Here is a 57,671-nt window from a genome sequence, read left to right on the forward strand (position 1 = left end):
CCTTGCTCATCCGCTCGCGCGCAGTCAGTGACATCGACCTCATTGCGCTGATCGGCCGGCACGGGCTGCCGCATGCGCGCGCGATCGCGCGCCGCAAGAACCTTAATCCGACTATCGCCGATCTGATCAGGGCACTGGAAAGGCCGACGCTGGTGCGGGTGCGCGATCCGGAAGCGGAAGTCTCTCCGGCACAAACCGCTCCCTCGAAGGCGCCGGCCGCCGACAGCGCGGCGAAGCAGCAGACGCCGGGCGTTGGTGCCGAAAATGCGCGGCGCAGACTGCGCTCCATGATGCGGACCGGCGAGGAGGCGCAGGCGGCGCAGGTCGATCCGTTCACCGGAGCCGACACCTATGCCAAATTGCGCGAGACGGCGCTGACCGGAAACGCCGCCTTCTTCCAGACCGCGCTCGCCGACGCGCTCGATATCGATTTCTCGACGGCCAGGTTGCTGACGGCGAACCAGAATTACATGCCGCTGCTGGCGGCGCTGCGCTCGCTCGACCTCAGCGAGGACCGGGCATTCCTGATCACGGTTGCCGTCTACTTCCGCGAGTTTCCGCATCCGCAGGCGATCCGAACCTTCCTCGATCGCTACCGGCTCCTGCACCGCGACGCGGCGCTGGACAAGGTGCGGGAATGGAAGGCCGTGACCCTGTCCGATGTGGTTCGCGACGCCGCCCCCACCAACAGCGCCAGCCGCGAGGCGTCGAACAGTGACGATGCAGCGGCCTTCCCTGGCCTCAGGACATCTTCACGGAAATAAGCTCCTCGACAGGAACAGCGCCGGCCTCGATCTCAACCACCCAGATGTCGGGATCGAATTTCTTCTCGCGTTCCAGCCTGGCGTCCAGCACCGAAGCATCGGCGGCGGTGGCGAGAAGGCTAAAGAAACGGTCGTCGGGCTTGGCCGAATCGTAGCTCGTCTGTGGCGCCGGCCCATAGAGAGCGATTTCACCAAGCCGGCTCCGCGTCAGGACGAACACGGCGCCGGCTTCGGTCGCGCCGCGCTTGACCACGGCGGCAAATCCGCCCGCGCCGAAAACCCGACGCAACAGGGCCGATACCCACAGATCCGTGGTCACGCGCATGAGAAAAGTCCGGACAGCATGCGGGCTATCTATCGGTATTTACACCGCTGGGCGAGCCGTTGTTTGCGCCGTCAGTTGGTCAGGCCGATCTCGCGCATCTTGACATAGACCAGTTCGTCGGGCTCGCCGGTCTGCGGCAGGCCGAACAGCGACTGGAATTCCTTGATGGCCGCCTTGGTACGGGCGCCGACGACGCCGTCGAGCTGCATGTCGTCATTGCCGAAGGCCTTGAGCCCGGCCTGTATCTTGACAATGCGAGGATCCGGCGCTTGGGAAGCCGTATCGGTCTGCAGCGACACTGGAACCGCCTGCGACACTTCGGGACGCGGTTGCGGTTTCGGCACGGCGGCGGTTTTCGGGGTCGCGCCCAGCTGATCGAGCAGCAGCGCGTCGATCTCGCCGGACGTGTTGAGCCCAACCTTCTGCTGATAGGCCTGGATCGCCTTGCGCGTGTTGGGTCCGGAAATGCCGTCGACCGTGCCGGCGTAGAAATCGAGATCCTTCAATATGCCCTGCACCTGCTCCACCACCGGATCGCCCTTGACCGGCGCCGGCGCGGTACTTGGCCGCACGATGTTGAAGGTGGTCTCCGGCTCATCAGCGGCCGCGTGCGGAACGCCCTGCATGCTGCGGGTCGCGAAGAAGGCGCCGGCATGCGGAAAAGGCTGGTACCACAGCGCATTCGCCGAAACGTAGAACAGCGTCACCAGGAATGCCGTCGACCCTCCCGCCAGGACGGGATTGCGCGAAATCATGCCGCCGATGGCGACGGCTCCGTCCTGGAAGGCGTTGCTGCGGCGCTTGGCCGCCTTAGGCTGTTTTGCGGAGCGCGCCATTTCCGTCCCCTTTCGCCCTGGCCAGCGGCATCGTCAGCACCCCGGCCTTGTCCGCCGGCCGCCCTTTCGGCCCGTTCACCGGCAGGCTGATGGTGACCGTGGTGCCCTCGCCCGGCATGCTTTCGATCGACATGGTGCCTTCGTGCAGCGCCACCAGTCCCTTGACCAGCGACAGGCCAAGGCCGGTCCCCTCGAAACGACGGGTATAGTCGTTCTGGATCTGCATGAACGGCTTGCCGAGATTGGCGAAATCTTCCTCGGCGATACCGATGCCGGTGTCCCGCACCCAGAAATGCAGGCGCGAACCGATCCGCTTGGCACCGACGACGACATCGCCGCCATCGGGCGTGAACTTGATCGCATTCGAGACGAGATTGATGAGGATCTGCTGCACGGCGCGCCGGTCGGCGTTGATTTCGCCGGCGTCCGGCGCGATCTGCGCCTTGAGATCGATGTTCTTGGCCTGCGCCTGGAGCCGCATCATCTGCTGACACATGTCGACGGCTTCCATGAAGCGGAATGGCTCCGGTTCGGTCGCATAGACGCCCGATTCGATCCGCGACACGTCGAGAATGGAGGTTACGACGGCAAGCAGATGCTGGCCGGAATCGCGCACCAGACCGACATATTCCTTCTGCCGTGGATCCTTGAAGGCGCCGAACATCTCGTGCAGCAGCATGTCGGAGAATCCGATGATGGCATTGAGCGGCGTGCGCAGTTCGTGGCTCACCACCGCCAGGAAGCGCCCTTTCGCCACTTCGGCGGCGGCGGCCGCGTCATTGGCGGCGCCGAGGTCTTCGCGCAACCGGGCGACCTCGTCGTTCTCGCGCAGCACAAGCGTGAAAACGTCGCCCTGCTCCTGAGCGCGCATCAGTTCGAGCGAAAACGGCCGATAGTTGTCTGCCGCGCCATTGCCATTCTGTCCATTGCCGTCCTGCGGCAGCCTGACGCGCAACTCCAGCCTGCGCGACAGCGCCCCGTCTCGCATGTCGGCCAAGGCACTGAGATAGGAGACGCGATCCGAGAGATGCACGCGATCGAAAAGCCCGGTTCCGCAAAGCAGTTGCGGGGGCAGCTTCAACAGCGTACGCGCCTTTGCCGAGGCATCGATAACCTCGCCATGGCGGGCGACGCGCAGGACCACCGCGTCGATCATGTCTTCCAGACGATCGCCGGTGTCCCCTACGTCGGCCGCAGCCGCCGTGTTGCGAACCGCCGATATACGCGGCACCAGCGTCAGCGCCCAGGCCAATGGCAGCAGCCAGTGCCACGCGGCGATCGGCACCGCGGCGTGCGGGAGGACGGTTGCCGTCACAGGCTGCAACAGAATGGCGACGACGGCGCAGACGGCTCCCCACAGCGCCGCGCGGCGCGAGGCGCCGATCCACCAGGCTTCGAACGGCAGCGCCACGAAAAGCATCGCGACCGGAGAGCTCAGCCCGCCGGCAGCGGCAACAAGACCGGCGAGCGCAAGTCCCGCGATCGCCAGCGCGGCCCGGCCGGCCAGATCCATCCTGCCGGTCGCGGCCACCAGCAAGGCGATGAACCAGCAAAGACCAAAGGCCGCGAAGATGGCGGCCACGGTGACGGCTGCGCCCATGCCTGACGTGACGAGCGTGACGGCGGCACCGGCGGCAAAGAACGGAGCGGCCAGCATGGCGCCGATAAAGCGACGCTGACGCTCGCGGTCGTCCAGCCCAAGAATGGAGGGATGGACCATACGTTCACAACCGGCGGCCATTGCCCCAGGCAATTCAACGTATCTGGCCTTGATCGGCATCAACTCAACGCACCCGCACTCGTCGTGAACAGCTCTGCTTTTGCAGATCGTTTTGATTGACTCTGAAACTCGCACCCAGCCTTTAAAGAATGGATAAGGCAGGGCCGACCCAAGGCCCGGCCCACGGCGAATATCGGGATGGGAGCGCCCGAAAAGGCGGGCAAATGCCACCATAGTAAACGGAGGGTTATCCGCAGGGGCCGCCCGCAGCGTGGCCAGCCGCAGCGCACCGACCGCCTGATTTTGTGGAAAACGCAATAGAAACAAAGGAATATATGGCTGATGGATGATAAGAAAAATGGTTCCAATCTGAGACAAATCGACAGCAAAACGCTTCGTTTCGAATTTGCCTCAAATTTGAAGAAAATTCTCGGCTAACCCGCAAGCCGTCCTTTGCGCCTGTGTGCCAATATCCCGCCCACAAAAGAGGTCATGCTCATGGCTGCATGATCCGGTCACGACAAGAGGCGAGCATGTTCTTCCTGATGAGAATGGCTTTCTGGTTTTCGCTGGTGCTGCTGGCACTGCCGCTGGGCGTCGGTCCCGGCGAGCCGGGCCAGGAAAGCGTAGGACCGATCCAGGCCCTGTTCGCAGCCCGCGACGCGGTCGGCGACATCGCCGGTATTTGCGAACGCAAGCCCGATGTCTGTGAGACCGGCAAGTCGGCAATGCACACCATCACCGCAAGGGCCAAGGAGACAGCCAAGATCGCGGCCGCCATGCTGGACGACAAGTCCGCAGGCCCCGACATCTCCACAATGACCGGCAGCGTTCCCGAAGAAGTCGTCTTGCCCGAGACAGTCAACCTGCCGGTAAAGAATTAAGCCGTTTCGACGGCGCACCGCGGGCAGTCTGCCTCTCGACGCCCGCGGTGTCCTTGTTTTTCCGTGACGCGGCGACGGTGGATGACTATATCCCTGTCATGACGACCACGATCCAGACGATCCGCGACGACTTCTCATTCCTTGACGAATGGGAGGACCGCTATCGTTATGTCATCGAACTCGGCGAGGCGCTGCCGCCATTCCCGGATGAGGAACGCACCGCCGCCAACAAGGTGCCGGGCTGCGTCAGCCAGGTCTGGCTGACCACCGAACGGGGACCGGGCGGCGATCCGGTCATCACCTTCAGGGGCGATTCGGACGCCCATATCGTACGCGGGCTGGTGGCGATCATGCTGGCGCTGTTCTCCGGCAAGACCGCCAGCGAGATCCAGAAAATCGATGCGGAAGCGACGCTGAAGGCGCTCGGCCTGGACGAGCACCTGTCGCCGCAGCGCGCCAACGGCCTTCGCTCGATGGTCAAGCGCATCAGGCGCGACGCAGAGGCCGCACTCGAGCAGACGGCCTGATATCGCCTCCGCGATCAGCCGATCGCATCATACCGCGCACTGGTACCAGCGCTGTCCGGCCCGGCCGGCAAAGTAAAACGGCGCCCGAAGGCGCCGATGTCGATCTGAACCTTCCGTCCGGCTCTATCTATCGTTTGAGCCGCATTCTGCGATACCAAGTGTACTCACCTGGCAGCAAATGCTTAGCGGGCCTTGCGCTTGCGGCCGAGCCCCATCTTCTTGGCGAGCTGGGAGCGGGCGGCCGCGTAGTTCGGGGCAACCATCGGGTAGCTCGGGTCGAGGTTCCACTTTTCGCGATACTGATCCGGCGTCAGATCATAATGAGTCATCAGGTGACGCTTGAGCGACTTGAACTTTTTGCCGTCTTCAAGGCAAACGATGTAGTCGTCATGAACCGAGCGCTTCGGGTTCACTGCCGGCTTCTGCTTGTCGGCGGGCGGCTGTTCGGCGGTTCCGCCCACACGCCCGAGAGCAGCATGGACATCGGAGATGAGGTTCGGCAGTTCGCCGACCGGCACGGGATTGTTGCTGACATAGGCGGCCACCACGTCGGCGGTCAGCTCGATCAGCGCGTCGCTGTTTCTGGAAGGTGTTTCGACAATATCCATGGTCTTCAGGCCCCAACGAGAGTTAGTTTAGTGCGCCCTTTTTTACAGGCAAGGCATTGCACGAATTTTGTGCAGACAGAGCTTCTGCGATTCGTGTCGCGGGGGCATCAATGAACCTACCTAGCAAGTAAGTCAATTCGATCCTTGCACTATATTGAACGATGTTGATCAAATATTTTCGGATCAGCTTCAATCTTTCGTGCACGATGTAATTTTTCGATATTTCGCAGGCGAAACCAGCGACCGGTGACGCAGCGTTAGCTAACCGTTACATTCGCGCTAACTCACAAAGCATCTCCGAGTGCTTCGCTTTGCTTGGCGATCGCGCCGGCAATCTTGGTTGCTCACCCCCTTTCACAAAACCATAGGTTGCCCCACCTCGGCCATTGCCGGCCCTCACGCGTCGTGCAGCCGACCAGCTCGGATCACTCAATACGGGGCGATGTATTTGCCATAGGCCCACCCGGTGACAAAACCGCCGTTCTTCGCCGGATCATGCCAGACTTCGCACCAGCGATAGCGAACCGCCTGCTGCTGCTTCCATGCCGGCTGATTGGCGATGTCGAGCAGGTTCGTCCCGCCAGTGCATCGTCCGGTCATCTGCAAAACGGTGCCGTTCGGATATGCGGCCTGTTTCTGGGACGTGCCCGAGGGATATTTGCGCACGTTGAGCGTGTCGCCGAACGGCACGTTGGCCACTTGCCAAGCGGCGAATACGGTCGCATGAGATTGGCCGGCGATGGCCATAGTTGCGGAAACGACGGCGAGAGCCGCGACGGTGCGAGCATAGATATACATTATTTCTCCTCCCGGCCCGCTTTCTGGAGCCCGGCGCAGCAATAAGACCCGGCTCTTGAACCCGCGCTGATCGGCGTGTTCATTGGCCATTCAGGACATTTCCAAAGCGAGACGCAATGACCAAAACTTCTGCATTCCCGGATGTCACCCCGCCAACGCCCGAGAAGCGGCCGGTTTTCGACACGCATCACGGTATCACGCGAACGGACGACTATGCCTGGCTGCGGGCCGACAATTGGCAGGAGATGTTCAGGGACCCCGCATTGCTCGATGCGGGCATCCGCGCCCATCTCGAGGCCGAGAACGCCTACCAGTCGAAGCTGATGGCCGACACGGCCGATTTGCGGAAGCGGCTGTTCAAGGAGATGAAGGGTCGCATCAAGGAGGACGATTCTTCCGTGCCGATGAAGGACGGACCCTACGCGTATGGCTCCTCCTTCAAACTCGGCGGCGAGCAGCCGCGCTATTTCCGCATGCCGCGGGACGGCGGCGCGCAGCATATCCTGCTCGACGGCGATGCCGAGGCCGAAGGCAAGGCCTATTTCCGGCTTGGCGGCGTCGATCATTCGGCCGACCATGGCAAGCTTTTATGGGCGTTCGACGACAAGGGCTCCGAATTCTATACGCTTCGGGTGCGCGACCTCTCCGACGGCAAGGAACTCGCGGACACGGTTCCAGACACCGGCGGTTCGGGGGTGTGGAACGCCGCCAATGACGGGTTTTTCTACACCCGGCTCGACCCCAACCACCGTCCCTCCAAGGTGCTGTTCCATGCGCTTGGGCAGGATCCGGCAAGCGACCGGCTGATCTATGAGGAAAATGATCCCGGCTTTTTCATGAATGTCGGCGGCACGCGCTCCAATGAATGGATCATGGTTGCCATCAACGACCACGAGACATCGGAATACCGGCTGCTGAGCGCGGGCGAGCCGTTTGGCGAGCCGAAGCTGGTGGCGGCGCGCGAGACCGGTCTTCAATACGAGATGGAGGAAGGCGGCGACTTTTTCTTCATCCTGACCAACGCCGATGGGGCCAAGGACTTCAAGATCATGACGGCGCCGGCGAGCGATCCGATCCGCGCCAACTGGCAGGAACTGGTTCCGCACGAGGCCGGCCGGCTGATCCTGTCGGTGATCGGCTTCAAGAACCATATGGTCAGGCTGGAGCGCAAGGAGGGCCTGCCGCGCATCGTCGTGCGCGACCGTGCAACCGGCGAGGAACACCTGATCTCCTTCGACGAGGAGGCGTTTTCGCTCGGCCTGTCGGGATCCCTGGAATACGACACCGAGATCATGCGCTTCACCTATTCATCGATGACGACGCCGGCGCAGGTCTTCGACTACAACATGCGCACCCGCGAGCGCGTGTTGCTCAAGACCCAGGAGGTGCCGTCCGGCCACGACCCGGAGCGCTATGTCACGCGTCGGCTGATGGCGCCCGCGGCTGATGGCGAATTGGTGCCGGTCTCGCTCTTGTACCGCCGCGATACCCCGCTGGACGGCTCCGCGCCTTGCCTGCTTTACGGCTACGGTTCCTATGGCATCACAGTGCCGGCGGCCTTCAACACCAACTGGTTCTCGCTGGTCGACCGCGGCTTTGTCTTTGCGATCGCCCACGTCCGCGGCGGCAAGGACAAGGGCTATGGCTGGTACGATGACGGCAAGCGGGCGCACAAGATGAACACTTTCACCGATTTCATCGCCTGTGCACGCCATCTGGTCGCCGAACGCTACACTGTGCATGACCGCATCGTCGCGCAAGGTGGATCCGCCGGCGGCATGCTGATGGGCGCGGTCGCCAACATGGCGCCGGACCGTTTCGGCGGCATCGTTGCCGAGGTGCCTTTCGTCGACGTGCTCACCACCATGCTCGACGCCAGCCTGCCGCTGACCCCGCCGGAGTGGCCTGAATGGGGCAATCCGATCGCGTCGGCGGACGACTACCGGACGATCGCCGCTTACTCGCCCTATGACAATGTCGCCGCGCTCGGCTATCCACCGATCCTGGCGCTAGCCGGTCTCACCGACCCGCGCGTCACCTATTGGGAACCGGCCAAATGGGTGGCGCGGCTGCGCGAGCGCAAGACGGGCGACAATCCGGTCCTGTTCAAGATCAACATGGAATCGGGCCATGCCGGCGCGTCCGGCCGGTTTTCCCGGCTTGAGGAGATCGCCTACACATATTCATTCGCCTTGAAAGTGACAGGCAAGGCAACAGGGCCGCAGGGCTGAAGCGGTCATTGCCCTTCGGCCCCTGGCGTGACTTGATCGGCGACGAACGCCGAGGAGGATGCGAGCAATGATCGACCTGGCCACATTGACCACCTATGTCGCCGTGGTGCTCGGTTTTGTGTTTATTCCCGGCCCCGCCACGCTGCTGACGGTCGCGCGGGCAACGAGTTCGGGAACCAAAGCCGGCATCGCAACCGGCGCAGGGATCGCGGCCGGCGACGTGTTTCACACCTTCACGGCCATGGTCGGCATCTCGGCGATCATCGCCGCATCGGCGGTGTTGTTCAGCGCCGTGAAGTATCTCGGTGCGGCATATCTCGTTTATCTCGGCATTCGCGCGATCATGGAAAAGACGCCGGCCGATCTCGCCGCCGGCAGGTTCCCAATCTCAGCGGGCAAGGCGTTTCGGCAAGCCATACTGACTGAGATGCTCAACCCCAAGACGGCGCTTTTCTTCCTCGCGTTCCTGCCACAGTTCGTCCGGCCCGAAAACGGATCGGTAATGCTCCAGCTGGCGGTATTGGGGATCATCTTTGTTCTGCTGGGCCTCTTCAGCACAGTGGTTTTCGCGGTGAGCGCAGGCGGGCTTGGCACTTTCCTGCGTCGAAATCCCACGGTGTTGAAATGGCAGGGCAAGATTGTCGGCGGCATCTATTGCGGCCTGGGCGTGCGGCTGGCGCTTCAGCAGCGCTGACGCGAAACGGTGACCGGCGCGGCCTTCTCGGCGAGCCGGGCAATCATTGGTTTTTGAACTCCGTGTTGCTGGTTTTCGCTCGCAATTGCGATGCCCGCGCGCTACCCAAGGCGCGTTTTGTCCCGGGCCATGACAGCCCACAATCGCACAAGGGCCTGCCATGCTGCTCGTCGACGTCTATCTCGACAAATCCCCCATCCAGGGCATTGGTGTCTTTGCCAAGAATCCCATTTCCCGCGGCACGATGATCTGGAAGCTGGATCCGAGATTCGACCGGCTCATCGAGGTCGAGACCTATGAGAGCCAGACAGGACCGGTGAAGAGCTATCTCGACCGCTATGCCTATCCGGACAGGCGAGATCCGAACTACATCGTCTTCGAGGCCGACGATGCACGCTACATGAACCACGCCGACGAGCCGAATTGCGACGTATCCTCGCCCGAGGAAAGCTTTGCGTTGCGCGACATCGCGGCCGGCGAGGAACTGACCTGCAACTACAATCATTTCTTCGAGGCGGGCTTCGACTTCCTGGGCGATCGCCACCCGTAGTCAGCTCGCCGGTTTTTTGCGCGCCGGATAGCCGTTCGGATGCGGCGGAACCGCCTTGAGATAGGCCGCGATCGCCGCGCGGTCCTCGGGCGCCAGTTCGGCCATGTTCCTCTGCACGTCGACCATGGCCCCGCCAACGGAATCGAAATCGGGCGTGAAGCCGGTTTCGAGATAGTTGGCGATATCGGCCTGCGACCAGTCGCCGATGCCGCCCTCCCCGGAGGTGATATTGGGGACGATGCCGCTGCCTTCGGCGGCTGTGGCTCCAGCCAGCCACTCGCTCTTCTTTGTCCCCCCCGCAAGGTCACGCGGTGTGTGACATTCGCCGCAATGACCCGGTCCCTCGACCAGGTAGCGACCGGCAATCACAGGACCAGGGACGCCTTCGGGCAGGGACACAACAGGCTGCTCGCTGAGATAGAGCCGTTTCCACAAGCCGATGCCGCGACGGATGTTGAACGGAAAACTCAACGAATTGGCCGGCGCTCGGCCGGCAACCGCCGGCAGCGTCTTCAGGAAGGCATAGAGATCGGCAATGTCGGCGGGCTTCATGCGCGCGTAGGACGTATAGGGAAATGCCGGATAGAAATGCTCGCCCGACGGCGAGACACCCTTCAGCATGGCATTGGCGAGATCCTCGGCCGACCACGCGCCGATGCCGTCCTTGGGGTCTTGCGAAATGTTGGGCGGCACAAACGTGCCAAACGGAGTCTTGAGTTCAAGGCCGCCGACAAGTTCGAGCCGCTCATCGCCTTTCGAACCGGGTTTTGCATGGCAGGAGGTGCAGCCGCCGGCATAAAAAATGCGCTTGCCCCTGGCCGCGTCACCAGGCGCGAGCTTGGCCATAGTTTCCGCGTCGAGCTTCACCGGCGCCGAAAGCGTCCACGCGGCAACCGCGCCGACGCCGCCGAGCACGAGTGCGGCGCCGACAAACTTCCTCAGCCATGCCATGGCCGGCGATCAGCCTTTCTTGACCCTGTAGCCCTTGTGGCAGGTGCCGCAGTCGGTGCCGATGACGCCGATTTGCGTCTTCAGGGACTCCACGTCGGCTGGGGCCGCGGCGACCGCGGCCTTGACGTCGGCAAGATACTTGTCTTCCGTCGCCTTGAAGCCGGCCATGTCTTGCCAGATCTTCGGCGCCGCCGTGGTGTCGCCCGTGTCGCTGCCCGCCGGGAACAGGACGTCGGCGTCGAATTTTTCCGCGTTCGCCTGGAGCGCCTGCAGCGCAGTCAGTACGGCGGCGGCATCAAAGGGCTCCTCACCCTTGACCACTTTCGACAGGCCGCCGACGATCTTCCCGCGCTCCTTCATCAGGGCCTGGCGGTCGAGGATCGGGTCGGCAAAGGCCGCCGAACCGGCGAACGCGAGCATAGAGATGGCGACGACAAGCTTTCTCATTCAATTGGCTCCATGATGAAGGCATTTCGGGACAGGACGTTAACGGACGTGAAGGGAGGAATATTCCCTTCCCCCAACGATTTTGCCAGACCTTTACTGCTGTGGGATCTCGGCACACAAAAAGAAAAGCCCCGGGAGTGCCGGGGCTTTCTGAATCTCGATCAGGCTTTCGCTTTTTCGTAGAGTTCGAGAACATGATCCCAGTTGATCAGGCTGTCGACGAAGGCCTCGAGATATTTCGGCCGGGCGTTGCGATAGTCGATGTAATAGGAGTGCTCCCAGACATCGACGCCGAGAATCGGCGCCGCGCCATGGACGAGGGGATTCTCGCCGTTCGGCGTCTTCGAGATCGCCAGCTTGCCATCCTTGACCGAAACCCAGGCCCAGCCGGAACCGAACTGGGTCGTGCCGGCGGCGATGAAGTCGGCCTTGAATTTGTCGTAGCCGCCCAGATCGCTGTCGAAAGCCGTCTGCAACGCGCCCGGCAGCTTGTTGCCGCCGCCGCCCTTTTTCATCCACTTCCAGAAATGGATGTGATTGTAGTGCTGGGCGGCATTGTTGAAGAGGCCGGCATTCTTGCCGAACGACTGCTTGACCACCTCTTCTACCGACAGATCGCCAAGGCCGGCTTCGGCGGCAAGCTTGTTGCCGTTGTCGACATAGGCCTTGTGGTGCTTGTCGTGGTGATATTCCAGCGTCTCTTTCGACATGTAGGGCTGCAAGGCCTCATAGTCGTAAGGCAGAGCGGGCAATTCAAAAGCCATGGAAGGTACTCCCTCAAGGAAAATCCGGTGTCGATACCGGACTAAGATAGGTCTGGATTGGGTTCGGACAACTCCGAAAAGTGAAGCGCCGGGTGCTCTTTCTAAGCGGGTTCCGGAGAACTGTCACACAGTTTCCGGAAACCGGGCGCATTGCGACGAAAAGTCTGGACGGATCAGCCCGCCGACGTCGAATGCGCCCAATCCCAATAGAGCTCCCGCGCCTTCTTGGCCACCGGCCCGGGCTGCAGGCTGCGGTCCTCGATGCGCGTGATCGGAATGACCTTGGAATGGTTGCCGGTCGAAAAAATCTCATCCGCCTCGAGGAATTCACGCACCGACAGCGCCTTCTCGGTGGTCTTGAACCCGTACTCGCCAAGCAACGTCATCGTGCGCGAGCGGGTGATGCCGGACAGGAAGGTGCCGTTCGGCGCCGGCGTCAGGACGTGGCCGTCCTTGACCAGGAAGATGTTCGAGGTTCCGGTCTCGGCGACGTTGCCCAGCATGTCGAGCACCAGGGCGTTGTCGAAGCCGCGCATCTTGGCTTCGAGGATGGCACGGCCATTGTTGGGATAGAGGCAGCCGGCCTTGGCGTTGGTCGGCATGGTTTCGATAGTCGGGCGCCGGAACGGCGAAACCGTCACGGAAAAGCCGGTCGGCGAGATCATCGGCGATTCGTAGAGGCACAGGCAGAAACGGGTCGAGGCAGGATCGGCCGGCACGCCCATATAGCCGCCGTGCTCGGCCCAATACATCGGCCTGATATAGACAGCCGTCTTGCCATCGAATTTCTTCAATCCGTCCCAGGTCAGTCCGACGATCTTCTCGGCCGTCATCGAAGGCTTGAGACCGAGCGCGATCGCCGAGGCATTCACGCGCGCGGCATGAAGCTCAAGATCGGGAGCGACGCCCTCGAACCAGCGGGCGCCGTCGAACACGCTGGTGCCGAGCCACATTGCGTGGCTGCGCGGGCCCAAAACGGCGACATTGCCCTCGTACCAGTCGCCGTCGACGAAAGTCCATGTCGCGGAAAGTGCGGCAGCCGCCAGTGTCATTGCTTTGTCCCGTTCCGATCAATCTCGTGTTGCAGCATTGGATGACGCTTTGGCCGGCGTCGTCAACCAGCATCGGGGAGTTTTGTTGAGGCCACGGACGGCGCGCTGCAATCAAGACTTGCACCTTGCCCCGCCTCGCCTCAAAACTGTTGCCATGCAATACGCCGCTTATGTTTTCGACGCCTACGGCACACTGTTCGATGTTCATGCCGCCGTGCGCCGCCACGCCGACGCCATCGGACCGGACGGCCAGTTGCTGTCCGAGATCTGGCGCGCCAAGCAACTCGAATATTCCTGGGTGCGTACGTTGATGGGCGCCTATGCCGATTTTTGGCAACTCACCGAGCAGGCACTTGATTTCGCGTTGCACAAGGTGCCCTCTGCCGATCCCGGCCTCAAGGCGGCATTGCTGGATGCCTATTGGCGGCTGGACTGCTATGCGGAAGTGCCCGCCGTGCTGAAGGCGCTGAAGGCGTCCGGCGCCAAGCTGGCAATCCTGTCCAACGGTTCACCGGAAATGCTGGAGGCAGCCGTTAAATCCGCGGCGCTCGATCAGGTGCTGGACGATATCTATTCCGTCGATGCGGTACGGCGCTTCAAGACCGATCCGTCGGTCTACGACATGGTCACGACAGGCTGGCGCCTCTATCCGGGTGCGGTCTCCTTCCAGTCGTCCAACCGCTGGGACATTGCCGGCGCGACCAAGTTCGGCTTCCGCACCGTGTGGATCAACCGCTCCAACCAGCCGGAGGAGTATCGGGATTTTCCACCGGCCCTGATCCTGCCGTCGCTCGATGCCCTTGTCACAGGTGGCTAACGCATGCGGCCCAAAAGTAATCCTGGTTTTCGCTCCTGTGACCGTAGCGCCACAGTGGCGACGCGGTCACAGCTTCGCCTTTGTTTGTCCACCTTGAGGCCAGATTCGGAACCGCCTATCGCGCCCAAGTGTTGATCAGGCACCCTCGCAACGGTCGGCATATTCATGCTTTGTTGCGATTTCAGACTTAAAGAAGGCAACCATGTTCCCAGCCGAAATCGAATCCTATCGCCTGAGCCGTCGCGGCTTTCTCAATGCCGCAGCCCTGGGCGCCGCCTCGATCGCGGTTTCCGCATGCGCCACCACCGGGTCCGGGCCAGTCGAGCCACCGCCACCGGCCTATGTCGAGCCGCCGCTCGCCGACTACGTGACGATGTACGCCGCCGTCAGCGATGGCGGTTTCGAAGTGCCGGCCATTCCCGTCGACAGGATCGATCCGCAATTCCTGCGCCAGATCGTGCCCGACCCGACCGGCCAGAAGCCGGGAACCATCGTCGTCGATACGACCGGCCACTTCCTCTATCTGGTTCGTCCGGGCGGCCAGGCGATCCGCTACGGCGTCGGCCTCGGCCGCGCCGGCTTCGAATGGTCGGGCGATGCCGTCGTCCAGTGGAAACAGAAGTGGCCGAAATGGACGCCGCCGGACGAGATGATCGCCCGGCAGCCGGAACTGAGGCAATACAGCGCTGACAATGGCGGTATGCCGGGCGGGCTGAAAAACCCGCTCGGTGCACGTGCGCTCTATCTCTTCCAGGGCAACGTCGACACGCTCTACCGGCTGCACGGCTCGCCGGAATGGCGTTCGATCGGCAAGTCGGTGTCGTCGGGCTGCGTGCGCCTGATGAACCAGGACATTATAGACCTATATGATCGCGTGCCTTCGAAGACCCCGGTCATCGTGACCAGCGACGCCAGCCAGCCCATGGTGGCGACCGCGAATCACAAAGCCATCCCGATCGATGCCGGCGTGCCGGACGGATCGGTGCTGCTTGGCCCGGTGAAAGCGGTGACCGACGCGATTTTCTGATGGGAGCGAGGGTGAATGCGGCGACTCGCCGCCTTCACCTCCACATCAGCCTATCCCTGCATGGCCGTTGCGCGATCGCGCTTCCCTATCTGCCCCTCGACAGACTCCCGAGTATCCCGCGCACGATGGCGCGGCCGACCGACGAGCCGACAGAGCGCACCACCGACTTGATCGCGGCTTCCGCCACCGTCTGGCGGTTGGACGGGCGCGGTTGAGGCGGGCGTCTGCCGCCGGGTTGCGGCGGCGGAGCATCATTGCCGAAGCCCGGAATGGTCCAGCGTGAACGGCCGGCGTCGGCCTGCTGTGCCTCGGCATCCGCCGCGTCCTTGGCCTTTTTCTGCAGCATCTCGAAAGCCGATTCGCGATCGACACCCTCATCGTACTCACCGATCACCGGGCTTTCCTGGATCAGCTTCCGCCGCTCGGCTGGGGTTATGGGCCCAAGTCGTGACGATGGCGGACGGATCAGCGTGCGCTGGACCATGGACGGGATGCCCTTGGCTTCCAGCACTGAAACCAGCGCTTCGCCGGTGCCCAGTTGCGTGATCACGGTCGCGCAATCGAAATCCGGATTTGGCCGGAACGTCTCGGCCGCGGTCCTTACCGCCTGCTGCTCGCGCGGCGTGTAGGCGCGCAACGCATGCTGGACCCGGTTGCCGAGCTGGGCCAGAACCTTCTCAGGAATATCCAGAGGGTTCTGCGTGACGAAATAGACGCCGACGCCCTTCGAGCGAATCAGACGCACCACCTGCTCGACGCGGTCGATCAGCACCTTCGGCGCGTCGTCGAAAAGCAGATGTGCCTCGTCGAAGAAGAAGACCAGCTTCGGCTTGTCGGGATCGCCCACTTCGGGCAGTTCCTCGAACAGTTCCGACATCAGCCAAAGCAGGAACGTCGCGTAGAGCCGCGGATTCATCATCAGCTTGTCGGCGGCCAGCACGCTGATAGCGCCGCGGCCATCGCGGGTGGTGCGCATGATGTCGGCGATGCGCAATGCCGGCTCGCCGAAGAAATTCGCCGCCCCCTGCTGTTCCAGCACCAGCAGCGTGCGCTGGATGGCGCCGACCGAGGGTTTCGTCACATTGCCGTAGCGGGCGCTGATCTCTTCGGCGCGCCCGGCGATATTGGCGAGCAGCGCCTGCAGGTCCTTGAGGTCGAGCAGCAGCAGGCCTTCCTCATCGGCGATGCGGAAGGCGATGTTCATGATGCCTTCCTGGGCTTCGGACAAATTCATCAACCGCGACAAGAGCAGCGGGCCCATCTCGGAGATGGTGGCGCGGATGGGGTGGCCCTGTTCGCCGAACAGATCCCAGAAGATGACGGGGAATTCCTGGAAGTCATAGGGGTCGAGCTTGACCTGCTCGGCGCGCTTGACCAGGAAATCCTGCGCCGTGCCGATCATGGCTATACCGGAGAGATCGCCCTTGATGTCGGCGCAGAACACCGGCACGCCGGCATTGGAGAATCCCTCGGCCAATATTTGCAAGGTGACCGTCTTGCCGGTGCCGGTGGCACCGGTCACCAAGCCGTGACGGTTGCCATAGTGCAAAAGCAGGTTTTCGGGACGCTGATAGCTGTCGTCGGGCTTGCGGCTGGCGCCTATGAAAATGGTGTCGTCAGCCATATGTCCGGTCTCCGCAAACTGCTGTGTATAAAACCAGCCCCTTGCCCGAAGGTATAGTGGGGCCCTTGCACAGCGACAATGGCGATCAGCGAAAATGGCCTTTTTTGGAGCTTGCGGATTTTGCCCATGTTTGGCAATCGTTCATGCTTCGTGCTCGAAGGCTGGTGTACGCTCGAGGGATCGAATTCGAGTCTTGGAAGCGCATTGCATTGCGGTATCGCACCGGGACCCGTAGACTGAAGTGCTCCAGGCTGATGCGGCCGCATAGTGACGAGGACAGTGGATGAGCGCCGGAGCCTTGACCAGGGATAACGAAGTTCCGAATGCCGACCGGCAGCGATGGCTGGCCCTGGCTGAAAAGGCGCTCGCCGGCGCATCTTTCGAGGAAAAACTGGTCTCGCACACCGATGACGGCATCCGCGTGGAACCGCTTTATGAGCGCGCGGCGGCGGCCGAGCCGATCGTGCGCGCCAACCCCGGATCGCCGTGGATCGTCAGCCAGCGCATCGACGATCCCGACATTGGTCGCGCCAAAGCCCAGGCGCTGGAGGACGTCGCGCAGGGCGCGACGGGATTGTCGCTCGTCTTCGAAGGTGCCCCGAACGCCTTCGGCTACGGCCTGCCGAGAACGGCGCAGGCGCTGGAGACGGTTCTGGACGGCATCCCGTTAAACCGCGTCCAGATCCGGATCGACGCCCACCCATGGAGCCGCCCCATGGCCGACTGGCTGGTGGCGTTCCTTGGCAAGCGCCGCTCCGATCCGGCAAAGCTCAACCTCTCCTTCGGGATCGATCCGGCGGCGATCCTGGCCGGAACCGGCCGGTTGCGCATGTCGATCGAGGCGCTGCAGGAATCCATGCCGCAATCGCTGGCACATTTCTTTTCGATGGGCGTGCCCGGCGTGCTGCTCGAGGCGGATGGGCGGGTGTTCCACAATGCCGGCGCCACGGAGGCGCAGGAGCTTGGCATCATGCTCGCTTCGGCCGTCTCCTATCTCAGGATGTTCGAGAAAGCGCGGCAACCGCTCGTCTACGCAGCGCCCCATATCGGGTTTGCGCTGAGCGCCGACCAGGATCAGTTCCTGTCGATGGCCAAGGTCCGGGCCTTGCGCAGGCTGTGGGCTCGCGTCCAGGAAGCCTGCTCGATCCCGACTTCGACGGCCAATATTCACGCCGAGACGTCGTTTCGGATGATGACGGCATTGGACCCGGAGACCAACATCCTGCGCACGACGATCGCCTGCTTCGCCGCGGCGGCGGGCGGAGCCGATTCGATCGCCATCCTGCCGCACACCGTCGCGCATGGCCTGCCGGCGCCTTTCGCACGCCGCGTGGCCCGTAATGCGCAGTTGATCATGGCCAATGAAAGCCACATCGATCAGGTCGCCGATCCCGCCTGCGGCTCCGGTGGCGTCGAAGCGCTCACCGCTGGCCTCTGCGAAGCGGCCTGGTCCGAGTTGCAGGCGATCGAGGCCGAGGGCGGCGTGCTGTCCAGCCTTCAGGACGGACGCATACAGGAACGTGTTCGCACCGCCGCCGCCCAGCGTGCTGCCGCCTTCCGATCCCGCGAGCGCGCCATCGTCGGCGCCACGCTCTATCCGCAGAAAACCGAGCGCGCGGTCGAGACGCTGGCCGCGGAGCGGCGATCTGCGTTCACGGAAGGCATCGTCATGTGCGAGCCGCTGTTTCCGGTCCGCATCGATCAAGCGATCGGAGCCGCTTCTTGATTCCGGATTTCAGCCAGGTCGGCTGGGCGCCGCCTCGGCGGGCGCCGGTCGAGATCAAGGGCCAGCGGATGACGCCGGAAGGCCTTGCCGTCAAACATCTGTACAATCAGGGCGATCTCAAGGGGCTGCCGCATCTCGACACCTATCCGGGCATGCCGCCCTTCGTGCGCGGACCCTATCCGACCATGTATGTCCAGCAGCCGTGGACGATCCGGCAATATGCCGGTTTCTCGACGGCGGAAGAGTCAAACGCCTTCTACAGGCGCAATCTTGCCGCCGGCCAGAAAGGTCTGTCGGTCGCCTTCGATCTCGCCACGCACCGCGGCTATGACAGCGATCATCCGCGGGTGGCCGGCGATGTCGGAATGGCGGGCGTGGCCATCGATTCCATTCTCGACATGCGCCAGCTCTTCGACGGCATTCCGCTCGGCGAGATGACGGTGTCGATGACCATGAACGGCGCGGTGCTGCCGATCATGGCGCTCTACATCGTGGCTGCCGAGGAACAAGGGGTTGCGCAGAAGGATCTCGCAGGGACCATTCAGAACGACATTCTGAAGGAGTTCATGGTCCGCAACACCTATATCTATCCGCCGAAGCCCTCGATGCGGATCGTGTCGGACATCTTCTCCTACACATCCAGGCACATGCCGAAATTCAACTCGATCTCGATCTCCGGCTACCATATGCAGGAGGCCGGCGCGACGGCGGACCTGGAGCTCGCCTATACGATTGCCGACGGAATCGAATATGCCCGCGCCGGCGTCGCGGCCGAGCTCGACATCGACCGCTTCGCCCCGCGCCTGTCCTTCTTCTGGGCTGTTGGCATGAACTTCTTCATGGAAGTCGCCAAGCTCAGGGCGGCGCGGCTTCTGTGGTCGAGCCTGATGATGAAGAATTTTGCGCCGAAGGACGAGCGTTCGCTGTCCTTGCGCACCCACTGCCAGACCTCCGGCTGGTCGCTGACGGCGCAGGATCCCTACAACAACATCATCCGTACGATGATCGAGGCGATGGCCGCCACACAGGGCCATACACAATCGCTGCACACCAATTCCTTCGACGAGGCCATGGCGCTGCCGACGGATCATTCGGCCCGTATCGCCCGCAACACGCAGCTGATCCTGCAAAAGGAATCCGGCACCACGCGCATCATCGATCCGTGGGGCGGTTCGGCTTATCTCGAGAGGCTGACGCATGATCTGGCAGCGCGTGCGCTTGCCCATATCGAGGAGGTCGAGGCGCTCGGCGGCATGGCCGCGGCCACCGAGAAGGGCATTCCCAAGCTGCGCATCGAAGAGGCGGCCGCCCGCACCCAGGCGCGCATCGATTCAGGCGAGCAGGTGCTGGTCGGCGTCAACGCGCACCGGCCCGGTGCGGATATCGAAGTCGACGTCTTGAAGATCGACAATGCCGAGGTAAGAGCCCGGCAGCTATCGAAGCTGCAGCGGCTGAAGGGCACGCGCGACGTCGCGGTGCTCGAGAATGCGCTCGCAGCGCTCTCCCGCGCGGCCGCGAGCGGCGAGAACCTGCTCGAATTCGCCATCCACGCCGCGCGCGCCAATGCGACGGTCGGGGAGATTTCGCTGGCGCTGGAAAAGGTCTTTGGCCGCCACATCGCGTCGGTGCAGACGATTTCCGGCGTCTACCGCCAGGCGCTCGGCGACAATCCGGCCGTCGACCGGCTGCAGGAGAAGATCGGCGCGTTCGAAAAGAAGACCGGCGGCAAGCCGCGCATCCTGGTCGCCAAAATGGGACAGGACGGACATGACCGCGGCCAGAAGGTGATCGCCACAGCCTTTGCCGACCTCGGCTTCGACGTCACCGTCGGCGCCATGTTCCAGACGCCGGAGGAGATCGCGAAGCTGGCGGTGGAGCACGACGTTCATGTCGTCGGTGCCTCATCGTTGGCAGCAGGACACCTCACGCTCATCCCCGAACTCAGGGATGCGCTGAAGAGGCTCGGCCACAGCGACATGCTGATCGTTGCCGGCGGCGTGATCCCTCCGCAGGACTATGATGCCGTGCTGCAAGCGGGTGCGGCGGAAATCTTCCCGCCCGGTACCGTGATCCCGCAAGCAGCGGAGCGGCTGATCGACCGGCTGCTGGCGTCCTGAGTTATCGGCAACGAGTGTGTCCGAGCCTTCCTCCCATTCGTAAGTTATAATTTCTGTTGCAACAACACAGCGATCGAGTTATAATCGGCGTTGCAACAGGGCTGATCCAGCATGAACACCACCATTCGCAAGATCGGCAATTCCGAAGGTGTGATCCTGCCCAAGGAGCTACTCGACCGCCTGAATCTCAAAGCCGGTGATCAGCTTCAGGTTCTCGAAACGGACAAGGACATCGTCCTCAAACCGGTCGACGATAGTTTCGAGCGGCAGATGGAAGCTGCTCGCAAGGTCATGGACAAGTACAAGGTCGCGCTCCAGAAGCTCGCCGAATGAACTGGGAGTTCCTGTCGCGCCGCGCGGTGGAGGCGATGCATGCCGAACAATTGCGCCGGCATGGCGGCGCACAAGGTTTGCGGGATGAAAATGCACTTGAATCGGCACTGGCCTGGGCCGAGAACAAGGCTAATTACGGCACTCCGTCGATTGCAGATCTTGCAGCAGCCTATGTCTTCGGCATTGCCAGAAATCATGCCTTTGTCGACGGCAACAAACGCACGGCTATTGTCGCCGCCGGCGCCTTCCTGATCGTCAACGGTCACGTCCTGACGGCGGACAACGGCACGCTTTATGAATTCGTGATGGCTGTCGCCGCCGGCGAGATCGATGAAGCGGGTGCCGCCGCATTTTTTCGCGACCACATCGTGAAGACCGAGGACTGATGTTGGGGTTCAGCCGCCCGCGCTCAGCTTGACGATTTCCCATTCCTTGCCATTGACGGTGGCGACATCGCCGACCTTCTTGCCAAACAAAGCAATCGCCATTGGCGATACATGGGAAATGCTGCCTTTCGATGGGTCAGCCTCGTCCTCGCCGACGATCTTCCAGTGCACCTTTTTGCCGTCGTCGGCTTCGAGCGTGGCGCCCATGCCGAAGCGGATGACGTCGCTCCCGGGCTCGGGCACCGAAAGCTCGGCACTTTCGCGCCGCGCGGTCCAATAGCGCAGGTCGCGAGATACCAGTGCGATGCGCTCGCGGTCTCCCCGCCGCTCGGCTTTGGCCAATATGTCGCGCAGATCGGCCAGATTCTCGTCGATCATTGCCAGGCCACGCTCCGTCACCAGGTTGCGGTGTTGACTGATCGGCCGTTCGCCGACGCCTGCGATGGCGTTTTCGCTGTCTTCCTCGCGGGTAAAGGCTCTGCTCATTCCTTGAACTTATGCCCGCCCTCACGACTTCACAAGTCATTGCCCTCGCCGGGGACGCAGGTGCCTGACTGGCACGAATCCTGCCACTAGATGGGCAAAAGCCAGGACCTGTGCCGATGTTGAACAGACGCAAGCTGCTTGTCCGGACAGCCGGTTTTGCCGTGTTCGGGCTTTCGCTGGGCAAGGCAGCCGCCGCGAGCTTGCCCGGCGTCGAGAAAGCCTCGATGCGCGGATCGATCAACGCCACCGAGCTTGGCGTGCAACCCGGCACCTTTGACGATCAGAGCAAGGCTTTCGCCAAGCTGCTGCGCGAGGCCAGCGATCGCGACATGCCGGTTTTCCTGCAGCCCGGCACCTATGTCGTGTCCAACCTGACGCTGCCCGGCCGGGTGCGCCTTACCGGCGTGCCTGGCGCAACGCGCATCGTCTATGGTGGCGACGGCCACCTGTTCATGGCCGAACAAGCCGATCACATCGAGCTCAGCGGCCTGGTCCTCGACGGCTCAAACCGCTCGATGGGCGACTACGCGCAAGGACTGCTCGATCTGCGCCGCGTGGCGCATCTCATCGTCGATAATTGCCAGATAACCGGCAGCGGCAAGAACGGGCTGGCGCTCGAGCACGCGGCGGGCCGGGTCGAGCGCACGGAAATATCCGGAGCGGCGGACGCCGGCATCTATTCGGTCGAGGCCGCAGGGCTGGCGATCACAGGCAACACCGTCTCCGACTGCGCCAATGGCGGCATCCTCGTGCACCGCTGGCAAGCGGCGGAGGACGGCACCATCGTCACCGGCAACCGGGTCGAACGCATCGCGGCGCGCGGCGGCGGCACTGGCCAGAACGGCAATGGCATCAATGCCTTCCGCGCCGCCAACGTGATCGTCTCCGGCAATATTGTTTCGGACTGCGCATTCTCCGCCATCCGCGCCAACAGCGCCAGCAATCTGCAAGTATCGGGCAACACTTGCATGCGTTCCGGCGAAACGGCGGTCTATTCCGAATTCTCGTTCGAGGGCGCCGTTATCAGCAACAACATCGTCGATGGTGCCGCCAACGGCATCTCGATCGTCAATTTCAACGAAGGCGGACGCATGGGTGTTTGCTCGGGCAACATCGTGCGCAACCTGTCGACATCAGGCCCCTACCCCGCCGACCCGCCGGGATTCGGCGTCGGCATCGGCGTCGAGGCCGACACCACCGTGTCCAACAACGTCATCGAGAATGCGCCGCTCTACGGCATGTCGATCGGCTGGGGACCGTATCTGCGCAACGTCGTGGCCACCGGCAACATCATCCGCAAAGCGGGCACCGGCATCGTCGTCAGCGTGGTCGACGGTGCCGGAACCGCCATCATCTCCGACAATGTCATCGACGGCGCACGCAATGGCGCCATTGTCGGGCAGCGCTGGGCCGACCCGGCCACGGGCGATCTCGCCGCGTCAGCCGACACCGGCTTTCCGCATCTGACCGTCGAGCGCAATCATGTCAGTTGAGAGCGTCCGGCTCAGGCCAGTGCCGCCGTCGGCCTGAGCGCACCGACCTTGGCGCCTATCCGGCTTTCGATGGGTGCATTCGCCATTTCGAGCAGCTTCGCCGCCAAAACCTCGTCCGCGCGCAGCAGTCGGGCGATGATTGCGGCCACCATGGATTCGGCGGCCCGGCCGGCACCATCATCGCATTTGAGTGCGATGCCGAGGCCAAGCTCGGGAAGCGCCGCGCAATGGACCCCTTCGGCGCCGCCCTTCGCAAATATTCGGCCAGGCGCCGCCTGCATCAGCGCGAGATCGGCGCGGCCTGTGCCGGCGACGAAGAACGGCTCGGCCATGCAAGCCGACAACAATCGCTTTGCCGCCCTGGCGCGCTCGGGCGCGAAGCCCCTGCCGGTCACCATGCGGGCAAAGCCAAGCGCAAAACTCCTGAGCGGCACCGCGTAGGTCGGGATCGAACAGCCGTCGGTCGCGCGCTCGTCGGCGCCGTGGCGAGCTCCCGTCACCGCCTGCATGGCATCGCGCACCATCTCCTGCAAGGCGTGATCCGCCCTGACATAGCCGTGAGGCTCGATGCCTGAATGGACGCAGGTGCAAAGAAAGCCGGAATGCTTGCCGGAGCAATTGTTGTGCAGGGCGTTCGGGGAACCGCCGGCGCGGGCGAGTGCGATCGTCGCGTCATGGCTCGACGGCCAATGCGCGCCGCATTCAAGCGCCGACCCGTCCAGCCCGGCCCTCGCGAGCATCGACCGCGCCAGTTCGACGTGGGCCGGTTCGCCCGAATGAGAGGCGCAGGCCAGCGCCAGTTCGCGGTTACCGAAGCCGTAGGCATCGGCAGCACCGCTTTCGACCAGCGGCAGCGCCTGGATCGCCTTGACCGCGGAGCGCGGAAACACCGGCCTCGATGTGTCGCCGATCTCGAGAACCGGCGTGCCATCGGCGTCGAAAACCGCGACCGCGCCTCGGTGCGCGCTCTCGACGATGGCGCCACGCAGAACTTCGATCAGAACCGGATTTGTCATGTTGCCCCCGCGGATGCGGGTCGCTTTTACCGAATCCGATCGAGAATGGAAACGTAGTTGGCGACCGCCGCGCCGCCCATGTTGAAGATGCCGCCAAGCTTGGCGTTGGGCACCTGGATGCCGCCGGCCTCACCGACGAGCTGCATGGCGCTCAGCACATGCATCGACACGCCGGTGGCGCCGATCGGATGACCCTTCGCCTTCAGGCCGCCGGACGGGTTGACCGGCAGCCGCCCGTCCTTTGCGGTCGTGCCGTCCAGCGCCAGCCTCGCGCCCTCCCCAGGCTTCGCCAGGCCCATGGCTTCATATTCGATCAATTCGGCGATGGTGAAGCAGTCATGCGTCTCGACGAAGGAGAGATCATCAAGCGTCACGCCGGCATTCCTGAGCGCCCGGCTCCAGGCCTGCTCGCAGCCTTCGAAGGTCAGGATGTCGCGCTTCGACATCGGCAGGAAATCCTGCACGTGCTCATTGGCGCGGAAGGTGACGGCGCGGCGCATCTTCAGTGCCGTCGCTGTGTCGGTGAGGACGATAGCAGCGGCACCGTCGGAGACAAGCGAGCAGTCGGTGCGCTTCAGTGGGCCAGCGACGAAGGGGTTCTTCTCGCTCTCCTGGCGGCAGAATTCGTAGCCGAAATCCTTGCGCATCTGCGCATAGGGATTGTCGACGCCGTTCTTGTGATTCTTGGAGGCGATCATGGCAAGCGCATCCGACTGGTCGCCGTAGCGCTGGAAATAGGCTTGTGCGATCTTGCCGAAGACGCCGGCAAAGCCGGCCGGTGTGTCGCCATCCTCGGGCAAATAGGAGGCTTTCAGCAGGTTCCTGCCGATCTCGGGGCCGGGCGTCGTCGTCATCTGCTCGGCGCCGACCACCAGCACGATGCGGGCGGCGTTGGCATCTATGGCGCGGACGCCTTGCCGGACAGCGGCCGAACCGGTGGCGCAGGCGTTCTCGACGCGCGTCGCCGGCTTGAAGCGCAGCCGGTCGTCGGCCTGGAGGACAAGGCTGGCGGTGAAATCCTGTGCGGAAAAGCCGGCGTTGAAATGTCCGAGCACAATCTCGTCGACGTCGTCCGGGCCAATGCCGGCATGGTCGAGCGCCTCGGTTGCCACTTTGACGATCAGGCTCTCCAATGTTTCGCCTTCAAGCTTGCCGAAGCGCGAATGCGCCCAGCCAACGATGCATGCGGTCATGGCAACCTCCATTTGCCGCGGATCCTAACACGTCATATCGCGGCCTGAGCACTCAATATTGTTCAATAATGAACCGTTTTCCAGTCCGCGGGATGAGCCAGAGCCGACAATCGGTTGTTGTTTGGGCTGAATTTTTGTTGATTGACCCGTCAATAAAAAATAATCTTCACCGAAACAATGGGAACAGCATGCCGAAAGTCGGAATGGAGCCACTGCGCCGCAAAGCGCTCATCGACGCGACGATCTCGGCGATCGGCGAGCGCGGCTCGCTTGACGTGACGATGTCGGAGATCGCCGGGCGCGCCGGCGTGTCGTCGGCGCTGGCCCATCACTATTTCGGCGTCAAGGATGAGCTGCTGTTCGCGACGATGCGGCATATCCTGGCCGAACTGACCACGGACATGCGGCGCGCGCTTCAATCCACCGGTTCCCCACGCGAACGCGTCTCGGCGGTCGTGGCCGTCAACTTCTCCGAGATCCAGTTCCGTGCCGAAACGATCGCCGCCTGGCTCGCCTTCTATGTCGAGGCGCAGAAATCGGCTGCGCTGCGCCGGCTGCTCAGAATTTATGCGCGGCGGCTGCATTCGAACCTGATGAGCGGGCTGGCCGGCATCCTGTCCCGAGCCGAGGCCGACCGCGTCGCCGAAGCGACGGCGGCGATGATCGACGGGCTCTATATCAGGCGCGCGCTCAAGGACGGCGTGCCCGATGCCGCGACCGCGATCGCATTGGTCGAGGACTATCTCGAAACGAAACTCAGCGGACGGCAGACGCAGTGACACGCAAGCACCCTAACTTCCTGATCGTCATGGTCGATCAGCTCAACGGAACTTTCTTTCCGGACGGGCCGGCTGACTTCCTGCACGCGCCGCATCTGAAGGCGTTGGCCGCCCGCTCGGCGCGCTTCCGCAACAATTACACCGGCTCGCCGCTCTGTGCGCCGGGCCGTGCCTCGTTCATGAGCGGCCAGTTGCCGTCGCGCACCGGAGTCTATGACAACGCCGCCGAGTTCGCCTCGTCGATCCCGACCTTCGCTCATCATCTGCGCGCCGCCGGCTACCATACTTGCCTGTCGGGCAAGATGCACTTCGTCGGGCCGGACCAGTTGCACGGCTTCGAGGAACGGCTGACCACGGACATCTACCCCGCCGATTTCGGTTGGACGCCGGATTATCGTAAGCCCGGCGAGCGCATCGACTGGTGGTATCACAATCTGGGTTCGGTGACCGGGGCCGGTATCGCCGAAACCACCAACCAGATGGAATATGACGACGAGGTCGTGTTCCTCGCCACGCAGAAGCTCTACCAGCTTTCGCGGGAGCAGGATGATGAGGAGCGCCGGCCCTGGTGCCTGGCCGTTTCGCTGTCACATCCGCACGACCCCTATGTCGCGCGCAAGCAGTACTGGGATCTCTACGAAAATTGCCAGGCGCTCGACCCGGAAACCAATTTCATTGCGTATGACGAACAGGATACGCATTCGCAGCGGCTGTATGTCGCCAGCGATTATCCGTCGTTCCAGATCACCCCTGAGCAGGTGCGCCGTTCGCGGCGTGGCTATTTCGCCAATATTTCCTATGTCGACGACAAGCTCGGCGAGCTCCTGGACGTCCTCAAGCGAACGCGCATGCTTGACGACACCACCATCCTGTTCTGCTCCGACCATGGCGACATGCTCGGCGAGCGCGGCCTATGGTTCAAGATGAGCTTCTTCGAGGGCTCGGCGCGGGTGCCGCTGATGATTGCCGGCAGGGGCGTTGCGGCCGGGCTGATCGAAGCGCCGGTTTCCAATCTCGACGTGACGCCGACGCTTTGCGACCTCGCCGGAATCGACATCGATGCCGTCGCGCCATGGACCGATGGCCAATCGCTGCTGCCTCTGATCGACGGTGAGCGGCGCAGCGCGCCTGTGCTGATGGAATATGCGGCTGAGGGTTCATACGCGCCTCTGGTGGCTATCCGCGAGGGCCGATACAAGTTCGTCCATTGCGAGCTCGATGCGCCGCAACTGTTCGATCTCCAATCCGATCCGCTGGAGCGGGAAAACCTCGCGGCAGATCCGGCCAACGAACCGCTGGTCGCGGCGTTCATGGACAAGGTGCGGGCGCGCTGGAACATGGCCGCCTTCGACGCTGCGGTGCGCGAAAGCCAGGCGCGCCGCTGGGTCGTCTATCGGGCGCTGCGCAACGGCGCCTACTACCCTTGGGATTTCCAGCCGCTGCAGAAAGCGTCCGAGCGCTACATGCGCAACCACATGAACCTCGACAATCTCGAAGAGAGCAAGCGGTATCCGCGAGGCGAATGATGACTACGCTTGTCCCCTCACTCGACCACCTGAAGCAAGCCTATGCGGTCACCGCCAAGGCGACGCAGATCACGCCGCTGCTGGAATCGGCGGCGCTCGCCAGGGAAACCGGCGCCGCTCGCGTCTTCGTCAAGGCGGAATCGCTGCAATGGGCGGGATCGTTCAAGGTTCGGGGCGCCTATTGGCGGCTGAAGCGGCTGTCGCCCGACGAAGCCAAGAAGGGCGTCGTCGCTTATTCTTCCGGCAATTTTGCGCAAGGACTGGCGGCTGCGGGCCAGGCGCTCGGCATCCCCGTTACCATCGTCATGCCGATCGACGCGCCGGCCGCCAAGCGCGACGCCACAGCAGGCTACGGCGCGCGCGTGGTGCTTACCGATCACGGCGAGCGCGCGCGTGAGGAAGTCGCCGCCGCCAAGGCGCGCGAGATCGCCGAGACCGAAGGGCTGACATTGCTGCATCCCTTCGACGATCCGGAAATCGTCGCCGGCCAGGCAGGTGCCGGGCTGGAGGCGCTGGAGCAGCTTTCTGCCAAGGGCGCGAAGGCGGACGTGCTGTTCTGCTCGGTCGGCGGCGGCGGCCTGATCGGCGGCGTTTCGCTCGCTTTCCACTACCTGTCGCCGGCCACAGAAATCATCGGCGTCGAGCCCGAAGGTTTCAACGGCATGGGCGCCTCGCTGGCGCATGGCAGCATCGAGACCATGCCGCTCGCCCCGAATTCGATCTGTGACGGGCTGATGTCGCGGCGGCCCGGCGACGCGCCGTTCGCGGCGGTCAGAACCGCCGGCGTTCGCGGCATCACTGTCGACGACGCCTTGGTGCGGCGGGCAATGAAAATCGCCTTCGAGCGGATGAAGCTGGTGCTTGAGCCGTCCGGAGCTGCCTCGCTGGCGGCACTGCTCGGCGGCAAGGTGGATGTGGCCGGCAAGACCGTCCTTGTGGTGGCTACCGGCGGCAATGTCTCGCTCGCCGATTTCATCACGCATATGAACGATGGGCGCATATGAACAATGCTTGAAGCGGATTTCGTCATCATCGGCTCCGGCTCCGCCGGCTCGGCCATGGCCTATCGCCTGTCGGAGGATGGCAAGCACTCGGTCATCGTTATCGAATTCGGCGGCTCCGATATCGGGCCGCTGATCCAGATGCCATCGGCGCTGTCGATCCCGCTCAATATGAGCCTCTACGACTGGGGTTTTGCCAGCGAGCCCGAGCCGCATCTCGGCGGCCGCGTGCTGGCGACGCCGCGCGGCAAGGTGATCGGAGGCTCGTCCTCGATCAACGGCATGGTCTATGTGCGCGGCCACGCCCGCGACTTCGACCACTGGGCCGAACAGGGAGCCGCCGGCTGGGGTTTCGCCGACGTGCTTCCCTATTTCAAGCGCATGGAAGATGCGGAGGGCGGCGAGGACGGCTGGCGGGGCCGTGGTGGGCCGCTGCACGTGCGGCGCGGCACGCGGAAAAATCCGCTCTATGGCGCCTTCGTCGAAGCGGGCCGCCAGGCCGGCTTCGAACTGACCGACGACTATAACGGCTCCAGGCAAGAGGGGTTCGGCCCGATGGAGCAGACCATTTTCGGCGGCCGCCGCTGGTCGGCGGCATCAGCCTATCTGAGGCCGGCGCTCAGGCGCAAAAACGTAAGCCTGGTCAAGGGCTTTGCGCGACGGGTGATCATCGAGAATCAACGCGCCATCGGCGTCGAGATCGAAGCTCGCAAACAGATTCAGGTCGTTAAGGCGCGACGTGAGGTGATCGTCGCGGCATCGTCGATCAACTCGCCGAAAATCCTGATGCTGTCGGGAATCGGGCCTGCAGAGCATCTCAGGGAAAACGGCATCGCGGTGGTAGCCGATAGACCCGGCGTCGGCCGCAACCTGCAGGACCATCTGGAACTCTATATCCAGCAGGAATCGACAAAGCCGATCACGCTGAATTCGGTGCTCAATCCGTTCTCCAAGGCGATGATCGGGGCGCAGTGGCTGTTCTTCAAGACCGGCCTTGGCGCCACCAATCATTTCGAGGCGGCTGCCTTCGTGCGCTCGCGCGCCGGCGTCGACTATCCTGATATCCAGTACCACTTCATCCCGGCGGCGGTGCGCTATGACGGCAAGGCGGCGGCGAAGTCGCATGGTTTTCAGGCGCATGTCGGGCCAATGCGCTCGAAGTCGCGCGGCTCGGTGACGCTGCGCTCGCCGGATCCGAATTCGAAACCGGTGATCCACTTCAACTACATGTCGCATCCCGACGACTGGAGCGAGTTCCGCCACTGCATCAGGCTGACGCGCGAGATTTTCGGCCAGAAGGCCTTCGACGGCTTCCGCGGCCAGGAAATTTCGCCCGGCAGCCACGTGCAATCGGACGACGACCTCGACATCTTCATCAGGGATCACGCCGAAAGCGCCTATCATCCCTGCGGCACCTGCCGGATGGGCCGCGCCGACGAGGTCACGAGCGTCGTCGATCCGGAATGCCGCGTGATCGGCGTCGAGGGCCTGCGGGTAGCCGATTCCTCTATCTTCCCGCGCGTCACCAACGGCAACCTCAACGCGCCGTCGATCATGACTGGCGAGAAGGCTTCCGACCACATTCTCGGCCGCACGCCGCTGGCGCCTTCCAACCAGGAACCATGGATCAATCCCCGCTGGCAGGCGTCCGACAGATAGAGCATGATCGTGCAACCGCACGATCGGCATGCCGCTAAGACGATTTGGAGAAGCCCATGCGCGCCCAGCCAACGGCATCGCACTATGTCAACGGACGCTACATAGACGACGAGCAAGGCGCGCCACTGCCGGTCATCTATCCGGCAACCGGCGAGACCATCGCCCTGCTGCGCTCGGCGACGCCGAACGTGCTGGAACTCGCCATCGAGGCTGCGCGTGCCGCGCAACCGGCTTGGGCGCGGCTGAAGCCGGTGGAGCGCGGCCGCATCCTGCGCCGCGCCGCCGACATCTTGCGCGCCCGCAACGCCGATCTTGCCCGCCTCGAGACGCTCGACACCGGTAAGGCGATTCAGGAAACGCTGGTGGCGGATGCGCCATCGGCCGCGGATTGCCTGGAATATTTCGGCGGCGCGGTTGCAGCTTACAATGGCGAGGCTGTCGATCTGGGCGGGCCCTTCGCCTACACGCGGCGTGAGGCGCTCGGAGTTTGCGTCGGCATAGGCGCCTGGAACTACCCGATCCAGATCGCCGGCTGGAAATCCGCGCCCGCGCTCGCCATGGGCAACGCCATGGTGTTCAAACCATCGGAAACCACGCCATTGTCTGCATTGGCACTGGCCGAGATCTACAGCGAGGCAGGCCTGCCCGACGGGCTGTTCAACGTCGTGCAAGGCTATAGGGATGTCGGCGCCAGCCTCGTCGGCCATGATGTCGTAGCCAAGGTGTCGGTGACCGGTTCGGTGCCGACCGGCCGCAAGGTGCTGTCGCTCGCCGGCTCGAAGATGAAGCACGCGACGATGGAACTCGGCGGCAAGTCGCCGCTGATCGTCTTCGACGACGCCGATCTCGAGAATGCCGTCGGCGGCGCCATGCTCGGCAATTTCTATTCGACGGGGCAGATCTGCTCCAACGGCACACGCGTCTTCGTCCAGAAGGGCATCCATGACCGCTTCGTCGACCGGCTCGTCGAGCGAACCAAGAAGATCCGCATCGGCGACCCACTCGATGCCGAAACCCAGATGGGGCCGCTGGTCAGCAAGGCACAGCAGGAGAAGGTCGTCTCCTACATCGCGGCCGGCAAGCAAGAAGGCGCCACGCTCGCCTGCGGCGGCAACGTGCCCTCGCTGCAAGGTTTCGAAGCCGGCTTCTTCGTCGAGCCGACGGTGTTCACCGGCGTGACCGACGGCATGCGCATCGCGCGCGAGGAAATCTTTGGGCCTGTCATGAGCGTGCTGAAATTCGACGGCGAGGACGAGGTGGTCGAGCGCGCCAACGACACCGAGTTCGGCCTCGCGGCCGGCGTCTTCACGCGCGACCTGCCGCGCGCCCACCGCGTCATCGCCGAGCTGCAGGCCGGCACGTGCTGGATCAACGCGTACAATCTGACGCCGGTCGAAATCCCCTTCGGCGGCTTCAAGCAGTCAGGCATCGGGCGAGAAAATTCACTGGCCGCGCTGGCGCATTATTCCCAGCTGAAGGCGGTTTATGTCGAGACCGGGGATGTGGCCAGCCCGTATTGAGCAAAATGTCGTCGGGACAGCGCCTCTTTCTCAGCCGCCCTTCTCCGCCGTCCCATCCAGATACTGTGTCAGCGCGCAGACGAGATGGTAGAAAATGCTGGCCGGCACATCAGATGCCCGCGAGCGGCCGCGCTCGTCGACGCGGTCGATCCACAGACCCAGCGGCGCCGGGTCGATGTGCCAGCGGAACAGCCGGCCTACGCGTTCCTCGATCTCCGGCTTGAGATCGGGTCCGCCAGAACCGTCCAACGCAATCGCCGCCTTGACCGCTTCGGCCTGTGGCCAACTACGCGAGACCAGGTCCAGCGGCAGACCCTGCCGGGAGACGGCGCCATAGGCAAGGCCTGTGGCGCGGTTGAGGCCATTGGCGATGGCCGAGGCATAGAGTTTCCTGGCGAAGCCACTCAGTTCGGCCTGGCCGCTAAGAGCGGCGAAATCGACAAGCAGCGCGGCCCATTCGAAATGATGGCCGGGCTCGGTCCAGGTACCCTTCTCGCCCGCCACGGGCCTCCAGCCGGCGTCGAAATATTCACCCAGCGTCCAGCTTTCGGGATCGAAGAAGTGGTTGCGGAACAGGTCGATGATGCGTGCCGCGCGGCGCAGATAAGCGCGCTCGCCTGTCGCTTCGTGCCAGGCGAGGAAGGCTTCCAGAAAATGCATATGCGGATTGGAGCGCCGCTCGCCCTGCCCGTCCGAGGTTTCGAGAAAGCCGGTCATGCGGCTATCCTCGAGATGGGCATCGAGGAAGGCGAAGGTCTCCTCGCCGAGCCGCAGCGCATCCGGATGGCCCGACATGTGGGCATGTGCCAGCGCCAGAAGCACGCAGGAATGATCGTAGGCGTCCTCGACCGGGTCGGCGACCGAACCGTCGATGTCGAGGGTGCGCACCCAGCCGCCCCTTGCCGTTCGGCCGCTTCCGGCCATGAAGTCGATGCCGTGGGCGATGAGCCGGTCGGCCGGGCCGTCCCAGCCGCGTTGCTTGGCGACCGCAAAGGCGTAGACTTGGCGGGCCTGCGTGCGCATGCGCTTGGGTTTCATCAGCGGCGTGGCGTCGAAGCCAAGCGCCTCGTGGAAGCCGCCATAGCGTTCGTCGACGCCTGATGTCGACCACAGCGGAAGCGTCTCCTGAAACAGCCAGTGGTGGACGCGACGGCGCCAGGCGCCGCTTTCGATGACCCGGTCGTGGGCAGGCGTGAAACGGGTTTCCAGCCGGCCGGATTTTTCGAGCTGCTCGACGATCTTCTTGACGTGCTGGCTATGGCTGACCGGGGCGACGAAGGTAGCGTCCGATGTCGAGACGATGGCGACATCTCTCATGCCGATGGCCGACAGCAGCCGGCCATCGCTGCGAATGTAGGAATTCTCGCAATCGATGGCGACGACGTCGCCGGCGATGACATTGCCCTGGCCATCGGCAGGCCCGACCTCGAGCAGCGATTGCCAGGAGCCGAGATCGTTCCAGCGAAAGCTGGCCGGCACCATGGCGATGTCCTTTGCCCGCTCCATGATGGCATAGTCGATCGAGACCGAAGGAATGGCGCCGTAGAGGTCCAGCGGCATGTAGAAGCCGGAAAGGTCCGATATCGCAGCCTTGTAGGCAGCTTCGGTCGCCTGCCAGATCTTCGGCTCGAAAGCTGCGAAGGCATCGCGCATGGCGCCGGCGCGAAACAGGAAGATGCCGGTGTTCCAGTGGAAATTGCCGGCTTCGAGATAGGCCTGGGCGGTGGCAAGGTCCGGCTTTTCGACGAAGCGCGAGACATCGAACACGCCTGCTCTTTGGGCGGCGACTTCGATGTAGCCATAGCCGGTCTCCGGCTGTGTCGGCTTGAGGCCGAACACCACCAGCCGCCCGGCGCTGGCAGCGGCGGTGCCCGCCTCGACGCTCTGCCAGAATTGCCGCGCGGTCGAAATCTCGTGATCGGACGGCACCACCAGCACCAGTTCGTCACCGAATTCGGCGAGCGTGCGCAGGCTTGCCAGCGCCACCGCCGCGGCGGTGTTGCGGCCGGTAGGTTCGAACAGCGGCCCACCGCCGGCAAGGTTTATGCCGGCGAGATCGGCATGGACGCGCTCGGCATGGCGTTCGGAAGCGATCATGAAGATGGGCGTATCGCCGCTGGGCCGTGACGCCAGCCGGCGCAAGGTCTTTGCCAGCATCGAGCCGTCGCCCGAAAGGTCGTGGAACTGCTTGGGATTGTCCTCGCGCGACAGCGGCCAGAGCCGCGAGCCGACGCCGCCGCTCATGACGAAACTGACGATGCGCTGGCTCATGATGCCCTTGTCAAAAGATCTGGTTGTAGGCGCCGACTTCCGGACTACGGCGCAGCACCGCGTCGAACGTCTGCCGGCGCCGCTGCGACGATACCGGGCTCTCCACCACCACGACAAGCTCCGGCAATCCGAAACTGTTGGGCCGTGCTTCGCCAACGATCCTGAGGGTCAAGACTGGAAATCTCCGGGCGGCTGGAAACACAAATCGCGCAAACGTTTGCCGAGGAGTGCCCTACCACGGAAGCCTTTAAGCGGCGTTTATTCGAGGCGCTGAAACAGGCTCGCGAAGAAAGCTGGCGAAATGCGACAGAAGTGCTGCCATTGACGCTTGCAGGAACCAGATGCGGCGGCTATAAGCCCGCGTCTGGTCACGGAGTGTAGCGCAGCCTGGTAGCGCACCTCGTTCGGGACGAGGGGGTCGCAGGTTCAAATCCTGCCACTCCGACCAGAAAAACAAAGCGATACGCGTGTTTGTTGTTCCCGCTGCAGCGGCTCGATGTTTGATCGTCGCCTGCTCCAATTCATCGCTTTACGCAATTCCGGACGGAAAAAACCGCTGCGCAGTTTTCCTGGAATTGCTTTAGCTGACGCGTTCTATGAGTTCGATTGCCGCTTTTGTGACGTCGGCAGCGTCAAGCCGTTGAACGCAATAAACGCCCCCTGCATTGCCCGCCTTGCAGAGGCCCGGCGCTATGCACTTGCATGGCATCGGAGGCTGTAACGTACGGCTGGGAACCCCAAGGGGCCCCCAGATGTCGGGTTGGGTCAGACCGAACAGGCCAACGACGGGCGTTTTCATGGCCGCGGCCAGGTGCATGGGTCCGCTCTCGTTGCCAAGGAAGATCAGGGCCTCGCCCAGCAGGGGCAAAAGGGTGGTCAGGGGTGCCTGGCCAACGAGATTCACGATCGGCGATGTTGCCGCATCCAACACCTTGCCTGCGATACCTGCCTCGTCCGGACCGCCAACGATGACCGCCCGGAGACCCTTTCGACGGTAAATCTCTCCCAGGACCGAAGCGAAACGATCCGGCTGCCAGCAACGGCCTGGGAAACTGGCGCCGGCATGGACGGCGACAAACGACTTCGTTTCCAGTTCGTGTCGGGCAAGCAGCTGCTTTGCCTGGCGCGAACCGGATTCGGTTGGCTTGAGGGACGGAATAGGATCGGTCACAGGAATGCCAAGGGCAAACAGCGGCGAAAGGTACCGATGCAGATAATGCTCACCGCCATGGCCGTATGTGGCGGCAAAGATGTTGGCGCTTTGGCGCTCCCAGAATTTCAGGGGCTGCTCCGATGGAACATAGCCTACGCGAAAAGGCGCCTTGACGAAGCGCATCACAAGCCGTGATGTCTTGGAGTCGGACAGATCGATGATAAGATCATACTCCGACTTCCTCAGATCGTGCAGGAGCCTGGACATTCCGGACATGCGCTCGAAAGGGGAGCCGCGCATTTTGCCGCGATCGAGCGAAACCACGCTGTCGGCGATGCCTTGCTCCAGAACGAATTTCGCCAGCGCCGCCTGGCATAGCATGGTGATCGTCGCGTTCGGAAACTCTGCCCGCAGATGCCTGACCAGAACCGAGGTTAGAACGACATCCCCGATAAACTTCGTCTGATTTATGAGTATTGATTGTACGTTGCCAGCCTTCGGCAGCGCCTTTGCCGGCTCTTTTGAATTCTTGATCCAACTTTTCATGGAATGACTATTCCATTTCAGCCAAAAAGAATCCAAAATTTTCGACAAACGATCGATGTAGGCAATAGCCGCGCAATGACAAGCTCGTTCTGTCCGCTGATATAGGATATCGCCTCAGCCATCAACCAACCAGGAATATTTGTCAACGCAGATGGGGCTCGCAGGCTCTCTTTCAAGGGTTCCGCCGAGGTCGAACTCGTGTCCGTCGTGAATGTGAATGACCCCGGTTCGTTTCGGCGTACGCACGCATGCGGACATATCGGAGGGTGGCCATGGTCGCTTACGCTGGAGTAAGGTCGTGGACATGAAATTGCATTCGACCCCCAGCAGGCCGTTCATCCCCGTGCTCCTCCTCGCCCTTGTCGGAGGCTGCGCGTCGACCAGCGGATCGATCGATCCGGCGAATTACGACAAGATGACATGCGCCGAACTGAACAGCGCCATAGGCGAAGCCGCCAAAGGCATCTCGCAGACAGCCATCACGCGGGGCAAGGTCGCCAGCACCAGTGTTCCGAGATGGCTGCTGGGCGGCTCAAGCGTCAAGGCCGCCGTCGCCAATCGCGAAACGACCAGGATCGATCGGCTGAAGCAGCAGCAAGCGGCCATGGCCGCCGCCAGGGCGCGCAAATGCCCAGGGCTGGCGAATTGAGCTGAGGCGCCGCTGCCGGGCTCGCCTCACGCACTCAAACGAAACCGCGTGACATCGATTGCGGCGCTCATCAGCGTCTGCGTGTAGCCGGCCTGCGGATTGCTGAAAATGTCTTCCGTCGGCCCTTCCTCGACGATCTTGCCCTGCTTCATGACGATGATGTAGTCGGCCATGGCGCGCACCACGGCGAGATCGTGGCTGATGAACAGATAGGACAGCTCATGATCGGCCTGCAGCTTGCGCAGCAGTTCGACAATCTGTTTCTGCACCGAACGGTCGAGCGCCGAGGTCGGCTCGTCCAGCACCACCAGCTTGGGTTTGAGGATCATGGCGCGGGCAATTGCGATGCGCTGACGCTGGCCGCCTGAGAATTCGTGCGGATAGCGATTGCGCGAGTTGGGATCGAGGCCAACTTCGCGCAGCGCCTCGACGGCGCGCTGGTCGCGCTGCTTGCCCGAGAGGTTCGGTTCATGCACCAGCAGCCCTTCGGTAATGACCTGGCCGATGGTCATGCGTGGCGATAGCGAACCGAACGGATCCTGGAAGACCAGCTGCAATTGGCGCCGCAGCGGCCGCATCGTCTGGCGGTCGGCGGTCGAGATATCGCGGTCGCCGAAGCGGATCACGCCATCGCTCGGCAACAGCCGCAGCAAAGCGCGGCCAAGCGTCGATTTTCCAGAGCCTGATTCGCCGACGATGCCGATCGTCTGATTGCGCCTCAGCCTGATCGAGATGCGGTCGACGGCGCGCAGCATCAGCGGTTCGCCGGCCAGAAAGCCGCCGCCGATGCGGAAGGTGACCTCGACGTTTCTGCCTTCGAGCAGGACGGGCGCATTGGCCGGCGGCGGCGCCTTGGTCCCGGTCGGCTCGGCCGCCAGAAGCATCTTGGTGTAGGCATGCTGAGGACTGGCGAAGATGGCTTGCGCGTCCCCCTCCTCCACCACCTCACCGGAGCGCATGACATAGACCCGGTCGGCAAAGCGCCGGACGATGCCGAGATCGTGTGTGATGAAGACGATCGCCATGCCGAGCTTGCGCTGCAGCTCAGCCAGAAGCATGAGGATCTGCGCCTGGATGGTGACGTCGAGCGCAGTCGTCGGTTCGTCGGCAATCAGGATGTCGGGATCGTTTGCCAACGCCATGGCGATCATGACGCGCTGGCGCTGGCCACCCGACATTTCGTGCGGATAGGATTTCATGCGCCGTTCGGGATCGGGAATATGCACCAGCCTGAGCAGGTTGAGCGCCTCCTCGCGCGCTTGCGCCGCATTCAAGCCCCGGTGCCGGCGGATCGGTTCGATCAGCTGGTTGCCGATCGAATAGAGCGGATCGAGCGAGGTCATCGGCTCCTGGAAGATCATGCTGATCTTGCGGCCGCGGACCTTGTTCAGCTCGGATTTGCTTAGCGTCAGAAGATTGCGGCCGCGATAATCGACGCTGCCGGTGGCTTCTCCATTGGAGGCCAGCAGGCTCATCGCCGCCATCATCGTCTGGCTTTTGCCTGAGCCGGATTCGCCGACCACGGCGACGGTTTCGCCCGCCTTGACGTGGATGTTGATGCCTTTCACCGCCTCGACCGCGCCGTCGAGGGTGCGGAAGCGCACGCGAAGATCTTTTACGCTGAGGATGGTCTCTGCTGCGTCCATCTTAGCGGTCCTTGGGGTCGAGCGCATCGCGCAGGCCGTCGCCGACGAAGTTCAGGGCGAACAAGGTGGAGACCAGGAAGAAGGCAGGGAACAGAAGCAGCCAGTTTGCAGTGCCGATGTTCTTGGCGCCGACCGAGATCAGCACGCCCCAGCTGGTCATCGGCTCCTGAATGCCGAGCCCGAGGAACGACAGAAAACTCTCCAGGATAATGACCTGCGGCACCAGCAGCGTCATGTAGATCACCACCGGCCCGAGCAGGTTGGGAATGACGTGGCGCAAAAGGATGCCGCGCTGGCCGACGCCCATGGCCTCTGCCGCCTGGACATATTCCTGGCGGCGGATGGACAGCGCCTGGCCGCGCACGATGCGGGCCATGTCGAGCCACAGCACGGCGCCGACCGCCAGGAACATCAGCACGAAGTTGCGGCCGAAGAACACCACCAGCATGATGACGAAGAAGATGAAGGGCAGCGAATAAAGCACGTCGACGATGCGCATCATCACCTCGTCTACCCTGCCTCCGGCAAAGCCGGCAGTGGCGCCATAGAGCACGCCGATGGCCACGGCCACGACGCCGGCGAGCAGACCGATGGCCAGCGAGACACGCCCGGCCATCAGCGTCCGCGACAACAGATCACGGCCGGTGTTGTCGGTGCCGAAAAGAAAATATTGCTGCTTGACCGAGGCGCTCATCGTCGCTTCGAGGCCGTCAGGCGACTTGCTTTCGATCCTGGTGTCGTCGAAGGCGTCGGACCGGTCGAGATAGCGGATGTTGCGGTCGTCGATCGCCTTGCTGGAGGTGACGGTGACGAAGACGCGATTGCCGTCCTGGCGCCAGTCCTTGATGTCGACACGCATGCGCTTGATCGCCTCATTAAGCGCGGTCTCGATCATGTCCGCCTTCGGATAGGCCGACAGGCTCGGCGGCGTACGCACATAATCACCATAGATGGTGGTGTATTGGTGCGGCACGAACCAGGGCCCGAACACGCTGATCACGGCGATCAGGATCAGATAGTAGAGGCTGAACATGGCAGCGCGGTTGGCCTTGAGGCGCGCCCAGGCATCGCCCCACAGCGAACGGCCGACGACCGGTGCGGCGATCGCGATATCAGTCATAGCGCACCCTCGGATCGACGACGGCATACATGACGTCGACGATCAGGTTGAAGACGATGGTGAAGATGGCGATGACCACCACCGTCCCCATCACCAGCGTGTAGTCGCGGTTGAGCGCGGCATCGACGAAGTAGCGCCCGACGCCGGGAATGGAGAAGATCGTCTCGACGATGATCGAGCCGGTGAGCAGGGCGGCGGCAGCCGGACCGGTGAAGGAGACGATCGGCAGGACGGCGCCGCGCAGCGCGTGCTTGACCACCACCGACCAGTCGGACAGGCCGAGCGCGCGCGCCGTGCGGATGTGATGCGAGCGCAGCGATTCGATCATCGAGCCGCGCATCAGGCGGGCGACGATGGCGATCTGCGGCAGCGCAAGCGTCAGCACGGGACCGATCTTGTTGATAAGCGCGCCATCGCCCCAGCCGCCGATCGGCAACAGCTTCCAGGTCAATCCGAACACGAGCTGGATAATCGGCGCGATGACGAAGGTCGGGATGGTGCTGCCCGCGGTTGCCAGCGCAATCACCGTGTAGTCGCCAAGTTTGTTCTGGTTGAGCGCCGCAATGGTACCGAGCACGCTGCCGAGCAGCAGCGCCAAGATCAGCGCGGAGGCGCCGAGCTGAATGGAAATAGGCAAGCCCTTCGCGAAAAGCTCGGTGACGGTAAAGTCCGGCATATTGTAGCTCGGGCCGAAATTGCCGCGCAGGAGATTGCCGAGATAGTGGACATATTGCAGCCAGAGCGGGTCGGCGAGCCCGAACTGGGCTTCAAGATTGGCCCTGATCTCGGGGCTCAGGCCCCGCTCTTGGTTGAACGGGCCGCCCGGTGCGACGCGCATCAGGAAGAACGCCAAGGTCACGATGACGAATAGCGTTGGAATGGCGGTCAGAAGCCGCCTGAAAATGTAGCGTAGCATCGGCGGTGCCCTGCTTCGGCCAGGGTGACGGGCATCCAACCGGACGCCCGCAGCGCTCTGGCACCTCTCATCTTCGCACCATGGCCTGGGAAAATCGATTTCGACTTTCGGGCCCCATGCGACGACAGCTCGAACCGCCGTCCTGAACGGGCGGCGGGTCGATCAAGGTTTTCAATCCTTGGAGATGAAGCGGGACGGATGCACGTCCATGACGTTGTCGACGAAGCCGTGCAGCTTCGGGGAAACGATATCGTGGTAGCTATAGTAGAGAAGCGGGATCTGGCCGACGTCGTCGACGAGGATACGCTCGGCGGCGGCGAGTTCCTTCATGCGCTCTTCCGGCTTGCCGCCGGCGGCGGCCGCCTTGTCCATGGCCGCCTCATATTGCGGGCTGTCATAGACCGAATAGTTGTTGCCGCTGGCCTTGCGCGAGATGCCCAGGAAGGTTTCGGGATCCTTGTAGTCGGCAATCCAGGCGGCGCGCGCAACGTCATAGTCACCCCTCTGCTCGAGGAAGGAGTAGTGGGTCTTGGTGTCGGTGTTGAGCAGCGTGACGTCGACGCCGAGCGGCTTCAGCTGTTCCTGGATGGCGACCGCGGTATTCTTGTGGTTCTCCGAGGTGTTGTATCGGATCTCCATCTTCAGCGGATGCTCCGGCGTGTAACCGAGTTTCTCGAGTATCTTCTTGGCTGCGTCCTCGCGGTCGATCTGCGACATGTCGGCATATTTGGCCATCGCCGGCGTGTAGCCCTCGATGCCCGGAGGGACCATCGAATAGCCTGGCAGCATTGAATTCTGCCAGACCTTTTCGGCAATGAAATCGCGGTCGATGGCCATCGAGATGGCATTGCGCAGCTCGACATTGTCCCAGGGCTTCTTGTCGGTCTTGATCGCGTAGTAATAGGTGCCGAGATACGGCCCCACCTTGATCTGATCACCGAACTTGGCCTTGAGGTCGGCGAGCTGCTCGGTCGGTAGATCGTCGTAGCTGTCGAGTTCGCCGGCCTCGAAGCGCTTCATCGCCGAGGAGCGATCCTCTGTCGGGATGTAGTTGACGACGTCGATCTTGACGCTTCCGGCATCCCAGAATTTCGGATTCTTGACCAGTTTCATATGATCGTTGGGAACCCACTCGGCCAGCGTATAGGCGCCGTTGGAAACGAGATTGCCCGGCTTGATCCAGTCGGCGCCGAGCTTGTCCATGGACGCCTTGTTGACCGGATAGGTCGCCTGGTGGGTCAGCATTTCGAGGAAATATGGCGTCGGCGCCTTCAGCGTCACTTCAAGGGTGGTCGCGTCGATGGCCTTGACGCCCATGTCCTCGGGCTTGCCCTTCTTGGTGTTGACTTCCTCGGCGTTCTTGACGGGATAGAGCATCGAGGCATATTCGGCGGCCGTCGCCGGGTCTTCGAGGCGGCGGAAAGCGAAGACGAAGTCTTCGGCCGTCACCGGGCTGCCGTCGGACCACTGGCCGTCCTTCCTGAGCTTGAAGGTGTAAACGGTACCGTCATCCGACACCGTCCAGCTCTCGGCGGCGCCGGGGATGACGTTGGCCTTCTCGTCCTGCATCACCAGACCTTGGAACAGGTCGCGCAAGACGTTGGCTTCATAAACCGTCGAGGTCTTATGCGGATCAACCGACTCGGATTCGGCAGCAGTGCCTCTGTTGTAGACGACCTCGGCAAAGGCCGGCGTGTAGAATGTTCCGGCGGCCAGCGCCATGGTTGTGGCGAATGCCGTCGCCTTCAGCATGTTTTTCAGCATGAAGTTTCTCCCTGTCGGCGCTGCCAACGGCGCGCCTTTGTGTGTTGACGCCCCGGGGACCGATGTCTGGCCCCTTTGAGCGCGCCGCCGGTTCCCTCCGTCGGCTGGTGGCAGGAGACTAGACAGGCGGCAAGCTCTTTTCAACCGAGTACTGATTGACCCTAAGTCAATAGCCAGGAATCAAAGAAGCCGCGGCTAAATTAGCGTAGCTTTTCAATCATACACACTTCCAGGTTGCGCCTAGAGTTTTCGCTTTTTGCATGCGAACTTTGGCATGCTCGGCGGCATGGTTCAGAACCTCATTCGCCGGATCCAGGGGCGCCGATTCCAGACAGACACTTCGGCAACTTCGGCGATTGAGTTCGCTCTGCTATCACCGATATTCATCCTTCTCCTGCTCGGAATGGTTGCATACGGTATCTATTTCGGCGCGGCCAATTCAATACAGCAGATCGCGGCGGACGCCGCCCGGACGGCCATCTCGGGGCTGAACCAGACCGAGCGGCAGACGCTCGTGGCCTCGTTTCTCGCCAATAACGCCGGTGGATATCCCTTCGTCGACGCCAGCAAGCTGACTTATCGGGCCAATGACAGCACGGCGGACGGCAATCAGTTCGTGGTGTCGATCCAGTACGATGCCCGAAACCTGCCGATCTGGAATCTCTTTCCGGGCATAGCCATGCCGGGTACCACGATCAAACGCCAATCAACGATCAGGGTCGGGGGCATCTGAATGCTGCTCAGTTCGCGCTTGAAGATCCGCAGGCTTGCACGCCTGATGCTTGGTGACCAACGAGCGAATTTCACGGTGATGACGGCGTTGAGCGCGCCGGTCGCGCTGGCGCTGGCAGCAGTGGCGATCGACGAGGCCTCCATTTACACCGAGCGCCGAGAAGCACAGGCGATGGTCGACCTGGCAGCGATCACCGCGGCTTCGAACATCAACAACGTCCAGACCGCGGTCTTGACCACACTCACCGACAACGGGATGCCAGGTGTCGTCGTTCAGGGCTCGGGTCAAACCATTCCCGCGGCGGTGGGCAAAACCGTCGTGACGGTCACGCGGGGCCGATATGCAGGGGCATCCTCGGTCAATGTGGATCATCGCTTCCAAGCAGGCGTAACCCCTTACAACGCGGTTCATGTGACCCTGCGCAAGATCCCCAACCGCTATTTCGCAAGCTCGCTGATCCCAACGCCCATCATCGGCACCGAAGCCACCGCCAGCATGACGCCACAGGCCACTTTCTCGGTCGGATCGAGGTTGCTCAGCGTCAATACCAGCAACAGCCCCATCCTCAACGCGCTTCTCGGCGGCCTCCTAGGCGGCAACATCTCGCTCAGCGTCATGGACTACAACGGATTGATCTCCGCCGATGTCAGCGTGCTTTCCTTCGTCGATGCCCTGGCGGTGCAATTGAACCTGACGGGCGTGACCTATTCGGAGGTTCTGGCCTCAAAGGCTACAGTCGGCCAGATCGCCACCGCCATGGCCAATGTTCCCGGGCTCGGCAACACGGCCAAGGTCGCCTTGCAAACCATGGCAAGCAAATCGACTAACACGGTCAAGATTCCGCTCAGCCATCTCATTGACCTCGGCCCCCTCGGCAGACTTGGCCTCGGGCAGAGGCCAGCCGGCCTTGGCGTTGACGCCAGCGCGATGGGAATGCTGATGGCCGCCGCCGAACTGGCAAACGGTTCGAAGCAGATCGACCTCGGTCTCAGCACCGGCATACCGGGGGTGCTGTCGAGCACGCTCGCCATCGCCTTCGGCGAACCGCCGCAATCCTCGCCATGGCTGAAGGTTGGCGAAGTCGGCACCATTGTGCGGACGGCCCAGACCCGTATCAAGCTGGTGGTGAAGATCGGAGCCGGCAACAGCAATGTCGGAGGCGGTATTACCCTGGTGTCGGTCAGTCTGCCTCTGCATGTCGAAGTTGCCTATGCCGAGGCCAAACTCACCGACATAAGTTGTCCGACAGGCCCCAGCAGCATCAAGGTGACCATCGCCACCCGTCCCGGTATCGTCGAAGGGCATCTCGGCGACAGCAGCAGCGCCGGCTTTGCCGATTTCACCAACAAGGAGACGTTTTCCAACACGGAAATCGCGAGCGTGAAACTTCTGATCATCCCGGTGCTGTCGGTGGTGGGCTCAGCGGCGTTCGACATGGCCAACAACACGCTAACGACGTTGACTTTCAACAAGGCCGATATCGATGCCAAGACGATAAGGACCGCTTACACCCAAAATTTTACCCAGTCGTTGACTACGTCGCTGGTCAGCGATTTGTCGCTGACGGCGAATTTACTCGGTCTGCCGCTGCTGAATCTGAACACGCTGATCGCAACCGTAAGCCCGCCAGTGGTGGCACTTCTGAACAGCGTAACAGCTCCGGTCGACACGTTGCTTACCAATCTGCTCGGAGCTCTTGGCGTGCGTCTCGGTGAAGCCGACGTCCGGGTCACCGGCGCAACGTGCGGACGTGCCGTGCTTGTCCAGTAAGATGGCCGGCACGCGCTGATCTAGGCAAGGTGTCCAAGAAAGCATCCGAGTGTCGGCAGCAAAAGCACGGCTTCTCCGGCCAGCGAGGCATCGCCGCCAAGTTTCGCAACCGCTCCTAAGTCTTGCGGCAGCGGCCAATTGGCCGGTTCCCCGGCGAAATTGAAGGCACAAAGCAGCCTCTCATCGCCATGCTCGCGGACAAAGGCCAGCACGTCGCCTTCGGCGTCGAGAAAGCGGATCGAACCGCCGACCAGCGCCGGATGCCGCTTGCGCAAAGCGAGTGCCGAACGGTAGGCGGAAAGTACCGATTGCTCATCGCCGCTCTGTACATCGACCGCGCGAGCGCGATGGCTTTCCGGCACCGGCAGCCAGGGTTTACCGGTGGAGAAGCCCGCATTATCGGCGCCGGACTCCCAGACCATGGGCGTGCGGCAGCCATCCCTTCCCTTCACACCGGGCCAGAAGCGGATGCCTACCGGATCGCGCAGGTCCTCATAGGCAAGTTCCGCCTCCGGCAAACCGAGTTCCTCGCCCTGGTAGAGGCAGATCGAGCCACGCAGGCAAGAGAGCAGCATGATCGAGAATTTGGCCACCACGTCAGGATCGCCGCCCGGCCGCGTCCAGCGGCTGACATGACGCATGACGTCATGGTTGGAAAACGCCCAGCAGACCCAGCCATCTACGACAGCGTTTTCGAAAGCCTCGACACAGCCGCGCACATGCGGCGCCGAAAATTGCGGGCCAAGCAGATCGAAGGTGTAGCACATCCGCAGCTTGTCGCCGCCGGAGGTGTAGGCGGCCAGCGTCTGTAGGGAGCGCCCCTCATCACCGATTTCGCCGACGGCGGCGCGATCCCCGTACTCGTCGAGCAGCGCCCGAAAGCGCCGCAGGAACGCTAGATTTTCCGGCTGCGTCTTGTCGAACAGGTGCTCCTGGTAGAGGTAGGTGTTGATCTCGGTGTTGGTGCCTGCAACGCTCGACGCCAAGGGCGGGTTGCTGCGCAGCCAGCGGTCGTGGACGTAGTAGTTGACGGTGTCCAGCCGGAAGCCGTCGACGCCGCGCTCCAACCAGAACCGCACTGTATCCAGAAGCGCGTCCTGGACCTCCGGGTTGTGAAAGTTGAGATCCGGCTGCGAAGCGAGGAAATTGTGCAGATAGTACTGCCGGCGGGTCGCATCCCATTCCCACGAGGGGCCGCCGAAGACCGACAGCCAGTTGTTGGGCGCGCCGCCATCGGGCCTGGCCTCGGCCCACACATACCAGTCGGCCTTTGGATTGTCGCGGCTGGCGCGGCTTTCGACGAACCATTCGTGCCTGTCGGAGGAGTGCGACAGCACCTGGTCGATGATGATTTTCAGGCCAAGCCGGTGCGCTTCGGCAACCAGTGTATCGAAATCCTCCAACGTGCCGAACATCGGATCCACGTCGCAATAATCCGACACGTCGTAGCCCATATCGGCCATCGGCGACTTGAAGAAAGGCGACAGCCAGACGGCATCCGCGCCGAGCGAGGCAATGTGGGCGAGCCTTGATGTGATGCCGGCGAGATCGCCGCTGCCGTCGCCGGTCGTGTCCTGGAAGGAACGCGGGTAGACCTGGTAAATGACGCAACCGCGCCACCAGTCGGCCGCTCGCTCGGCATTGTCGTCAGTCATCACGACCCTTTCCCTGTCTGGGCCCTTCCGTCCTGCGCTCGATCATGAAATTCACGCTGCGGCCCGGCAGCGCGCGAGAAAGATCAACTGCTTGCGCTTCGATGGCGGGATGCCATCGGAATCCGTCTCGCGCGGGCAATGTGAAGATGCATTGGCGGCGATCGCCATTGACCATGACGGCAAGCCGGCCATCCACGCCGCCGAGCAGCATGACGAGGCGATGCCGGGCGGGATCGTTCCACTCCGCCTCGCCGAGCAGCGCCCCCGTCTCGGTGAGCCAGGCGACGTCGGCAGTGTCCGACCCGGCCAGCGGCTGGCCGGTGAGGAAATCTGTATTAGAGAGCGCCGGCACCGCGCGGCGCAAGGCGGCCAGTGCACGCGCGTAGCCTTCCAGCGCCTGGTCACGCCCCTTCCAGTCGAGCCAGGTGATGTTGTTGTCCTGCGCATAAGCGTTGTTATTGCCTTGCTGGCTGCGGCTGAATTCGTCGCCGGCCGTCAGCATGATCGTGCCGCGCGAGGCGAACAGCGTGGCGAGCAGCGCACACTGGTCGCTGAAGCGCGCCTTCGCGATTGCCGCGTCGTCCGTCGCGCCCTCGACGCCGTTGTTCCAGGACAGGTTCTCGTTGTGGCCATCGCGATTTTGCTCACCATTGGCCTCGTTATGCTTCTCCTCATAAGCAACGATGTCGGCCAGCGTCATGCCGTCATGGGCCGCGATGAAATTCACCGTGCGGCTGGCGGGCTGGCCGCCCCTGCCGAAAATATCGGACGAACCGGCAAGTCGTGTCGCCAGCGTACCAACCATGCCGGCATCGCCGCGCCAGAAGCGCCTGGCATCGTCGCGATAACGATCGTTCCATTCCAGGAAGCGGGAGGGGAAGTTGCCGAGCTGATAGCCATCGAGACCGATGTCCCAGGGCTCGGCGATCAACACACGGCCGGCCAACAGCGCATCCTCGCGCATCGCCTCCAGCAACGGCGCTTGCGCTTCGAATGTGCCGTTGACGCGCCCCAGCACCGGTGCCAGGTCGAAACGAAAACCGTCGACGCCGGCATGGCGGACAAAATGGCGAAGCGTGTCGAGCACCATTTCCCGCACCGCCGGGTGATCGCAGGCAATCGTGTTGCCGGTACCGGTGTCATTGACCAGCCTGCCATCCGGCTGATGCCGGTAATAAGCCTGATTGTCTAGGCCGCGCAGCGACAATGTCGGACCGAGCCTGTCACTTTCGCCCGTGTGGTTGAAGACGAGGTCGAGAATGGTGCCGATGCCGGCCGCACGCAGCGCGGCAACGGTATCGCGCAATTCGGCCAGGCCGCCAGGCGCCAGGCGCGGGTCTAGTGCCATGAAGGTGACAGGGTTATAACCCCAGGCGTTGCTCAATCCGAGCGGCGGCAGATGCCGCTCGTCGATCGATGCCGTCACCGGCATCAGTTCGACGGCGGAGACGCCGAGCCTTTGCAGGTGCTCGATGATAGCCGGATGAGCAAGTGCGGCAATCGTGCCGCGCTGTTTTGCCGGGACGTCCGGATGCAGCTTGGTGAAGGCGCGCACCGGCACTTCGTAAATCAGGCCGCCGGGACGGAACAGCGGCGGCAGCACAGGCACAGCCGTGGACAAGGCTTTCACCACGGCCTTCGGCATGAGCGGCGCGGTATCGGAACCCTCGTTGCGGCGCGCGGCGAGGCGCCAATGACAGGCATAGGGCCGGTCGATTTCGGCGGCGTAAGGATCGGTCAGCAGCTTGTCCGGATCGAACCAAAACCCGCGCTCGGGCGCGTAGTCGCCATCGGCGCGGAAACCGTAGCGGGTGCCATCGGCAAGGCCGGAGACGAAGAGTGCATGCACCCCCTCTCCTTCCGGTTTCAGCTCCAGCCGGTCGAGTTCGCGGTTTCCCTGTTCGTCGAAGATCGAGACCCAAAGGCGACGAGCCGACGACGACCAGGCGGCAAAGCGGATGCCGTCCTGGGCGATGGTGGCGCCAAGCGAGGTCATCGGCGCGTCCTCCACCGTCCCCCTTGTGGGGAGGGTCGCGAACGAAGTGAGCGAGGTCGAGGGAGACGCCGGCAAAGCCCTCTACGAGCACCCCCACCCCGACCCGCTACGCGGATCGACCCTCCCCACAAGGGGGAGGGTGAAGCCACCGCCACGCTCAAGTAATCACGCTCGGCTTGTCGCGGCCGGTGTGGCTCCTAATTCCCGCGATGTCATCCGCTGCCGCGATCAGATCGGCGAGCGCCTTCTGCGTATCGAGATCGTGCCTGGCCTTGTCCGGCTCGTAGCGCTCGATGTAGACGCGCAAGGTGGCGCCCGAGGTGCCCGTGCCGGAAAGCCGGAAGACGACGCGCGAGCCGCCTTCGAACAGCACCCTGATGCCTTGATGCTCGCTCACCGAACCGTCGACCGGATCGTGATAGATGAAGTCGTCGGCATTGGCGATCTTCAGGCCGCGCACGCTGGTGCCCGGCAGCGAGCCAAGCTTGGCGCGCAGTTCGTCGACCAGCGCATTGGCGCGCCGGCTCTCGACTTCCTCGTAGTCATGGCGCGAATAATAGTTTCGGCCGTAGGTCGCCCAGTGCTCGGTAACGATCTGCTTACAGCTCTCGCCGCGCGCGGCGAGGATGTTGAGCCACAAAAGCACGGCCCACAGGCCGTCCTTCTCGCGCACATGGTTGGAGCCGGTGCCCGCACTTTCCTCGCCGCAGATCGTCGCCATGCCGGCGTCGAGCAAATTGCCGAAGAATTTCCAGCCGGTCGGCGTCTCATACATGCCAATGCCGAGTTTTTCGGCGACGCGGTCGGCGGCCCCACTGGTCGGCATCGAGCGCGCAATGCCCTTCAGGCCTTCCTTGTAGCCCGGCGCCAGGCGGGCGTTGGCGGCGAGCATGGCGACAGAATCCGACGGGGTGACGAAAATGCCCTTGCCGATGATCAAATTGCGGTCGCCGTCACCGTCGGAAGCGGCACCGAAATCCGGGGCGTCCGGTCCCATCATCTCGTCATAGAGATGTTTGGCATGGACCAGGTTCGGATCCGGATGGTGGCCGCCGAAATCCGGCAGCGGCTTGAAGTTGCGGCAGGTGCCGTCGGGCGCGCCAAGCCGGCGTTCGAGGATCTCCTTGGCGTAGGGGCCGGTCACCGCGTGCATGGCGTCGAAGCGCATGCGAAAGCCCGACTTGAACAGTTTGCGCAGCGCGTCGAAATCGAACAGGCTTTCCATCAGCTCGGCATAGTCGACGACCGGATCGATGATCTCGACCGTCATGCCGGCGGCCTTGACCGTGCCGATCGCGTCGATGTCGATCGGATCGATGTCGACGGTCTTGAAGCTGGAGATCGCCTTGGTCCTGGCGAAGATCGCATCGGTCAGCTTTTCCGGCGCCGGGCCGCCATTGCCGGCATTGTACTTGATGCCGAAATCCTCGTGCGGGCCGCCCGGATTGTGGCTGGCCGACAGGATGATGCCGCCGAACGTCTTGTACTTGCGGATGACATGCGAAGCGGCCGGCGTCGACAAGATGCCGCCCTGCCCGACCATCACCTTGCCGAACCCGTTGGCGGCGGCCATGGCGATGGCCTTCTGGATGACCTCGCGATTGTAGAAGCGGCCGTCGCCGCCGATCACCAGGGTCTTGCCCTTGAACCCGTCCAGCGCGTCGAAGATCGACTGGATGAAGTTCTCGGCATAGTGCTCCTGCTGGAACACAGGCACCTTCTTGCGCAGCCCCGAAGTGCCGGGCTTCTGGTCGGAATAGGGTTTGGTGGGAACGGTGCGTATCATGCTTCAAGCAACCCTTTTCGAAAGCAGCAGGCGATAGAGTTCAACGTATTTGTCAGCGCTTCGGTCCCAGGACAGGTCGGTCTTCATGCCCTGGCGCTGGATGGCCTCGAAGATCGCGGGGCTGGCATGGGCCTCGGCCAGGCGGCGGATGGCGTGAAGCAGCGCGCCGCCGTCGCTGGGCGCGAACTGGAACCCGGTCGCCACGCCGGCGGCAATCGCCGCCTCGTTGGCGTCGATGATGGTGTCGGCGAGCCCCCCGGTGCGGGCGACCACCGGCACGCAGCCATAGCGCAGGCCATAAAGCTGCGTCAGTCCACAAGGCTCGAAGCGCGACGGGATGACGATGGCGTCGCAGCCGCCCTGCATGACGTGAGACAGGCCTTCGTCATAGCCCACGACGACGCCTATACGGCCGCGGTGGCGTGCGGCGGCGGCGAGCAGCGCGCCTTCGAGGCCGGCATCGCCCGAACCCAGAATAGCCAGCCGCGCGCCCGTCGCAACGATGCCGTCGACCGCCGTCGCCAATATATCCATGCCCTTCTGCCAAGTCAGGCGGCTGACGACGCAGACGATCGGGCTACCGTCGCGATCGAGCCCGAAACGGTCCTCGACAGCGGCCCTGTTGGGCGCGCGCGCCTTGAGCGAGGCGGCTGTATAGTTCGACACCAGATGCTTGTCGGTCTCCGGGTTCCAGATGGCGGTGTCGATGCCGTTGACGATGCCATAGAGATCGCTGGAGCGCATGTTGATCAGGCCGTCGAGACCCATGCCGAATTCCGGCGAGCGGATTTCTTGCGCATAGGTCGGGCTGACGGTGGTGATTGCCCAGGCAGCCTGCAGGCCGGCCTTGAGGAAGCCGACGCCGCCATAATATTCCACACCGTCAAGCGCCATCGCCGCCGTCGGCAGTCCGAGTTCGCCGAAGATGCCGGCGCCGAACTGCCCCTGGAAGGCGAGGTTGTGGACAGTCATCATCGACGGCGTGCCGACCGCCTTGCCATAGCGCATATAGGCCAGCGTCATCGCCGACTGCCAGTCATGGGCATGCACGATATCGGGCATGTAACCGGAGATGGCACCGCCGGCGATGTCGGCGCCGGCCTGGCTGAGCGCTGCGAAACGGCGCCAATTGTCCGGCCAATCGGCACCCGCGGCATTGCCATAAGGACCGCCGGGACGATCGAACAGATGCGGCGCATCGAGCACGAAAAGATCGAGCCCGGCAAGCTGGACAGAATGGACCGAAGCCTTGCCGCCCTGCAGCAGCGGATACTTGTAGACAGACTTTTTTTTCTTGAAGGCGTCCATCACCATGGGAAAACCGGGAATAAGCGTGCGCATGGTCACGCCTTTGGCGGCCAGCGCGACGGGCAGCGCGCCGGTCACATCGGCAAGCCCGCCGGTCTTGATCAGCGGAAAGATCTCGGGCGTGACCGACAGAACCTGCATGCGCTTACCGAACCGCTCCTGGTGCATGTAGCCCAAACCGTGCAGCGGTTCTGGGGCAAGGACATGCACAAACCACCCTAAAGTGACAGCTTGTTGATCAACCCGATCGGATTGACAACTTGTTGATCAACCCGATCGGATTGACAACTTGTTGATCAAACTGATCAGGTTGACAACTTGTTGATCATGTCCTGCGTGATCAGGCAGATGCCCTTTTCCGAAACGCGGAAGCGCTTGGCGTCGAGCACGGGATCCTCACCGACCACCAGCCCTTCCGGTATCCTTACACCGTGGTCGATGACGACGCGCTTCAACGTTGCGTTCCGGCCGACATGGACGTCGGGCAGCATGACGACTTCTTCCAGCGTCGAATAGGAATTGATGCGCGCGCCGGTGAAAATCAGGCTTTTCCTGAGCGTCGCACCCGAGACGATGCAGTCGCCCGATACCAGCGAGGACACGGCCGAACCGCGCCGTCCATCCTCGTCATGCACGAACTTCGCCGGCGGCTTCAACTCGGCATAGGTCCAGATCGGCCAGTCGCGATCGTAGAGGTCGAGTTCGGGCGTCACGTCGGTCAGGTCGATATTGGCTTCCCAATAGGCATCGACGGTGCCGACATCGCGCCAGTAGGCCTCATTTTCCGCGGTCGAGCGCACGCAGGACTTGGCGAAGCGGTGGGCGATCGCCTTACCGTGCTCGACGATATAGGGGATGATGTCCTTGCCGAAGTCGCGGCTTGAACCGGGCTCGGCCGCATCGCGGCGCAGCTGCTCCATCAGGAACTTGGTCTTGAACACGTAGATGCCCATCGAGGCCAGGGCAAACTCCGGTTTGTCTGGAATGCCGGGAGGGTCGGCCGGCTTTTCGACGAAGGCGATGATGTTGTCCTTGGCATCGACATGCATGACGCCGAAGCCCGTGGCCTCCATGCGCGGCACTTCGAGGCAGCCGACGGTGACATCGGCGCCGGCGTCGACATGCTGGCGCAGCATCAGCTCGTAGTCCATCTTGTAGATGTGATCGCCGGCGAGGATGACCATGTATTCGGGGCCATAGGCCTCGATGATGTCGATGTTCTGGTAGACCGCGTCGGCCGTGCCTTCATACCACTGGGTTTCCGACACGCGCTGGCTGGCCGGCAGGATATCGAAGCTTTCGTTTCGTTCGGGCCGCAGGAAGTTCCAGCCGCGCTGCAAATGGCGGATCAGCGAATGCGCCTTGTATTGGGTTGCAACCCCAAGGCGGCGGATGCCGGAGTTGAGGGCGTTGGAGAGCGCGAAATCGATGATGCGCGTCTTGCCGCCGAAATAGACCGCCGGCTTGGCGCGCCGGTCGGTCAGTTCCTTGAGGCGGCTGCCGCGCCCGCCGGCCAGCACATAGGCCATGGCGTCGCGGGCCAGCGGCTGGGTTCGTTTCGAGTTTGCCATTTTCTACCCTCCCAAGTTACCCGGTCTCGACATGGCTTGTTCCGCGACCAGTTCAAGCATGATCGTCGACAGCGGCGGCAAGAGCATCGTTGCGGAGATGCCCCCTTCCTCCGCCCGCGCTTCGACGGCGCCGCCATTGCCCTTGCCGGATCCGCCATATTCGGAAGCGTCCGTGTTGATGATCTCGCGCCATGTGCCGGCTTTCGGCAGCGGGACGCGGTAGTTGTCGCGCGGCACCGGCGTGAAATTGGAGATGATCGCGACCGGATTGCCTCCCGGCGCGCTGCGCAGCCAGGCGAAGACGGAATTCTGGCTGTCGTCGACGATCAGCCAGGAAAAGCCTTCCGGCTCGCAGTCGCGGCCGTGCAGGGCCGGTCGCGAGCGGTAGAGATAGTTGAGGTCGCGCACCACCTGCCAGACACCGCGATGCGAGCGGAAATCGAGAAGATTCCAGTCGAGCGCGCGCGCCTCGCTCCATTCGCGGCGCTGCGCGAACTCCTGGCCCATGAACAGCAGCTTCTTGCCGGGGTAGCCCCACATGAAAGCGTAGTAGGCGCGCAATGTCGCGAATTTCTGCCAGTCGTCGCCGGCCATCTTGCCAAGCAGCGTGCCTTTGCCGTGCACGACCTCGTCATGCGAGAGCGGCAGCACGAAATTCTCCGAGAAGGCATAGACCAGGCCGAAGGTAAGGTCGTTGTGGTGGTGTTTGCGGAAGATCGGCTCCTTGGAGAAATACTCCAGCGTGTCGTGCATGAAGCCCATGTTCCACTTGAAGCCGAAGCCCAGCCCGCCTTCATGGACCGGAGCCGAGACCTTCGGCCACGAGGTCGATTCCTCGGCGATGGTCATGACGCCCGGATGGTGGCCGTAGAGCTCCTTGTTCATCTTCTGCAGGAAGCTGACCGCCTCGAGGTTCTCGCGGCCGCCCTTCTCGTTAGGAATCCATTCGCCTGCCTTGCGCGAATAATCGAGGTAGAGCATCGAGGCGACCGCGTCGACGCGCAGGCCGTCGACATGATATTTTTCGGCCCAGAACAACGCGTTGTTGACCAGGAACGACACCACCTCGCGGCGGCCGAAATTGTAGATCGCGGTGTTCCAGTCGGGATGAAAGCCCTGGCGCGGATCGGCATGCTCGTAGAGCGCAGTGCCGTCGAAATGGACAAGGCCGTGCTCGTCGACCGGAAAATGCGCCGGCACCCAGTCGAGGATGACGCCGACGCCGGCACGGTGGGCGCCGTCGACAAAGCGGGCAAAGCCGGCCGGGTCGCCAAAGCGCGCCGATGGCGCATAGAGGCCTGTCGTCTGGTAGCCCCAGGAGGGATCATAGGGATGTTCGGAGATCGGCATGAACTCGATGTGGGTGAAGCCGGTCTCGACGACATAGGGGATCAGCCGGTCGGCCAGTTCATCCCATGACAGAAACGTTCCATCGTCGCGAAGCTGCCAGGAGCCGGCATGGACCTCGTAGATGGAGATGGCCTCGCGCCGCGGATCGGCATTGCGCCAGAAACTGCGATGCGCCTCGTCGCCCCATTGATGGGCGGGCGACGCAGCGGTCACCGACGCGGTCGCCGGGCGCAGTTCGGACTTGAAGGCAAACGGATCGGCCTTCAGCGGCAATCTTACGCCGTCGGGGCCGATGATCTCGTACTTGTAGGGCCTGCCGGCGCCGATATCGGGGATGAATACCTCCCAGATGCCGGTGTCGCGGCGGTCGCGCATCGAATGGCGGCGGCCGTCCCAGTCGTTGAAATCGCCGACCACCGAGACGCGCCTTGCATTGGGGGCCCAGACGGCGAAATGCACGCCGGTGGCGCCTTCGTGCTCGATGACATGCGCGCCGAGCTTGTCGAACAGCCTCAGATGCGAGCCCTCGGCAATGTAGTAATCGTCCATCGGACCGAGCACCGGGCCGAAAGAATAGGGATCCGTCAACCACCAGTCGCCCCCGGCATTCCTGGCGTGATAGCGCAATGGCTGGCGCTTCTTGATCGACAGCTTGCCTTCGAAAAAGCCGCCATCGTCACGCCTGGACAGTTCACCAGCAATCATGCCGGTCAGCGTATAGGCGGTGACGAACTCCGCATGCGGAACGAAACAGCGGGCAAACAGGTTCTTGCCCACCTCATGGACGCCGAGGACCGCAAACGGATTGCCGTGCGTGCCGGCGACAATCGCCGCGACATCGCTGGCCGGGGCCGATCCGTCCGGCCCGCTTGTCGCAGCGGTCGCGCGCGGTTTCCTCATCGGGCAGTGTCCCTCCCCGGGCACCAAATGTTTGTTTTAAGGTATAAATTCGGCGTTTGAACTCACACCCCGGACTACATCGTTCTTGGCCTCATGCAATCACATCAGGCAGGTACGTTCCAGATGTCTTTCGCGTATTGGCGGATCGTGCGATCGGAAGAGAACCAGCCGACGCGCGCGACGTTGCGGATTGCCCTGGCGTACCAGTCCGGACTGTTGCGCCAGACGGCGTCGACGTCTCGCTGGCAAGCGGCATAGGCGTCGAAATCCGCCGCGACCATGAACCAGTCGCTGTCGTAGAGACCATTGATGAGATCGCGGTAGCGGTTGGGATCATCGGGCGAAAAGACGCCCGATGAAACGGCCGCGAGCGCCTGCGACAGTTCGGGCGATGCCTTGATGACGCCACGCGGATCGTAGCCATTGTTGCGGCGCTCGGCGACCTCCGCCGTGGTCAGGCCGAAGATGAAGATGTTGTCGTCGCCGACGCACTCCTTGATTTCGACATTGGCGCCGTCGAGCGTGCCAATGGTCAGCGCGCCGTTCAGCGCGAACTTCATGTTGCCGGTGCCCGAAGCCTCCATGCCGGCGGTCGATATCTGCTCGGAGAGGTCGGCGGCCGGCATCATGATCTCGGCGAGGCTGACATTGTAGTTCGGCACGAACACCACCTTGAGCAAGCCGCGAACGGCCGGATCGCGGTTGATGACCCTGGCAACGTCGTTGGCCAGTTTGATGATCAGCTTGGCATTGTGGTAGCTGGGCGCAGCCTTGCCGCCGAAGAATTTCACGCGCGGCATCCAGTCGCGCTCCGGGTGCGAGCGGATCTGGTCGTAGAGCGCGACCGCCTCGAGGATGTTCAGGAGTTGGCGCTTGTATTCGTGGATGCGCTTGACCTGGATGTCGAACAGCGCCGAGGGATCAAGCCTGATGCCGAGCCGGTCGGCGACGAGATTGGCCAACTTCACCTTGTTCTGCCGCTTCACTCCGGCGAATTTTTCGCGGAAAGCGGTATCGGCGGCAAAGGCATCGAGCCCCTTGATGGCCTCGATATCATCCAGGAAGCGGTCGCCGATCGCCTCGCGGGCGAGTGCGGTCAGACCTGGGTTGCACTGGATCAGCCAGCGCCGCGGCGTGATGCCGTTGGTCTTGTTGTTGATGCGGTCGGGATAAAGCGTGTGCAGGTCGGCGAACACCGTTTCCTTCATGAGCTCGGTGTGCAGCGCCGAGACCCCATTGATCGAATGCGAGCCGACGAAGGCGAGATTGCCCATGCGCACGCGACGGTCGCCATTCTCCTGGATCAGCGAGATGCGGCTGATCTGCTCGCCGGAGAACTGATTGGTGGCGCGCGCCTCGAGCAGCACCTGCGCATTGATGGCGTAGACGATCTGCATGTGGCGCGGCAAAAGCCGCTCGAACAGCGGCACCGGCCAGCTTTCCAACGCCTCCGGCAGCAGCGTGTGGTTGGTATAGCCGAAGGTGCGTTTGGTGGTGTCCCAGGCCTGGTCGAAATCCATGCCGTGGACGTCCATCAGGAGGCGCATCAGCTCCGGCACGGCGATCGCCGGATGGGTGTCATTGAGGTGGATTGCCGCCTTGTCGGGCAGCGACTTCAGGTCGCCATATTGACTGAGATGCCGCTGCACGATGTCCTGCAAAGAGGCGGTGGAGAAAAAATATTCCTGCCGCAGCCTGAGTTCCTGCCCTGCCATGTGGGAATCGGCGGGATAGAGCACGCGCGACAACGCGTCGGCCTTGTTGCTTTCGGCGAGTGCGCCGATGTGGTCGCCAGCATTGAACTTGTCGAGCAGGATCGGATCGACCGGCATGCCCGACCAAAGCCGCAAGGTGTTGACGCGGTTCCCCCGCCAGCCGACGACGGGTGTGTCGTAGGCGACGGCCAGCACATGCTCGGTCGGCTTCCAGACATGGCGTTCCAGCCGGCCATCCCTGGTGGTGACCGATTCCACCGAGCCGCCGAACCCGACCTCGAACGACCGTTCGCGGCGTTCGAACTCCCAGGGATTGCCGTGATCGAGCCAGGTCTCGGGCAATTCCACCTGCCAGCCGTCATGGATCTCCTGGCGGAACATGCCGTTGGCGTAGCGGATACCGTAGCCATGCGCGGGAATATCGACGGTGGCCATGCTTTCCATGAAGCAGGCGGCGAGCCGGCCGAGGCCGCCATTGCCAAGTGCTGCATCCGGCTCAAGCGTGGCGATGAGGTCGAGTTCCACACCCAGCGACGACAACGCCTCGCGCATGTTCTCCATCAGGCCGAGATTGGAGAAGGCGTCACGCATCAGGCGGCCGATGAGGAACTCCAGCGAGAGGTAATAGACGCGCTTTTCCTGCTGGGCGTAGGCCTCTTTCGTCGCCTGCATCCAGCGATCGACGATGCGGTCGCGCACGACCTTGATCGAGGCGGTCAGCCAATCGTACTGGGTGGCGACGGTGGTGTCCTTGCCGACCCTGTATTTGAGGGCCATCAAGACTTCCCTTGCGAGCGTCTTGGGGTCGGGATTTTCAAGCAGTGGCGGGAGGGGGTCGGATGTCATCGTGCGCGTCATGCTGCCTCTCGTGCGTTTGCCACGATCATACCGGCTTTCATCATTCATCCCAGCCCATGCTACCGCATTGCAGCAAACGTTCAATCGATTTAAGTAAGCCGGAGGCGACT

At 62.8% G+C, this 57,671-nt stretch carries 48 protein-coding genes and 1 tRNA gene (1 of these 49 running past the window's edge); 22 read left to right on the forward strand and 27 right to left on the reverse strand.

The window, feature by feature from the left end:
- Window positions 1-764, forward strand: the 3' portion of a protein-coding gene (locus FJ867_RS22145) for a hypothetical protein (protein WP_140818596.1). Its footprint begins 268 nt before the window's first position; only the last 764 of its 1,032 coding nucleotides appear in the window; its start codon lies beyond the left edge, outside the window; its stop codon occupies window positions 762-764.
- On the opposite strand, the gene FJ867_RS22150 is transcribed toward FJ867_RS22145, so the two are convergent.
- From FJ867_RS22150 to FJ867_RS22160, 3 genes are all read right to left on the reverse strand, one after another.
- On the reverse strand, window positions 742-1,089 hold the full coding sequence (locus tag FJ867_RS22150) for a DUF1491 family protein (protein ID WP_140494737.1): 348 nt from the start codon (window positions 1,087-1,089) through the stop codon (window positions 742-744). The two genes, FJ867_RS22145 and FJ867_RS22150, sit on opposite strands and share 23 nt — an antisense overlap.
- 71 nt (window positions 1,090-1,160) lie before the next feature.
- The gene (locus FJ867_RS22155) at window positions 1,161-1,925 is read right to left on the reverse strand and encodes a peptidoglycan-binding protein (RefSeq protein WP_140629388.1); all 765 of its coding nucleotides are present in this window, start codon (window positions 1,923-1,925) and stop codon (window positions 1,161-1,163) included.
- Window positions 1,900-3,645: a PAS domain-containing sensor histidine kinase gene (locus tag FJ867_RS22160; protein ID WP_140520733.1), complete on the reverse strand. Its 1,746-nt coding sequence runs from the start codon at window positions 3,643-3,645 to the stop codon at window positions 1,900-1,902. Before FJ867_RS22160 ends, FJ867_RS22155 begins: the two co-directional genes overlap by 26 nt.
- 533 nt (window positions 3,646-4,178) lie before the next feature.
- On the opposite strand from FJ867_RS22160, the gene FJ867_RS22165 reads away from it, so the two are divergent.
- Window positions 4,179-4,529, forward strand: coding sequence for a DUF5330 domain-containing protein (locus tag FJ867_RS22165; RefSeq protein WP_140517959.1), 351 nt, complete (start codon window positions 4,179-4,181; stop codon window positions 4,527-4,529).
- Window positions 4,530-4,627: 98 nt separating this feature from the next.
- A complete protein-coding gene (locus tag FJ867_RS22170) occupies window positions 4,628-5,056 on the forward strand; it encodes a SufE family protein (RefSeq protein WP_140495047.1) in 429 nt (142 codons plus the stop codon).
- A 182-nt stretch (window positions 5,057-5,238) separates the two neighbouring features.
- Here FJ867_RS22170 and FJ867_RS22175 read toward each other — a convergent pair whose 3' ends face one another.
- Window positions 5,239-5,664, reverse strand: a complete 426-nt coding sequence (locus FJ867_RS22175; protein ID WP_095089970.1) for a MucR family transcriptional regulator — start codon at window positions 5,662-5,664, stop codon at window positions 5,239-5,241.
- 429 nt (window positions 5,665-6,093) lie between these two features.
- Window positions 6,094-6,462 carry an SH3 domain-containing protein gene (locus FJ867_RS22180; RefSeq protein WP_140520957.1) on the reverse strand — a complete coding sequence of 123 codons (369 nt, stop codon included), beginning with the start codon at window positions 6,460-6,462 and terminating at the stop codon, window positions 6,094-6,096.
- Window positions 6,463-6,578: 116 nt separating this feature from the next.
- Between FJ867_RS22180 and FJ867_RS22185 the strand changes: the two genes are divergently transcribed.
- The 3 genes from FJ867_RS22185 to FJ867_RS22195 all read left to right on the forward strand — a co-directional run bounded on the left by FJ867_RS22185 (window position 6,579) and on the right by FJ867_RS22195 (window position 9,937).
- On the forward strand, window positions 6,579-8,693 hold the full coding sequence (locus FJ867_RS22185) for a S9 family peptidase (protein ID WP_140738168.1): 2,115 nt from the start codon (window positions 6,579-6,581) through the stop codon (window positions 8,691-8,693).
- Window positions 8,694-8,760: 67 nt separating this feature from the next.
- Window positions 8,761-9,387, forward strand: coding sequence for a LysE family translocator (locus FJ867_RS22190; RefSeq protein WP_140520736.1), 627 nt, complete (start codon window positions 8,761-8,763; stop codon window positions 9,385-9,387).
- A 160-nt stretch (window positions 9,388-9,547) separates the two neighbouring features.
- Window positions 9,548-9,937 (forward strand): SET domain-containing protein-lysine N-methyltransferase, encoded by a 390-nt coding sequence (locus FJ867_RS22195; RefSeq protein ID WP_140580842.1) that lies wholly within the window; start codon window positions 9,548-9,550, stop codon window positions 9,935-9,937.
- On the opposite strand, the gene FJ867_RS22200 is transcribed toward FJ867_RS22195, so the two are convergent.
- The 4 genes from FJ867_RS22200 to FJ867_RS22215 form a co-directional block, all read right to left on the reverse strand.
- Entirely contained in the window at window positions 9,938-10,888 is a 951-nt protein-coding gene (locus FJ867_RS22200; RefSeq protein WP_140580841.1) for a cytochrome c, read from the reverse strand.
- 9 nt (window positions 10,889-10,897) lie between these two features.
- On the reverse strand, window positions 10,898-11,335 hold the full coding sequence (locus tag FJ867_RS22205) for a cytochrome c (protein ID WP_140580839.1): 438 nt from the start codon (window positions 11,333-11,335) through the stop codon (window positions 10,898-10,900).
- A gap of 161 nt (window positions 11,336-11,496) precedes the next feature.
- Window positions 11,497-12,099 carry a superoxide dismutase gene (locus tag FJ867_RS22210; protein ID WP_140494754.1) on the reverse strand — a complete coding sequence of 201 codons (603 nt, stop codon included), beginning with the start codon at window positions 12,097-12,099 and terminating at the stop codon, window positions 11,497-11,499.
- Window positions 12,100-12,272: 173 nt separating this feature from the next.
- The gene (locus FJ867_RS22215; RefSeq protein WP_140517955.1) at window positions 12,273-13,151 is read right to left on the reverse strand and encodes a branched-chain amino acid aminotransferase; all 879 of its coding nucleotides are present in this window, start codon (window positions 13,149-13,151) and stop codon (window positions 12,273-12,275) included.
- A gap of 154 nt (window positions 13,152-13,305) precedes the next feature.
- Between FJ867_RS22215 and FJ867_RS22220 the strand changes: the two genes are divergently transcribed.
- Window positions 13,306-13,968, forward strand: a complete 663-nt coding sequence (locus FJ867_RS22220) for a haloacid dehalogenase type II (protein WP_140494758.1) — start codon at window positions 13,306-13,308, stop codon at window positions 13,966-13,968.
- 202 nt (window positions 13,969-14,170) lie between these two features.
- Window positions 14,171-14,995 (forward strand): L,D-transpeptidase, encoded by an 825-nt coding sequence (locus FJ867_RS22225; protein WP_140553967.1) that lies wholly within the window; start codon window positions 14,171-14,173, stop codon window positions 14,993-14,995.
- A gap of 85 nt (window positions 14,996-15,080) precedes the next feature.
- Here FJ867_RS22225 and FJ867_RS22230 read toward each other — a convergent pair whose 3' ends face one another.
- The gene (locus FJ867_RS22230) at window positions 15,081-16,619 is read right to left on the reverse strand and encodes a helicase HerA-like C-terminal domain-containing protein (protein ID WP_140580837.1); all 1,539 of its coding nucleotides are present in this window, start codon (window positions 16,617-16,619) and stop codon (window positions 15,081-15,083) included.
- Between the two features lie 283 nt (window positions 16,620-16,902).
- On the opposite strand from FJ867_RS22230, the gene FJ867_RS22235 reads away from it, so the two are divergent.
- The 4 genes from FJ867_RS22235 (at window position 16,903) to FJ867_RS22250 (ending at window position 21,181) form a co-directional block, all read left to right on the forward strand.
- A complete protein-coding gene (locus FJ867_RS22235; protein WP_140517951.1) occupies window positions 16,903-18,345 on the forward strand; it encodes a methylmalonyl-CoA mutase subunit beta in 1,443 nt (480 codons plus the stop codon).
- Entirely contained in the window at window positions 18,342-20,462 is a 2,121-nt protein-coding gene (gene scpA, locus FJ867_RS22240; protein WP_140738171.1) for a methylmalonyl-CoA mutase, read from the forward strand. The genes FJ867_RS22235 and scpA overlap by 4 nt, the downstream gene beginning before the upstream one ends.
- Window positions 20,463-20,573: 111 nt before the next feature.
- Entirely contained in the window at window positions 20,574-20,795 is a 222-nt protein-coding gene (locus FJ867_RS22245) for an AbrB/MazE/SpoVT family DNA-binding domain-containing protein (RefSeq protein WP_140494768.1), read from the forward strand.
- A complete protein-coding gene (locus FJ867_RS22250; RefSeq protein WP_140580834.1) occupies window positions 20,792-21,181 on the forward strand; it encodes a type II toxin-antitoxin system death-on-curing family toxin in 390 nt (129 codons plus the stop codon). Before FJ867_RS22245 ends, FJ867_RS22250 begins: the two co-directional genes overlap by 4 nt.
- A 9-nt stretch (window positions 21,182-21,190) precedes the next feature.
- On the opposite strand, the gene greA is transcribed toward FJ867_RS22250, so the two are convergent.
- Entirely contained in the window at window positions 21,191-21,667 is a 477-nt protein-coding gene (greA, locus tag FJ867_RS22255; protein ID WP_140494772.1) for a transcription elongation factor GreA, read from the reverse strand.
- 116 nt (window positions 21,668-21,783) lie between these two features.
- Here greA and FJ867_RS22260 point away from each other — a divergent pair, with 116 nt between their 5' ends.
- On the forward strand, window positions 21,784-23,160 hold the full coding sequence (locus FJ867_RS22260; RefSeq protein ID WP_140517948.1) for a TIGR03808 family TAT-translocated repetitive protein: 1,377 nt from the start codon (window positions 21,784-21,786) through the stop codon (window positions 23,158-23,160).
- 11 nt (window positions 23,161-23,171) lie between these two features.
- Here FJ867_RS22260 and FJ867_RS22265 read toward each other — a convergent pair whose 3' ends face one another.
- Together FJ867_RS22265 and FJ867_RS22270 are read right to left on the reverse strand one after the other, a co-directional pair.
- Entirely contained in the window at window positions 23,172-24,176 is a 1,005-nt protein-coding gene (locus FJ867_RS22265) for an asparaginase (protein ID WP_140818597.1), read from the reverse strand.
- A gap of 26 nt (window positions 24,177-24,202) precedes the next feature.
- The gene (locus tag FJ867_RS22270; protein ID WP_140555868.1) at window positions 24,203-25,369 is read right to left on the reverse strand and encodes an acetyl-CoA acetyltransferase; all 1,167 of its coding nucleotides are present in this window, start codon (window positions 25,367-25,369) and stop codon (window positions 24,203-24,205) included.
- A 188-nt stretch (window positions 25,370-25,557) separates the two neighbouring features.
- Here FJ867_RS22270 and betI point away from each other — a divergent pair, with 188 nt between their 5' ends.
- Genes betI through betB form a run of 5 tightly spaced genes read left to right on the forward strand, consistent with a single transcriptional unit; the run spans window position 25,558 to window position 31,854 of the window.
- Window positions 25,558-26,148 carry a transcriptional regulator BetI gene (betI, locus tag FJ867_RS22275; RefSeq protein WP_140494780.1) on the forward strand — a complete coding sequence of 197 codons (591 nt, stop codon included), beginning with the start codon at window positions 25,558-25,560 and terminating at the stop codon, window positions 26,146-26,148.
- Window positions 26,145-27,674, forward strand: a complete 1,530-nt coding sequence (gene betC / locus FJ867_RS22280) for a choline-sulfatase (RefSeq protein ID WP_140555869.1) — start codon at window positions 26,145-26,147, stop codon at window positions 27,672-27,674. The genes betI and betC overlap by 4 nt, the downstream gene beginning before the upstream one ends.
- Complete coding sequence (locus tag FJ867_RS22285; protein ID WP_140520747.1) at window positions 27,671-28,678, forward strand: threonine/serine dehydratase; 1,008 nt, start codon at window positions 27,671-27,673, stop codon at window positions 28,676-28,678. Before betC ends, FJ867_RS22285 begins: the two co-directional genes overlap by 4 nt.
- A 3-nt stretch (window positions 28,679-28,681) precedes the next feature.
- Window positions 28,682-30,334 (forward strand): choline dehydrogenase, encoded by a 1,653-nt coding sequence (betA, locus tag FJ867_RS22290; protein WP_140567645.1) that lies wholly within the window; start codon window positions 28,682-28,684, stop codon window positions 30,332-30,334.
- A 56-nt stretch (window positions 30,335-30,390) separates the two neighbouring features.
- Window positions 30,391-31,854, forward strand: coding sequence for a betaine-aldehyde dehydrogenase (gene betB, locus FJ867_RS22295; RefSeq protein WP_140629370.1), 1,464 nt, complete (start codon window positions 30,391-30,393; stop codon window positions 31,852-31,854).
- Window positions 31,855-31,884: 30 nt separating this feature from the next.
- Here betB and FJ867_RS22300 read toward each other — a convergent pair whose 3' ends face one another.
- Complete coding sequence (locus tag FJ867_RS22300) at window positions 31,885-34,125, reverse strand: AGE family epimerase/isomerase (protein ID WP_140818599.1); 2,241 nt, start codon at window positions 34,123-34,125, stop codon at window positions 31,885-31,887.
- 10 nt (window positions 34,126-34,135) lie between these two features.
- Entirely contained in the window at window positions 34,136-34,297 is a 162-nt protein-coding gene (locus tag FJ867_RS28820; RefSeq protein WP_181167211.1) for a hypothetical protein, read from the reverse strand.
- 199 nt (window positions 34,298-34,496) lie between these two features.
- Between FJ867_RS28820 and FJ867_RS22305 the strand changes: the two genes are divergently transcribed.
- Window positions 34,497-34,573: transfer RNA gene (locus tag FJ867_RS22305), tRNA-Pro, on the forward strand.
- A gap of 132 nt (window positions 34,574-34,705) precedes the next feature.
- Here the strand turns inward: FJ867_RS22305 and FJ867_RS22310 are convergent.
- Entirely contained in the window at window positions 34,706-35,824 is a 1,119-nt protein-coding gene (locus FJ867_RS22310; RefSeq protein WP_140514929.1) for a glycosyltransferase family 9 protein, read from the reverse strand.
- Window positions 35,825-36,128: 304 nt separating this feature from the next.
- On the opposite strand from FJ867_RS22310, the gene FJ867_RS22315 reads away from it, so the two are divergent.
- On the forward strand, window positions 36,129-36,473 hold the full coding sequence (locus FJ867_RS22315) for a hypothetical protein (RefSeq protein WP_140514927.1): 345 nt from the start codon (window positions 36,129-36,131) through the stop codon (window positions 36,471-36,473).
- A gap of 26 nt (window positions 36,474-36,499) precedes the next feature.
- Here the strand turns inward: FJ867_RS22315 and FJ867_RS22320 are convergent, their stop codons facing one another.
- The 4 genes from FJ867_RS22320 to FJ867_RS22335 form a co-directional block, all read right to left on the reverse strand.
- A complete protein-coding gene (locus tag FJ867_RS22320) occupies window positions 36,500-38,119 on the reverse strand; it encodes an ABC transporter ATP-binding protein (protein ID WP_140514926.1) in 1,620 nt (539 codons plus the stop codon).
- A gap of 1 nt (window position 38,120) precedes the next feature.
- A complete protein-coding gene (locus FJ867_RS22325; protein WP_140494797.1) occupies window positions 38,121-39,239 on the reverse strand; it encodes an ABC transporter permease subunit in 1,119 nt (372 codons plus the stop codon).
- The gene (locus tag FJ867_RS22330) at window positions 39,232-40,155 is read right to left on the reverse strand and encodes an ABC transporter permease subunit (RefSeq protein WP_140494801.1); all 924 of its coding nucleotides are present in this window, start codon (window positions 40,153-40,155) and stop codon (window positions 39,232-39,234) included. Before FJ867_RS22330 ends, FJ867_RS22325 begins: the two co-directional genes overlap by 8 nt.
- 171 nt (window positions 40,156-40,326) lie before the next feature.
- The gene (locus FJ867_RS22335) at window positions 40,327-41,919 is read right to left on the reverse strand and encodes a peptide ABC transporter substrate-binding protein (RefSeq protein WP_140514924.1); all 1,593 of its coding nucleotides are present in this window, start codon (window positions 41,917-41,919) and stop codon (window positions 40,327-40,329) included.
- Window positions 41,920-42,205: 286 nt separating this feature from the next.
- On the opposite strand from FJ867_RS22335, the gene FJ867_RS22340 reads away from it, so the two are divergent.
- Window positions 42,206-42,652: a TadE/TadG family type IV pilus assembly protein gene (locus FJ867_RS22340; protein ID WP_140629472.1), complete on the forward strand. Its 447-nt coding sequence runs from the start codon at window positions 42,206-42,208 to the stop codon at window positions 42,650-42,652.
- Complete coding sequence (locus FJ867_RS22345) at window positions 42,653-44,422, forward strand: TadG family pilus assembly protein (protein ID WP_140649128.1); 1,770 nt, start codon at window positions 42,653-42,655, stop codon at window positions 44,420-44,422.
- 20 nt (window positions 44,423-44,442) lie between these two features.
- Here FJ867_RS22345 and FJ867_RS22350 read toward each other — a convergent pair whose 3' ends face one another.
- From FJ867_RS22350 to FJ867_RS22380, 7 genes are all read right to left on the reverse strand, one after another.
- Window positions 44,443-46,077, reverse strand: coding sequence for an alpha-glucosidase family protein (locus FJ867_RS22350; RefSeq protein WP_140520756.1), 1,635 nt, complete (start codon window positions 46,075-46,077; stop codon window positions 44,443-44,445).
- Window positions 46,070-48,073, reverse strand: a complete 2,004-nt coding sequence (gene glgX / locus FJ867_RS22355; RefSeq protein WP_140818601.1) for a glycogen debranching protein GlgX — start codon at window positions 48,071-48,073, stop codon at window positions 46,070-46,072. The genes FJ867_RS22350 and glgX overlap by 8 nt, the downstream gene beginning before the upstream one ends.
- Window positions 48,074-48,230: 157 nt before the next feature.
- Window positions 48,231-49,859, reverse strand: coding sequence for an alpha-D-glucose phosphate-specific phosphoglucomutase (locus FJ867_RS22360; protein ID WP_140818603.1), 1,629 nt, complete (start codon window positions 49,857-49,859; stop codon window positions 48,231-48,233).
- Window positions 49,860-49,862: 3 nt separating this feature from the next.
- Complete coding sequence (gene glgA / locus FJ867_RS22365) at window positions 49,863-51,308, reverse strand: glycogen synthase GlgA (protein ID WP_140762620.1); 1,446 nt, start codon at window positions 51,306-51,308, stop codon at window positions 49,863-49,865.
- Between the two features lie 164 nt (window positions 51,309-51,472).
- Window positions 51,473-52,738, reverse strand: coding sequence for a glucose-1-phosphate adenylyltransferase (gene glgC / locus FJ867_RS22370; RefSeq protein WP_140494816.1), 1,266 nt, complete (start codon window positions 52,736-52,738; stop codon window positions 51,473-51,475).
- Between the two features lie 3 nt (window positions 52,739-52,741).
- Window positions 52,742-54,988, reverse strand: a complete 2,247-nt coding sequence (gene glgB / locus FJ867_RS22375; RefSeq protein WP_140494818.1) for a 1,4-alpha-glucan branching protein GlgB — start codon at window positions 54,986-54,988, stop codon at window positions 52,742-52,744.
- A gap of 104 nt (window positions 54,989-55,092) precedes the next feature.
- Window positions 55,093-57,561, reverse strand: coding sequence for a glycogen/starch/alpha-glucan phosphorylase (locus FJ867_RS22380; protein WP_140662996.1), 2,469 nt, complete (start codon window positions 57,559-57,561; stop codon window positions 55,093-55,095).
- Window positions 57,562-57,671: the final 110 nt, after the last annotated feature.

The sequence above is a fragment of the Mesorhizobium sp. B2-5-3 genome (assembly GCF_006441005.1).
Lineage (GTDB): Bacteria > Pseudomonadota > Alphaproteobacteria > Rhizobiales > Rhizobiaceae > Mesorhizobium.

Coding starts and splice junctions, on each gene's coding strand:
- FJ867_RS22150 (WP_140494737.1), bottom strand. CDS start 1,089: ATGCGCGTGACCACGGATCTGTGGGTATCGGCCCTGTTGCGTCGGGTT.
- FJ867_RS22155 (WP_140629388.1), bottom strand. CDS start 1,925: ATGGCGCGCTCCGCAAAACAGCCTAAGGCGGCCAAGCGCCGCAGCAAC.
- FJ867_RS22160 (WP_140520733.1), bottom strand. CDS start 3,645: ATGGTCCATCCCTCCATTCTTGGGCTGGACGACCGCGAGCGTCAGCGT.
- FJ867_RS22165 (WP_140517959.1), top strand. CDS start 4,179: ATGTTCTTCCTGATGAGAATGGCTTTCTGGTTTTCGCTGGTGCTGCTG.
- FJ867_RS22170 (WP_140495047.1), top strand. CDS start 4,628: ATGACGACCACGATCCAGACGATCCGCGACGACTTCTCATTCCTTGAC.
- FJ867_RS22175 (WP_095089970.1), bottom strand. CDS start 5,664: ATGGATATTGTCGAAACACCTTCCAGAAACAGCGACGCGCTGATCGAG.
- FJ867_RS22180 (WP_140520957.1), bottom strand. CDS start 6,462: ATGTATATCTATGCTCGCACCGTCGCGGCTCTCGCCGTCGTTTCCGCA.
- FJ867_RS22185 (WP_140738168.1), top strand. CDS start 6,579: ATGACCAAAACTTCTGCATTCCCGGATGTCACCCCGCCAACGCCCGAG.
- FJ867_RS22190 (WP_140520736.1), top strand. CDS start 8,761: ATGATCGACCTGGCCACATTGACCACCTATGTCGCCGTGGTGCTCGGT.
- FJ867_RS22195 (WP_140580842.1), top strand. CDS start 9,548: ATGCTGCTCGTCGACGTCTATCTCGACAAATCCCCCATCCAGGGCATT.
- FJ867_RS22200 (WP_140580841.1), bottom strand. CDS start 10,888: ATGGCATGGCTGAGGAAGTTTGTCGGCGCCGCACTCGTGCTCGGCGGC.
- FJ867_RS22205 (WP_140580839.1), bottom strand. CDS start 11,335: ATGAGAAAGCTTGTCGTCGCCATCTCTATGCTCGCGTTCGCCGGTTCG.
- FJ867_RS22210 (WP_140494754.1), bottom strand. CDS start 12,099: ATGGCTTTTGAATTGCCCGCTCTGCCTTACGACTATGAGGCCTTGCAG.
- FJ867_RS22215 (WP_140517955.1), bottom strand. CDS start 13,151: ATGACACTGGCGGCTGCCGCACTTTCCGCGACATGGACTTTCGTCGAC.
- FJ867_RS22220 (WP_140494758.1), top strand. CDS start 13,306: ATGCAATACGCCGCTTATGTTTTCGACGCCTACGGCACACTGTTCGAT.
- FJ867_RS22225 (WP_140553967.1), top strand. CDS start 14,171: ATGTTCCCAGCCGAAATCGAATCCTATCGCCTGAGCCGTCGCGGCTTT.
- FJ867_RS22230 (WP_140580837.1), bottom strand. CDS start 16,619: ATGGCTGACGACACCATTTTCATAGGCGCCAGCCGCAAGCCCGACGAC.
- FJ867_RS22235 (WP_140517951.1), top strand. CDS start 16,903: ATGAGCGCCGGAGCCTTGACCAGGGATAACGAAGTTCCGAATGCCGAC.
- FJ867_RS22245 (WP_140494768.1), top strand. CDS start 20,574: ATGAACACCACCATTCGCAAGATCGGCAATTCCGAAGGTGTGATCCTG.
- FJ867_RS22250 (WP_140580834.1), top strand. CDS start 20,792: ATGAACTGGGAGTTCCTGTCGCGCCGCGCGGTGGAGGCGATGCATGCC.
- greA (WP_140494772.1), bottom strand. CDS start 21,667: ATGAGCAGAGCCTTTACCCGCGAGGAAGACAGCGAAAACGCCATCGCA.
- FJ867_RS22260 (WP_140517948.1), top strand. CDS start 21,784: ATGTTGAACAGACGCAAGCTGCTTGTCCGGACAGCCGGTTTTGCCGTG.
- FJ867_RS22265 (WP_140818597.1), bottom strand. CDS start 24,176: ATGACAAATCCGGTTCTGATCGAAGTTCTGCGTGGCGCCATCGTCGAG.
- FJ867_RS22270 (WP_140555868.1), bottom strand. CDS start 25,369: ATGACCGCATGCATCGTTGGCTGGGCGCATTCGCGCTTCGGCAAGCTT.
- betI (WP_140494780.1), top strand. CDS start 25,558: ATGCCGAAAGTCGGAATGGAGCCACTGCGCCGCAAAGCGCTCATCGAC.
- FJ867_RS22285 (WP_140520747.1), top strand. CDS start 27,671: ATGATGACTACGCTTGTCCCCTCACTCGACCACCTGAAGCAAGCCTAT.
- betA (WP_140567645.1), top strand. CDS start 28,682: ATGCTTGAAGCGGATTTCGTCATCATCGGCTCCGGCTCCGCCGGCTCG.
- betB (WP_140629370.1), top strand. CDS start 30,391: ATGCGCGCCCAGCCAACGGCATCGCACTATGTCAACGGACGCTACATA.
- FJ867_RS22300 (WP_140818599.1), bottom strand. CDS start 34,125: ATGAGCCAGCGCATCGTCAGTTTCGTCATGAGCGGCGGCGTCGGCTCG.
- FJ867_RS22310 (WP_140514929.1), bottom strand. CDS start 35,824: ATGAAAAGTTGGATCAAGAATTCAAAAGAGCCGGCAAAGGCGCTGCCG.
- FJ867_RS22315 (WP_140514927.1), top strand. CDS start 36,129: ATGAAATTGCATTCGACCCCCAGCAGGCCGTTCATCCCCGTGCTCCTC.
- FJ867_RS22320 (WP_140514926.1), bottom strand. CDS start 38,119: ATGGACGCAGCAGAGACCATCCTCAGCGTAAAAGATCTTCGCGTGCGC.
- FJ867_RS22325 (WP_140494797.1), bottom strand. CDS start 39,239: ATGACTGATATCGCGATCGCCGCACCGGTCGTCGGCCGTTCGCTGTGG.
- FJ867_RS22330 (WP_140494801.1), bottom strand. CDS start 40,155: ATGCTACGCTACATTTTCAGGCGGCTTCTGACCGCCATTCCAACGCTA.
- FJ867_RS22335 (WP_140514924.1), bottom strand. CDS start 41,919: ATGCTGAAAAACATGCTGAAGGCGACGGCATTCGCCACAACCATGGCG.
- FJ867_RS22340 (WP_140629472.1), top strand. CDS start 42,206: ATGGTTCAGAACCTCATTCGCCGGATCCAGGGGCGCCGATTCCAGACA.
- FJ867_RS22345 (WP_140649128.1), top strand. CDS start 42,653: ATGCTGCTCAGTTCGCGCTTGAAGATCCGCAGGCTTGCACGCCTGATG.
- FJ867_RS22350 (WP_140520756.1), bottom strand. CDS start 46,077: ATGACTGACGACAATGCCGAGCGAGCGGCCGACTGGTGGCGCGGTTGC.
- glgX (WP_140818601.1), bottom strand. CDS start 48,073: ATGACCTCGCTTGGCGCCACCATCGCCCAGGACGGCATCCGCTTTGCC.
- FJ867_RS22360 (WP_140818603.1), bottom strand. CDS start 49,859: ATGATACGCACCGTTCCCACCAAACCCTATTCCGACCAGAAGCCCGGC.
- glgA (WP_140762620.1), bottom strand. CDS start 51,308: ATGCAGGTTCTGTCGGTCACGCCCGAGATCTTTCCGCTGATCAAGACC.
- glgC (WP_140494816.1), bottom strand. CDS start 52,738: ATGGCAAACTCGAAACGAACCCAGCCGCTGGCCCGCGACGCCATGGCC.
- glgB (WP_140494818.1), bottom strand. CDS start 54,988: ATGAGGAAACCGCGCGCGACCGCTGCGACAAGCGGGCCGGACGGATCG.
- FJ867_RS22380 (WP_140662996.1), bottom strand. CDS start 57,561: ATGACGCGCACGATGACATCCGACCCCCTCCCGCCACTGCTTGAAAAT.